The organism is Streptomyces ipomoeae 91-03 (genome assembly GCF_000317595.1).
In the GTDB taxonomy this organism is placed as follows: domain Bacteria; phylum Actinomycetota; class Actinomycetes; order Streptomycetales; family Streptomycetaceae; genus Streptomyces; species Streptomyces ipomoeae.
Genome location: NZ_AEJC01000627.1, coordinates 1 through 57,671 on the forward strand (window position 1 = coordinate 1; position 57,671 = coordinate 57,671).

At 69.9% G+C, this 57,671-nt stretch carries 50 protein-coding genes and 3 pseudogenes (1 of these 53 running past the window's edge); 30 read left to right on the plus strand and 23 right to left on the minus strand.

Features of this window, described 5'->3' with window-relative positions; genetic code table 11:
• Window positions 1-314 precede the first annotated feature (314 nt).
• Window positions 315-923 carry a Tat pathway signal protein gene (locus tag STRIP9103_RS40735; protein ID WP_100244113.1) on the minus strand — a complete coding sequence of 203 codons (609 nt, stop codon included), beginning with the start codon at window positions 921-923 and terminating at the stop codon, window positions 315-317.
• A 194-nt stretch (window positions 924-1,117) separates the two neighbouring features.
• Here STRIP9103_RS40735 and STRIP9103_RS40740 point away from each other — a divergent pair, with 194 nt between their 5' ends.
• The gene (locus STRIP9103_RS40740) at window positions 1,118-2,398 is read left to right on the plus strand and encodes a helix-turn-helix domain-containing protein (protein ID WP_009338611.1); all 1,281 of its coding nucleotides are present in this window, start codon (window positions 1,118-1,120) and stop codon (window positions 2,396-2,398) included.
• 129 nt (window positions 2,399-2,527) lie between these two features.
• On the opposite strand, the gene STRIP9103_RS40745 is transcribed toward STRIP9103_RS40740, so the two are convergent.
• The 3 genes from STRIP9103_RS40745 to STRIP9103_RS40755 all read right to left on the minus strand — a co-directional run bounded on the left by STRIP9103_RS40745 (window position 2,528) and on the right by STRIP9103_RS40755 (window position 5,402).
• Window positions 2,528-3,787: an AlbA family DNA-binding domain-containing protein gene (locus STRIP9103_RS40745; protein ID WP_009338586.1), complete on the minus strand. Its 1,260-nt coding sequence runs from the start codon at window positions 3,785-3,787 to the stop codon at window positions 2,528-2,530.
• Window positions 3,788-3,928: 141 nt separating this feature from the next.
• Entirely contained in the window at window positions 3,929-4,162 is a 234-nt protein-coding gene (locus STRIP9103_RS40750) for a hypothetical protein (RefSeq protein ID WP_009338537.1), read from the minus strand.
• A 73-nt stretch (window positions 4,163-4,235) separates the two neighbouring features.
• Window positions 4,236-5,402 carry an AlbA family DNA-binding domain-containing protein gene (locus STRIP9103_RS40755; protein ID WP_324605717.1) on the minus strand — a complete coding sequence of 389 codons (1,167 nt, stop codon included), beginning with the start codon at window positions 5,400-5,402 and terminating at the stop codon, window positions 4,236-4,238.
• A gap of 439 nt (window positions 5,403-5,841) precedes the next feature.
• Here STRIP9103_RS40755 and STRIP9103_RS40765 point away from each other — a divergent pair, with 439 nt between their 5' ends.
• A complete protein-coding gene (locus STRIP9103_RS40765; protein WP_009338555.1) occupies window positions 5,842-7,437 on the plus strand; it encodes a serine/threonine-protein kinase in 1,596 nt (531 codons plus the stop codon).
• Window positions 7,438-7,520: 83 nt separating this feature from the next.
• Here the strand turns inward: STRIP9103_RS40765 and STRIP9103_RS40770 are convergent, their stop codons facing one another.
• The 6 genes from STRIP9103_RS40770 to STRIP9103_RS40795 form a co-directional block, all read right to left on the minus strand.
• Window positions 7,521-7,928: a hypothetical protein gene (locus STRIP9103_RS40770; protein WP_009338529.1), complete on the minus strand. Its 408-nt coding sequence runs from the start codon at window positions 7,926-7,928 to the stop codon at window positions 7,521-7,523.
• 57 nt (window positions 7,929-7,985) lie between these two features.
• Window positions 7,986-8,540, minus strand: coding sequence for a telomere-protecting terminal protein Tpg (gene tpg / locus STRIP9103_RS40775; protein WP_009338607.1), 555 nt, complete (start codon window positions 8,538-8,540; stop codon window positions 7,986-7,988).
• 3 nt (window positions 8,541-8,543) lie between these two features.
• Complete coding sequence (locus STRIP9103_RS40780; RefSeq protein ID WP_009338519.1) at window positions 8,544-8,936, minus strand: hypothetical protein; 393 nt, start codon at window positions 8,934-8,936, stop codon at window positions 8,544-8,546.
• Window positions 8,937-9,020: 84 nt separating this feature from the next.
• Window positions 9,021-11,111, minus strand: coding sequence for a telomere-associated protein Tap (tap, locus tag STRIP9103_RS40785; RefSeq protein WP_009338618.1), 2,091 nt, complete (start codon window positions 11,109-11,111; stop codon window positions 9,021-9,023).
• A 189-nt stretch (window positions 11,112-11,300) separates the two neighbouring features.
• Window positions 11,301-14,501, minus strand: a complete 3,201-nt coding sequence (locus STRIP9103_RS40790; protein WP_009338619.1) for an AAA family ATPase — start codon at window positions 14,499-14,501, stop codon at window positions 11,301-11,303.
• The gene (locus STRIP9103_RS40795) at window positions 14,498-15,820 is read right to left on the minus strand and encodes a metallophosphoesterase family protein (protein ID WP_009338574.1); all 1,323 of its coding nucleotides are present in this window, start codon (window positions 15,818-15,820) and stop codon (window positions 14,498-14,500) included. The genes STRIP9103_RS40790 and STRIP9103_RS40795 overlap by 4 nt, the downstream gene beginning before the upstream one ends.
• Before the next feature lie 134 nt (window positions 15,821-15,954).
• Here STRIP9103_RS40795 and STRIP9103_RS40800 point away from each other — a divergent pair, with 134 nt between their 5' ends.
• From STRIP9103_RS40800 to STRIP9103_RS50390, 10 genes are all read left to right on the plus strand, one after another.
• A complete protein-coding gene (locus tag STRIP9103_RS40800) occupies window positions 15,955-16,800 on the plus strand; it encodes a hypothetical protein (RefSeq protein ID WP_009338559.1) in 846 nt (281 codons plus the stop codon).
• A gap of 48 nt (window positions 16,801-16,848) precedes the next feature.
• The gene (locus STRIP9103_RS40805; RefSeq protein WP_009338577.1) at window positions 16,849-17,979 is read left to right on the plus strand and encodes a hypothetical protein; all 1,131 of its coding nucleotides are present in this window, start codon (window positions 16,849-16,851) and stop codon (window positions 17,977-17,979) included.
• On the plus strand, window positions 17,976-19,487 hold the full coding sequence (locus STRIP9103_RS40810; protein WP_009338578.1) for a hypothetical protein: 1,512 nt from the start codon (window positions 17,976-17,978) through the stop codon (window positions 19,485-19,487). Before STRIP9103_RS40805 ends, STRIP9103_RS40810 begins: the two co-directional genes overlap by 4 nt.
• Window positions 19,477-20,838, plus strand: a complete 1,362-nt coding sequence (locus STRIP9103_RS40815; protein WP_009338609.1) for an AAA domain-containing protein — start codon at window positions 19,477-19,479, stop codon at window positions 20,836-20,838. The genes STRIP9103_RS40810 and STRIP9103_RS40815 overlap by 11 nt, the downstream gene beginning before the upstream one ends.
• Window positions 20,839-20,987: 149 nt before the next feature.
• On the plus strand, window positions 20,988-22,457 hold the full coding sequence (locus tag STRIP9103_RS40820; protein WP_009338592.1) for a DUF3375 domain-containing protein: 1,470 nt from the start codon (window positions 20,988-20,990) through the stop codon (window positions 22,455-22,457).
• A complete protein-coding gene (locus STRIP9103_RS40825; protein WP_009338588.1) occupies window positions 22,454-23,044 on the plus strand; it encodes a DUF4194 domain-containing protein in 591 nt (196 codons plus the stop codon). The genes STRIP9103_RS40820 and STRIP9103_RS40825 overlap by 4 nt, the downstream gene beginning before the upstream one ends.
• Window positions 23,041-26,478, plus strand: coding sequence for an ATP-binding protein (locus STRIP9103_RS40830; protein ID WP_009338553.1), 3,438 nt, complete (start codon window positions 23,041-23,043; stop codon window positions 26,476-26,478). Before STRIP9103_RS40825 ends, STRIP9103_RS40830 begins: the two co-directional genes overlap by 4 nt.
• Window positions 26,475-27,653 (plus strand): Wadjet anti-phage system protein JetD domain-containing protein, encoded by a 1,179-nt coding sequence (locus tag STRIP9103_RS40835; protein ID WP_009338584.1) that lies wholly within the window; start codon window positions 26,475-26,477, stop codon window positions 27,651-27,653. Before STRIP9103_RS40830 ends, STRIP9103_RS40835 begins: the two co-directional genes overlap by 4 nt.
• Entirely contained in the window at window positions 27,650-27,847 is a 198-nt protein-coding gene (locus tag STRIP9103_RS40840; protein ID WP_048821925.1) for a hypothetical protein, read from the plus strand. Before STRIP9103_RS40835 ends, STRIP9103_RS40840 begins: the two co-directional genes overlap by 4 nt.
• 67 nt (window positions 27,848-27,914) lie before the next feature.
• Window positions 27,915-28,073, plus strand: a complete 159-nt coding sequence (locus STRIP9103_RS50390; RefSeq protein WP_158696954.1) for a hypothetical protein — start codon at window positions 27,915-27,917, stop codon at window positions 28,071-28,073.
• Window positions 28,074-28,111: 38 nt separating this feature from the next.
• Here STRIP9103_RS50390 and STRIP9103_RS40845 read toward each other — a convergent pair whose 3' ends face one another.
• From STRIP9103_RS40845 to STRIP9103_RS47860, 12 genes and pseudogenes are all read right to left on the minus strand, one after another.
• A complete protein-coding gene (locus tag STRIP9103_RS40845) occupies window positions 28,112-28,789 on the minus strand; it encodes a helix-turn-helix domain-containing protein (RefSeq protein WP_009338547.1) in 678 nt (225 codons plus the stop codon).
• A 46-nt stretch (window positions 28,790-28,835) separates the two neighbouring features.
• Window positions 28,836-29,981, minus strand: coding sequence for a hypothetical protein (locus STRIP9103_RS40850; protein ID WP_009338532.1), 1,146 nt, complete (start codon window positions 29,979-29,981; stop codon window positions 28,836-28,838).
• Window positions 29,982-29,986: 5 nt separating this feature from the next.
• Complete coding sequence (locus STRIP9103_RS40855; protein ID WP_009338525.1) at window positions 29,987-30,772, minus strand: hypothetical protein; 786 nt, start codon at window positions 30,770-30,772, stop codon at window positions 29,987-29,989.
• A complete protein-coding gene (locus STRIP9103_RS40860) occupies window positions 30,769-32,226 on the minus strand; it encodes a carboxymuconolactone decarboxylase family protein (protein WP_009338605.1) in 1,458 nt (485 codons plus the stop codon). The genes STRIP9103_RS40855 and STRIP9103_RS40860 overlap by 4 nt, the downstream gene beginning before the upstream one ends.
• Complete coding sequence (locus tag STRIP9103_RS40865) at window positions 32,223-33,050, minus strand: AAA family ATPase (RefSeq protein ID WP_009338621.1); 828 nt, start codon at window positions 33,048-33,050, stop codon at window positions 32,223-32,225. The genes STRIP9103_RS40860 and STRIP9103_RS40865 overlap by 4 nt, the downstream gene beginning before the upstream one ends.
• Window positions 33,044-33,844 (minus strand): AAA family ATPase, encoded by an 801-nt coding sequence (locus STRIP9103_RS40870; protein ID WP_009338614.1) that lies wholly within the window; start codon window positions 33,842-33,844, stop codon window positions 33,044-33,046. The genes STRIP9103_RS40865 and STRIP9103_RS40870 overlap by 7 nt, the downstream gene beginning before the upstream one ends.
• The gene (locus tag STRIP9103_RS40875; protein ID WP_234022421.1) at window positions 33,841-35,433 is read right to left on the minus strand and encodes a Mu transposase C-terminal domain-containing protein; all 1,593 of its coding nucleotides are present in this window, start codon (window positions 35,431-35,433) and stop codon (window positions 33,841-33,843) included. Before STRIP9103_RS40875 ends, STRIP9103_RS40870 begins: the two co-directional genes overlap by 4 nt.
• Before the next feature lie 434 nt (window positions 35,434-35,867).
• Window positions 35,868-37,048, minus strand: a protein-coding gene (locus STRIP9103_RS40880) for an IS3 family transposase (protein WP_086019210.1) whose coding sequence is annotated in 2 segments (ribosomal slippage) — window positions 35,868-36,784 and window positions 36,784-37,048 — 1,182 coding nt in all. Because the reading frame shifts where the segments join, the coding sequence is not laid out codon by codon here.
• A gap of 67 nt (window positions 37,049-37,115) precedes the next feature.
• Window positions 37,116-37,365, minus strand: a pseudogene (locus STRIP9103_RS52525) (helix-turn-helix domain-containing protein); the annotation flags it as partial.
• Window positions 37,362-37,754, minus strand: a complete 393-nt coding sequence (locus STRIP9103_RS40895) for a recombinase family protein (RefSeq protein ID WP_234022422.1) — start codon at window positions 37,752-37,754, stop codon at window positions 37,362-37,364. The gene STRIP9103_RS40895 and the pseudogene STRIP9103_RS52525, both read right to left, overlap by 4 nt.
• 93 nt (window positions 37,755-37,847) lie before the next feature.
• On the minus strand, window positions 37,848-38,408 hold the full coding sequence (locus STRIP9103_RS40900; RefSeq protein WP_009338596.1) for a peptidoglycan-binding domain-containing protein: 561 nt from the start codon (window positions 38,406-38,408) through the stop codon (window positions 37,848-37,850).
• A gap of 529 nt (window positions 38,409-38,937) precedes the next feature.
• A protein-coding gene (locus STRIP9103_RS47860; protein WP_408995604.1) for an IS5 family transposase occupies window positions 38,938-39,728 on the minus strand; the annotation gives its coding sequence in 2 pieces (ribosomal slippage) (window positions 38,938-39,398 and window positions 39,398-39,728; 792 coding nt in all).
• 136 nt (window positions 39,729-39,864) lie between these two features.
• Between STRIP9103_RS47860 and STRIP9103_RS40915 the strand changes: the two genes are divergently transcribed.
• Window positions 39,865-40,878, plus strand: a complete 1,014-nt coding sequence (locus STRIP9103_RS40915; RefSeq protein ID WP_009338565.1) for a TolB-like translocation protein — start codon at window positions 39,865-39,867, stop codon at window positions 40,876-40,878.
• Here the strand turns inward: STRIP9103_RS40915 and STRIP9103_RS40920 are convergent.
• Window positions 40,865-42,060, minus strand: a pseudogene (locus STRIP9103_RS40920) (IS110 family RNA-guided transposase). The gene STRIP9103_RS40915 and the pseudogene STRIP9103_RS40920 sit on opposite strands and share 14 nt — an antisense overlap.
• Before the next feature lie 230 nt (window positions 42,061-42,290).
• Between STRIP9103_RS40920 and STRIP9103_RS47865 the strand changes: the two are divergent.
• From STRIP9103_RS47865 to STRIP9103_RS40995, 17 genes and pseudogenes are all read left to right on the plus strand, one after another.
• Window positions 42,291-42,449: pseudogene (locus STRIP9103_RS47865) on the plus strand (ABC transporter permease); the annotation flags it as partial.
• Between the two features lie 5 nt (window positions 42,450-42,454).
• A complete protein-coding gene (locus STRIP9103_RS40925; protein ID WP_048821935.1) occupies window positions 42,455-43,180 on the plus strand; it encodes an ABC transporter ATP-binding protein in 726 nt (241 codons plus the stop codon).
• A gap of 68 nt (window positions 43,181-43,248) precedes the next feature.
• Window positions 43,249-44,235, plus strand: a complete 987-nt coding sequence (locus STRIP9103_RS40930; protein ID WP_009338545.1) for an ABC transporter substrate-binding protein — start codon at window positions 43,249-43,251, stop codon at window positions 44,233-44,235.
• A 7-nt stretch (window positions 44,236-44,242) separates the two neighbouring features.
• Window positions 44,243-45,340: an LLM class flavin-dependent oxidoreductase gene (locus tag STRIP9103_RS40935; RefSeq protein WP_009338543.1), complete on the plus strand. Its 1,098-nt coding sequence runs from the start codon at window positions 44,243-44,245 to the stop codon at window positions 45,338-45,340.
• Window positions 45,337-46,335, plus strand: coding sequence for an ABC transporter substrate-binding protein (locus STRIP9103_RS40940; RefSeq protein ID WP_009338515.1), 999 nt, complete (start codon window positions 45,337-45,339; stop codon window positions 46,333-46,335). Before STRIP9103_RS40935 ends, STRIP9103_RS40940 begins: the two co-directional genes overlap by 4 nt.
• Entirely contained in the window at window positions 46,332-46,580 is a 249-nt protein-coding gene (locus STRIP9103_RS52530) for an acyl-CoA dehydrogenase family protein (RefSeq protein WP_009338616.1), read from the plus strand. Before STRIP9103_RS40940 ends, STRIP9103_RS52530 begins: the two co-directional genes overlap by 4 nt.
• A complete protein-coding gene (locus tag STRIP9103_RS40945; RefSeq protein ID WP_009338580.1) occupies window positions 46,571-47,494 on the plus strand; it encodes an acyl-CoA dehydrogenase family protein in 924 nt (307 codons plus the stop codon). Before STRIP9103_RS52530 ends, STRIP9103_RS40945 begins: the two co-directional genes overlap by 10 nt.
• Window positions 47,491-48,876, plus strand: coding sequence for an FAD-binding oxidoreductase (locus STRIP9103_RS40950; RefSeq protein ID WP_009338538.1), 1,386 nt, complete (start codon window positions 47,491-47,493; stop codon window positions 48,874-48,876). Before STRIP9103_RS40945 ends, STRIP9103_RS40950 begins: the two co-directional genes overlap by 4 nt.
• Window positions 48,877-48,887: 11 nt before the next feature.
• The gene (gene ssuE, locus STRIP9103_RS40955; RefSeq protein WP_009338590.1) at window positions 48,888-49,442 is read left to right on the plus strand and encodes an NADPH-dependent FMN reductase; all 555 of its coding nucleotides are present in this window, start codon (window positions 48,888-48,890) and stop codon (window positions 49,440-49,442) included.
• 161 nt (window positions 49,443-49,603) lie between these two features.
• A complete protein-coding gene (locus tag STRIP9103_RS40960) occupies window positions 49,604-50,644 on the plus strand; it encodes an MDR family NADP-dependent oxidoreductase (protein ID WP_009338599.1) in 1,041 nt (346 codons plus the stop codon).
• A 57-nt stretch (window positions 50,645-50,701) separates the two neighbouring features.
• Window positions 50,702-51,070, plus strand: a complete 369-nt coding sequence (locus tag STRIP9103_RS40965) for a MerR family transcriptional regulator (protein WP_009338575.1) — start codon at window positions 50,702-50,704, stop codon at window positions 51,068-51,070.
• Between the two features lie 180 nt (window positions 51,071-51,250).
• A complete protein-coding gene (locus STRIP9103_RS40970; RefSeq protein ID WP_048821938.1) occupies window positions 51,251-52,039 on the plus strand; it encodes a GntR family transcriptional regulator in 789 nt (262 codons plus the stop codon).
• 42 nt (window positions 52,040-52,081) lie between these two features.
• Window positions 52,082-52,309 (plus strand): 4Fe-4S dicluster domain-containing protein, encoded by a 228-nt coding sequence (locus STRIP9103_RS40975; protein ID WP_009338563.1) that lies wholly within the window; start codon window positions 52,082-52,084, stop codon window positions 52,307-52,309.
• Window positions 52,310-52,324: 15 nt separating this feature from the next.
• The gene (locus tag STRIP9103_RS40980) at window positions 52,325-53,668 is read left to right on the plus strand and encodes an ABC transporter substrate-binding protein (protein WP_009338572.1); all 1,344 of its coding nucleotides are present in this window, start codon (window positions 52,325-52,327) and stop codon (window positions 53,666-53,668) included.
• On the plus strand, window positions 53,665-54,540 hold the full coding sequence (locus STRIP9103_RS40985; protein ID WP_009338534.1) for an ABC transporter permease: 876 nt from the start codon (window positions 53,665-53,667) through the stop codon (window positions 54,538-54,540). Before STRIP9103_RS40980 ends, STRIP9103_RS40985 begins: the two co-directional genes overlap by 4 nt.
• Window positions 54,524-55,312 carry an ABC transporter ATP-binding protein gene (locus STRIP9103_RS40990; RefSeq protein ID WP_009338527.1) on the plus strand — a complete coding sequence of 263 codons (789 nt, stop codon included), beginning with the start codon at window positions 54,524-54,526 and terminating at the stop codon, window positions 55,310-55,312. Before STRIP9103_RS40985 ends, STRIP9103_RS40990 begins: the two co-directional genes overlap by 17 nt.
• A 10-nt stretch (window positions 55,313-55,322) precedes the next feature.
• Window positions 55,323-57,671, plus strand: the 5' portion of a protein-coding gene (locus STRIP9103_RS40995; RefSeq protein ID WP_009338582.1) for a fumarate reductase/succinate dehydrogenase flavoprotein subunit. Its footprint extends 405 nt past the window's final position; the window shows 2,349 of its 2,754 coding nt (coding positions 1-2,349); its start codon is at window positions 55,323-55,325; the stop codon falls past the right edge of the window.

Here is a 57,671-nt window from a genome sequence, read left to right on the forward strand (position 1 = left end):
ATGACTTGCATCGGGCCATGAGAGTTTCTCCTTATTGATCTTGAATGTGGCCTTATTCGGTGTGTCGGTTCGTCGGCGACGCCGAGACGTATCCGCGCCCTGGCAGTGCTGGCCTGCACCGTGTACCGCTGGTCTGCTTCCTTGAACTGCGATCAGCCGTAGCCGTCACAGGCTTTGCAGTCGCCGCTGCCTCGGCAGCTGGCGCAGCGCGGAGCGGGCCACAGGCCCCTTCCAGTCCCGCCGCAGGTTGTGCACTTGCCGTCGCCCTTGCAGCGTTCACACACGGATTCCGCCCCCGATCTGCGGATCGGAGATCAGTACGAGCGCGGCCTCTCCCACCCGCGGGCGTCGTTGAGCACGGCGTAGAAGTAGTAGTTCGGTGAGCTGACGTAGCTGGCCGGAAGGTGGGCGGTGCTGAGGGCCGGGCTGTACTTGCGGAAGATCCCGATGGCCTTGGTCAGGCAGTTGTTGGTGAAGATGGCATAGCCGTTGTCCCGCATCTGCTTGTAGGTGCGCTGGGCTCCCGCGAGGTCACCTCCGGCCGTGTTGATACAGCGGACAGCCTCATAACGGGCGAGGCTGAGGGGCCTCTTGCCAGACTCCTCGCCACGCAGCTGCCGCCACGTGCCGCCCTGAATCCAGGTCCCGTTGTCCTGCCCGGGCTTGGTGTAGCTGTCGCCCTCCTTGTTCTCGGTGGAGCCCCAGATCCAGTGGTTCCGGTTCTTCGGGTCGCGAATCGCCCAGGCGACGTGTCCGTACGCTGTGCCCTTGAACTGCGCGCCCTGCTTGTCGAGGAAGAGGCATGCCCTCCCCTGAGGCGCCGCTGCGGCTTCGCCCGTCAGCCCGGTGAGGGCGCTGGCGGTCATCACCGCGCCAACGAGTGCGGACAGGACCCGGCGCTTGCGCGTGATTGTTCGGTTCATCGTGTGCTCTCCCACCTGCTCGGTGAAGGGGATTCGGCGATGCGGGGGACGCACCGTCAGAATCAACAATGGCCACCGGCAGCGGCCCAGTCAGCACACGGCGAGCACTGCATCTTGCAGTGGTCTTGCAGTGCCAGTGGCATCGCCGTGACCTGCGGTTTCATCACGTGATGCAAGAAAAGAGGGGGTACGCATTGAGCACCAGGGACGAGGAGCAGATCGACCAGCTCGCCGAGGCACTGGACCACTGGTCCCGCATGCTCAACGCTCTGCGCGTGCGAGCGGGCCTACAGCAGAAACAGCTCGCCAGAATGCTCGACGCCAGTCCCACCAACGCCTCGCGATGGCTCAGCGGCCATAAGATCCTCGTGCAGGGGGGTGCGTCGCTCCCGAGCATCAAGCTCACCGAGGCCGTAATCCGGCATCTCGCCCCAACTGCTGAGGAGGCATCGCACCTCGCTCACCTCGCCGACCGGATCCACCAGCTTCAGACCGAACTAGCCAGCCGCTACACCAACTGGCGGCAAGTAGCAAAGGAACATCTCCTCAAGACATCGCACGATGCGTCGCCCTCCAGCGTGACGAGCCGCAGCCCGCAACACCCCTTTCTGGATGAACCAGGCCATCAGCACGTCCCAGTCGGCCTCAGCGCGGCCACGGACGACCTCCTCGGCAAGGACACGGACGGCGTTGCCGACGCACCGATCAGCGACGGGAACGGCGGCCTCGGCCTCTCAGTCCAGGCCCCGCCGGAGCGAACAGATGACCGCCAGGCTCTCCAAGGCGCTGAGCGAGAGGGCCAGCAGCCCACCCAGTTCACACGGCCGGCTGAGGACCAGCAGCCGCCCGCGCCCTCCGAAAAGGCCGGGAAGAAAAGGACATCTGGTCAGACCAATAGACGGCGAGGCTTGGTCACGGCTCTTGGAGCGTTCATCGCGGTCGCGATCGCAGCAACTGCGATCACCACCATGTTCCTGCGCTCCAACGCACAGCCCGATAAGACCAACGAGAACGGCGCTTTCGGCCCTGCACAGACCCCCACCACCGAATCGAACGCGTCAAGCCTGGAGAAGGACACCCTGGGCAAAGACAGCAGGTGCAGCGTGCTACAGCCCGGGCCCGATCAGATCACCTGGCGTGTGTGCACGAGAGTTGAGGACGAAAGAATCTCCTTCGCCCTGAAGGTCACCAATAGCAGCAAAAACACCTCTACGGTCAAGGTGAACTTGCAATACGTCCAAGCCAGGAAGTTCAACGCGTGCCCAGGAGAGATTCCACGTCTCCTGGAGATCCCAGCGGGACAGACAATCGTCACCAACACCCGACAGTGCGCCGTCCCGCGCCAGAACTCCCCTTACGCCTACCAGGCGTCCGGCTGTGTGATCGCTTCTACCGAGAACGCCTGCTCATACAAGCTGTCCCCGACCGCCCATGTATACCCCGACACCACCAAGTGGCAACCAGACATCATTTGAGGTGAGCGACTGGACAGCTACCTGCCGCTGCGCATCGCGGAGTTGACGCGAAGGCCGCCCGGGTGCTGGAGAGGCCGCAGCCGGCACCCGCGTGACGTCGGCGGCGCGCCATCGCCGGTGCGGCGGCTCTCAGAACGTTGTGACGGTCGGAGCCTGCCGGAATCCGGCTGCGATCTCATGGTGGCGTGCGGGCACCGTATTCGGGCCGACGCGGACGTAGAACTCCGGGCGCTGTCCGTTGCGGTAGGCGTACATCTGGCCCCTGCCGGAGACTTCGATGGCGAGGACCTTCTTGCCGTCGTGGTCGATCACGCGTGGCTCGTAGGCCGGCACCGGCTCGAGGTTGTCCCGGATCATGCCCACGACCTGGAGAACCTGCTTATCGACGTTCGCCCCCTCGGGCAGGCCCACAATCTGCAGGTCGTCCTGGACGCCGATCAGGACGGTGCCGCCGTCCTGCGATGCGAAGGCGGCGATGGTCTTGAGCATCTTCTTCCGCGAGTCGCCCTCCGGGACTTCCCGTTTGCACTCCAGGTGCTGTCCCTCTCCGTTCGCCAGGAGGAGGTCCAGCTCAGGGCCGGGCTGCTCCCAGACGACCGAGGCGTCGCGGGCACGCCCGTACGAGGGAGCCGGGAAGCTGCGCCAGTCCAGCCACCGGTCCTCGCGGCGGAGCACCAACAGGCTGTCGTGCGCGAGTCCGTGGGGCATCGCGAAGCGGTAGGTGCCGGCACCGTCGACGGACTGGAGCTGGTTGCCCGCCGCCCAGCTCAGCTCCAGTACCGCGCCGTCCAGGGCCTCGCCGTCGACGACGGCCGTCAGCAGGTCGGGCCCGATGGTGATCTGCGGAAACCAGCCCGCACGCTGCGGCAGGACGATACGCCACAGATCCGCACTGTTCGCGGTGCTGTCGTGGGGGCGCTGGTGGAGGAAGGCGCTGAGGGCCTGGTCGAAGTTCAAGAAGGAGGGGCCGTCCCCGACCAGCAGGCCGTAGCCGGGCTGGGGAGTGCTGGTGTCCCGGCTGATGGCCCACTCGGTGCGCGGCCACGGCGTGGTCACCCGGCCCCACTCTTCCTGGCCGCGCAGCCGCTGAGTGGAGGCACTGGAGGACGGCGGGCCGGGGGAGACGACGTGGAGGCCGTGGACGTCCTGGTCGTCGCCCCGCAGCAGCGCGGCGACCGTCGGGCCGGGCAGGCGCAGCTCCAGGAAGGTCGCCGTGCTGTAGCACCAGGCTCGCTCCGTCAGTGGGGCGTCGTCGTCCAAGGTGACCTGACCATGGTGCAGTCGCCACTGTTGTGCGTCCGCGACCAGTGCCAGCCTGACCTTCACCGCGGCGCGCTCGCTGAGCATCGCCACCAGTGCAGCCGTCTCCATCTGCCCGCTGTTCGCCATGCCCGGCTCCCCTCTCCCAGTACCGCGTGGAGCCGATCCTCGCGCATCGTCACGGCCCATGCTCCCGAGCAGGCTACGCCGGGGGGTGGGTGAGCGGGAACACGGGCAGTAGCAGTGGTACCGACTGCGGCACGGGGCCGCTCACGACCACACCCCGACCTGCTTCATGGCGGACTCGGCCAGCTCGCACGGCCAGCGCTTGCCGCATCCCTGACAAGAGGGTTCAGGACCATCGGCAGGCGCGTGCTCTTTGAGGATCTCTTCGGTGACGTCCCAGAAGACCGCGTGCCCGGCGGTAGCAGGTTCCCGGCTCGCCGCGGGGAGCGCGCACATCGCGCGCCAATAGCGGTTCTGTTCGGCGGTCTCTTCCTTCACCGTTCCTCCTTCACCGGGCCCCGGGACGTCATGGCTGACCCCCCGGGGCCCGTGTCGTCTCGTGGAGCGAGACTCACTCTTCGTCGGTCAGGGCCTTGACGAACGGCTCTTCGGAGTCCAGCGAGCGGAGCAGGGGGCCGAGGAGCCTTCGCGTCACCGTGCCCGGTGCGCCGCGCAACTCGGCCAGGGTCACGCCAGTGCTCTCCTCATACGTGTCGACGCTGTACCTGTGGTTACTGGCGAAGACGGACGGCTGACTCCATCGACGTCGGCCGCGGAGCCGGTTGGCTCCGACGGCCACCGCCCAGTTCCCGTGGTAGCCCACGTCCTCGGAGATCAGGCGGATCAGCTCCAGCATGTGTCGGGTGAAGACGACGGCGGCAGCGTCGAAGATGACCTGCTCCGCATCACCTGGCGACTCGTACGGCCTGGAGGTGCCCTCGGAAAGACGGGTCATGAGCAGCCGCAGCCCTCCATCCTCGAAGAGCTGAAGCTCGATGACGGACTCGTCAGAGGAACGGCCTTCCGGGGTGTAGACGCGGCCGGCTCCGAGCCCCGAGGAGCTGAGAGCCACTCCCCTCGCGCGCCGGTGCCCCTGGTGAGCGGAAGACAGATCAGGGCTGAATCCCATCCCGGAAAGCGCTGCCCGGGTGCAAGGGGCTTCCAGGGCACGCTGGATCAGCGTGCGCAGGCGCTGGTTCCAGTCCCGGGCGCCGGTGATGGGCAGGCACATGTCCCGTCGTCCGGCGGTCGGCTGGGCGACCAGGAAGAGGTGGGACTGGGCTCCGACGTCGCGCAACGGGTCCTCGTCCATCTCCTTGCACAGCAGGGTGAGGGTGTCGGCCTCGGTGTTGCGTCGCCGTGTGTGGAGGGCGACGACTTCGGCGTCGCCCATCTGGTACTTCGTCTTGTCGCCGCGGCCGAAGTAGCGGTTGTCGACCATGTGCGGTGCGACGGGGCTGGCCGGGATGTGCACAATGAGGTAGCCGGTCCCGTCGTCGGCCGCCGCGCTGATCTCCTCGGTGAGGATGGTCAGGGGCGGGTCGGGGATGGTCCGGGCCACCTGCTCGATCTTCTCCGGCAGTCCGTTCAGGGGCTGGGGGGCGAGTTCGAAGGTGCGGCTCTCCTTGTTCTCCTGCACGCCGATGATCAGGGTGCCGCCGTTGACTGCGAACGAGGCCAGGTCGCGTGCCAGTTCCTTGTTGTCGCCCTTGCTGTTCGGGGCCTTCTTCAGGTCCAGGTGGTGGCTTTCTCGAACAGGCCGCCGTCGACGGCGGCCTGGAGGTCGGCCTCGGTCTTCGGCATCCACCGGGGGTTGTCGGAGGAGAGGTAGATCGATGTCACTGTGGCTCCCGCTTCCCGTGATCCAAGGCCCGGCACGGGCCGTAGCCCAAGGGGTTGAGCGCCAAGGGTACGGAGGGGATCCGACAATCGGCCGTCCTTCGGTGCGCCAGGGGTCAGCGCGTCCTCGGTCTCCTCGTCGCCGGCCTACGCGGCGACTTCGGCGTCCGTCAGGTGCAGCACCCGCGTGGGATGGACGGTGCCGTCCTGCACGACGTGGACGTGGCCCGGGTGCCTGCTGGGCTTCGGGCATGCGAGACGGAGGGGGCGGAATCGCTCGATAGCATGCAGCACCCGCCGGCCGATACGCGCCGCTGATCATGTTTTGAGGAGCCTTTGTGTCCAGCCGTATCCAGCCGGTGCACCCGGGCGATCCTCGCCGCATCGGCCCCTACCGCGTCATCGGGCGGCTCGGGACGGGCGGCATGGGCTCCGTGTATGCCGCGCTCGATTCCTCAGGGCTGCAGGTAGCGGTCAAGGTCGTCCACCCCGCGCAGGCGGCAGACGAGGAGTTCCGGGCCCGCTTCCGTCGGGAGGTGCGACTTTCCCAGCGGGTGACGGGCCCCTGTCTTGTGCCCGTGCATGATGCCGACACCGACGGCCCCGTTCCGTGGCTGGCCACTCCGTTTGTGCCCGGCCCCACCCTCGACCAATATCTCGCCTCGAGCGGCGCCCTGGACGGGGCCCGTCTGTACGCGCTGGCCGCCGGAACCGCGGCCGCACTCGCCGCAGTGCACGAGGCGGGCATCATCCACCGCGATGTGAAACCCCAGAACGTCATCCTCGCCCCGGCCGGCCCCCGGTTGCTGGACTTCGGCATCGCCCACCTCCTGGACGGCACCTCGGTGACCCGCACCGGGGTCATGACCGGCACCCCCGGCTGGATCAGTCCGGAGCACTACCGCACAGGTGAAGTAAGCCCCGCAGGGGACATATTCGCCTGGGGCGCGTTGATCGCCTACGCCGCCACCGGCCGCCTCCCCTTCGGCACCGGCGCCCCCGATGCCGTGGCCTTCCGCGTTCTCTCCGCCGAGCCGGACCTGCAGGGCACGCCCGAGGCCCTGCTGCCGCTGGTCGTGCAGGCACTCGCCAAGGAACCCGACGCCCGGCCGACCGCCGCCGAACTCCGCGACGCCTGTACCGTGCTGCTCACCGCCCAGGCCACAGCCGCCGCCCCGCGCGCTCAGGAGCAGCCGACACTGGTTGCCGATCTGGTGAGCGCCCACTGGGACCTGCCGCCCGAGGACGACACCGCCTGGCCCACCGCTGCCCGCGGCCGCCGCATCAAGCTACTGGCCACGGTCGCTGCCGTCGCGGCTGTTGTGGGCGGCATCGGCGGAGCAATCGCCGCATCATCAGCCTCCACAGCCGAGCAGAGCCAGGAAACGGCGCTGCCCAGCAGCCAGAAGAGGGCCCTCAGCGCCCCGCCCGCGGCGGAGCCGACCCGCAGCGGGCAGTCCCGCGACACCGCGTCACCGTCACCCTCCCCCGCTACGCCCTCGGCCGTTTCCGCAGAAACCCGCACGCCGTCGCCGACGTCCCCCTCACCGTTGCAGCCCCCGCCGTTCACTTACCTGCCGGACCAGTTGGACTGCGCGCCCCGGAAAGGAGCAGAAGTCGACGGGGCGTGGCAGTACTTCGCCCCCGGCGACGTCCGGGCCGGAGACGCAGTGGAACTCACCCTGCGCAACAAGTACGGCAACATCGAACCCGTGCAGACCGAGATGCCCGCCCTGGCCCGCATCTACATGCCCGACGGCACCTCACGCCTGGCACGAACAATCGTGCACTCCGACACTCCTGCCACCGTGGTCTGGCCCGGAGACTTCCCAGGAGCCGTCGCCGACTACCCACCGGGCACCTACACCGTGGTCTGGTCCGTCGGCGACGGCTCACAGCGCTTCATCACCTGCACCGGGTTCGCTGCGCAATAGCCACCTGCTGCCCAGCAGCGGCCGCGTCCTGTTGATCGCCGCCATCATCACCCACCCGCCACAACCGCGCTGATCACAGTCGCTCAGGCTCGCCCGCCGTCGTGACGGGTGGGCCCGAGGACGAGGGGAGCCTCGCCCAGCGGGCCGTCAGCGATCCAGAACCGGTGAGTGGACAGGATCATGCGCAATGCTTGGTTCATGGCGGCCTGCTGAGCATCGCACAGCCCCACGGGCAGGTAGTGGGCAGCCGTCGGGTCCTGCTGCCACACCACCCTCAGCGTGCGGTGGCCCTCCGGTACCAGGGCCACGCCGGTTTCCTCCCCGTCCGCGGCCGCCTCAATGTTGTACGGCGGCAGGCCGGCCAGCAGCACGACCTCGAGCACCGCCCTTGCCAGTTCTTCCTGCTGTCCGGTGAGCGTCTCGCCGCCCGGCACCGCGAGGGTGGCGAAGTAGCGCGCCTGCGTCCGGCAGTCCCCGCCGCGTGGATCCATGACCGCCTTCCTGGGGACAGCTACCGTGCTTCGACACACAGGCAGCGCATGTCCTTCTCAGAATGAAACGTCGAAATAGTCGATGTCGGTGAAGGCGACCTCGAGGCCCGCGGCGCGGCGTCCGCCGTCCCTGAAGTACACCTCCTGCAGCCCTTCGGCGACAATGTCCCGCATCTGCTGGTCGGTGGCGTCCTGTTGCCGGGCGTCGAACAGGCGGCGGGCGTAGGCCGGGGGGAGGTGGACGGTCAGCCGGCGCATCCGGCCGTCGTCGGTGGTGCCGATCGGCGCGGTGTAGCCGAAGCGGGCCCTCGTTTCGACGGTGATCCCGGTGCTGGTGGCGGCCTGCTTCCTGCGGCGCCCCCGGACCCGGGGCTGCCAACGGGCGCGTACGGCCGCGTCGATCCGGTCGGCGATGTCCTTGGGCGGGTGCTTGCGCTCGCCGGTGCGGTAGCGCTCCACGGACCGCTGGCTGACCCCGAGCTCCGCCGCGACAGCCTTGGTGGTCTTCAACTTCCCCACCAGGAAGTTGATACGGGCTCTGAGGCCCTTGGGCGGCTGACGGGTGAACGCCTCCTGGTCGGCCCGCTCGATAGCGTCCTCGATCTCCCCCACCGGTCAGCTCCCGTCCGTGAACGAGCTGGGGCCGTAACGCTGGGCGATCATGCGGGCGCCTGCAGCCGGGGCGAGGTCCACGACCAGGCGCTCGCCCACACCGGAGGCCGTGGTGGCGTCGGGCGAGAGGTAGCCGAGGCTGCGCAGCTCGCCGATCGCTTTACGGAAGGCGTCGCGGCCCTCAGCGGCCAGGCGCTCGTCGCGGGTGAGGGAGACCAGTTCGCTGACCGTGGGCTCCTGGCCGGGGGTGTAGCCGGTGGCGAGTTCGGCCAGGACGCCGCGGGCGCGCCAGGTCAGGCGCATGTCCCGCATCGCCCGCGCGAACAGCGCCGGGTCATGGGTGGGCGGGGCTGTGGGAACGGGCCACTGCGGGGGCAGGGCGTCGGGGGTGTTCATCAGGTACGACTCCTTCGGCGCGGTTCAGTGTCCGCGCCTACCTCAAGCTGGGGCGGCGTCATGCCGGTGTCGGTGGTCACGGCCTTACTCGCCTTCGTCGAAGACGGCGTCGCCGCCCTTGATGTGCCGGGCCGGGTTGAGGCCCTGCTCCATCAGATCGACCGCCCACAGCATCGACTGGACGCCCTCCAGCTTCGCCAGGCCGGGGGTGGGACCGAGCCGGAAGCCGCCGGGCTGCGGCTTGCCGGAGGCCGCGTACGGCAGGAAGTCGAGCGGGCTGTCGCCGGGGCTCGGGTAGACGACGCAGTCGGACAGCACGGCGAGCGGGTACAGGCCCGTCATCTTCGCCATGTTGCCCAGCTTGCGGTGCATGTTGACCCGGGCCTTGCTGATGACGGCGGCGCGGATGTCGGGGCGCCAGGTCGGCCGTTCCAGGGCCGGCCATCGGTCCCCGTCCTTATAGTTCTTGCCCTGCGGGCGCTCCCTGAGCTTGCCGACGCCGCCCTTCACGGTCGCCTTGATGGCGGCCAGCACGGCGGTCAGGGCCGGGTCGACCTGCTTGTGCTGCTCCATCGCGGCAAGGAAGGCCCGGTCGTCCAGGTCCTTGGTGACGCCGAGGTCGGCGAGGGTGTCGACGTAGGCGGTCCTCAGGCGGTCGTGCCACGGGTCCAGGTAGGCGCCGGTCTCGCGGCGCAGGTACGCCTCGATCGGGTGCACGTCGTGCCCGAGTTCCTGGGCGTAGGCGACGGTGTGCGTCTGGTACCAGGCCGGGCCCGTTGGGCGGGTGCCGTCCGGGGTGAACGGCGACGGCAGGCGCGGGTCCAGCTCGATGTGGGACAGGTCGACCAGCCAGGAGCCGGGGATCTTCGGGCTGAACTTCGGGGCGTGGAAGTGGTCGGGGGCGGACAGGCCGACGACCAGGCGGGCCGCGGCCGCGAGGAACGCGGTGTTGAGGTCCAGGCCGACCGCGAAGGGCAGCGTGCACTCCTCATCCGTCAGCAGGTCGACGTCGCGCACCCACTGATACGCCTCCTCGTTCAGGAACCCGCCCGTCCAGCCGGAGTTCACGGCGACGGGGTGCTCCGGGGTGGCTTCCGGCGGTGCCGGGTCCATCGGCATGGTGCCCAGCGAGCCGGGGTTGTAGCCGGGCACCCAGTTGCCGGTCTCCGGGTCCTGCACGGCCTTCGTCGGCGGGCGCAGCGCCGTCATCAGCTCCAACCCGGACACGGCCGTGGAGCCGCGCGGGGTGATGACGCGCTGGGCGTAGACACCGAGGACGCGGGCGATGTCGGCCGGCTCCATCTCGGCCACGCCGGGCCAGGACCGCTCATCGAGGGCGTCCCACGACAGGACCGCCAGCTGCACGCACTGCCGCTCGCGGCCCTGCGCCTTTCGGTAGATCCGCGCCCACGGGCCGAACCCGCGCTGCGTGAGCTGCCACTTCGCCTTCGTCACTTGCTTGACCACCGGGTGGTCTTCCAGGAGGCGCAGGGAGCGGCGCTGCTCAGGGCCCTGAAGGCGCTCCGGCAGCCCGAGCTTCACGGCGGCCGCGGCGGTGAGCACGATCAGCGGGTCGCTGTCCTTCCCGTAGCGGTTGAGCTTCGGCGCACCAAGGCCGGACTCCTTGAGGGTCCACTCCACCAGCTCCGGAACGGTGGTCGCCGGGCAGTCGAGCACGATCCCGCCGACGCCGTACGCGGAACCGTCACTGTCCAGCACGGCGAGCGGACCATGCGGGAACCGCGGGTCGGTCGCAGGCTTCGCCGCCTTCTTCCCCGCCGGACGCCGCGATGTCGCCGGGCCTGCGGAACGCTCCAGGGCGGCGGGAGCCTCCACCACCGCGGACGTCTCGGGCGCGGCCGGGCCGGTGAATGTCTGCGGAACCGGCTCGGGCTGGGCTGTGGGCGCCGGGGCGGGAGCTCCGTGGGCCGGGTACTTCGCCGCCCAGCCCTGCAGCAGCCGCTGGTACGCCGACAGGCGCGGCTCCCGCGGCTCGGACCGCCCGTTCTCCCAGTTCTTCACCGTCTGCGGCGTCGTCTTCATCGCCGTCGCCAGACGGGCCTGGGTGATACCAGCGGCCTCACGCAGCCGGGCCCGCTCTGCCGGGGGCGGGAGCTGAGGCTCCTCCTGAAGCAGCGCGTCAACAGACGCGAACAACTCTTCCTCGGTCGCCATACGGCTCCACCTCCGCCCCAAACCCTAGCAGACTTACCCCAATATTTAACTCATCTTTTAACCCGCCCGGATTGCTGTGTGTGGGATGAAATCGAGAGGGAGAAGAATGCTCACGACGCTCACCGTGTCCAGCGGGAGTGGGTGAAGCCCGGTCCCGGGGACGGCGATGGATAGTGTGCCCTGTAGTAGTTATCGCGCCTGGGAGTGCAGTCCGCTGGCGAGGTCGTCCTGGACCATGTCGTCTCGCTCAGCCGGCGTGAGCCACCGGGCGGATGAGCCGACGGCGGTCCGCTCCACCCACAGCACATCATCGACAGCCTCAGCGACGGCGTGCAGGTGGCTGATCACCATCACCAAGCGGTCACCCCCGGCCTGGGCGCGCAGTACCTCCAGTGCCAGGTCCAAGGCTGTGGTGTCGAGAGCGGCGAAGCCCTCGTCGAGGAAGAGGGAGCCGAGAGCCGGCCCACTGCGGGAATGCAGTTCGGCAAGCGCCAGGGCCAAGGCGAGGGACGCCATGAACTTCTCCCCTCCTGACAAGCGATTCGGGTGGTGGGCGACCCCGGAGCTGCGGCTGATGATGTCGAAGTCGTCTGCGAAACCGAATCGACCGTCGGACATCTGCCCGAGCAGGTCGCTGGCGACGCCGAGCAGTGCGCGGGTTCGCAGGGTGGTGAGGTGGCCCAGGAACTTGGCGTCGACCAGTTCGCGGCGTAGTACCTCGAGGGCTTCATAGCGGGCTTCGCCTGCGGTGATGGCGAAGTCCAGGTCAGCGGCCGGCTTGATCAGGTCCTGTGCTTCTCGCTGTTTGCAGCGCTGGTCTTCGGCTTCTTTGGTTGCCTGCGCGGCTGCGGCAACGAGGGGGTGAAGTGATGTGGGTATGGTCAGGTCGGCTGAGGCGTCGAAGCCGTCGATGTCGGCTAGTGCGGCTGCATGCTCGCCGAGGCGGCTTTCGGCGGCGGATGCGCGTTCTGTCGCCGTGGTGGCCCGCTCAGTGAGCTTGTCGCCGAGTACTGAGGTCGTCGCCGACAGGGCGGCGGCGTAGTGGCGGACCTCGGCGATCGTCGGCTGGGTGGGAGCTTCTGGTAGCGCTGGCCGGTCGGCCTCCTCGAGTCGGGTGCGAGCTTGGTCTGCGGCCTGGGCCCACGCGTCGAGGTTGTCACGCAATCTGTCGAGGGGGCGTTCCATGCGGGCGTGGGTGTCGTGGTCGAGGGTGCGCTGGTCGGCGAGTACCGCGGTCTTCTCCGCTCGGGCTGCTTCCCTCTGGTCGAGCAGCTCTTGGAGTTCGGTCTGTCGGGCGTTGACGGCTGTGGTGGCAGCGTCCGTCTGTCCGACGACGATGTCGATTGGGTCGTGCGACAGCATCGCCTGGATCCGCGGGGGAAGCATGCCGATGTCGGCGGCGGTCCTTGTTACGGCCCGGGCATGCCGCTCTTGAGCTGCGGATGCATCTTTTTTGTCGCGGTGGTGTGCTTTCTTGCGTTCTGCCAGTGTTTTGCGGTCTGCTTCGATTCCAGCGGTGCGGCGGTGCTCCTCGGCCTGCAGCTTTTCGGCGTGTGCGGCGGCCGCGTGTTCGCATGCGGCGATGGCGTGGGTGATCACTGCGGTGTCCTGCTCGGGGTGCTGCTGGTGCGGTGATGCGGTGGTGCTGGCGGCGGGGGCGGCCAGGACAGTGGTAGCGGCGGTCAGCTTTGCTGAGGCTGACCGGGCGTCGAAGTCCGTGCCTGCCTCGGTGGCCAGGGCCTCCAGGCTTCGGAAGGCTCGTTCCGCTGCCTGGGTCGTCTCCTGTGCCGTCTGCTGTGCGCTTTGGTGCTCGTGGTCACGTTCGAGCACCGCTTTATCGGCGGCGGTCACGGTGGCGCGGGCTTCGGCGCGCAGGTCGACGGCCCTGTCGTGTGCGCTCTTGGCCTGCTCTCGTTGCGTGTGCGCCTCGGCCAGCTCATCCGCGTCGGCCGGTGCGGGGTGGAAGTCGGCCGGGAGCTGCCGGCGGCATACAGGGCAGTCGTCGCCGGGGTGAAGTTCGGCGGCGATCGCGGCTGCCTTTTTCCGCAACCGCAGCGCCTCCAGGTGTGTCTCGGCCGCGATGAGATCTTTGTGGGCCGCAGATGCCTCGGCCTCCACTGGGCCGAGATCTTTGTGGGCGGATTCCTGCCGACCCACTGCGGTGGCGTGGGCGCGCGTGGTGTCAGCGACGCGCCGGGCCGCCGAGAGGGCCGCGTCCAACGCGGTGCGGACAGCTGTGCTGTGCGTACGGATCTGCTTGCTGGTCTCGGCGGCGGCACGGGCTTCCTCTGCCGTCGCTTCGACTTGTGCGGCCCGTTCGGCAAGTTCCGCTTCCGCCGTGGCGATGGCATCGCGTTCGTCGTCGAGTTGTGTGGTGAGGGAGACCAGCCGGTCGCGTTCGCCTCGGTGTTCCTCGGCGGTTTCTGCGAGGGTCTTCAGGAGCAGTGCGGCCTGGGCAAGGGCGTCCCGGCCTTCTCCTTGCCTCTCCGCCGCGATGATCGCTCCGGTCAGTTCCTCTTCCCTGGCCGCAGCCTGCTCGGCACGCCGGTCGAGGAGATCGCGCCGTGTGGTGAGGTCGGTGGCGGCGCACTCGAGCGTGTCGAGGAGGGTGCCGGCGTCGGTCACCTGGCGCGCTGCCAGGCTCTGACAAGCGCTGGTGGCTGCCGCCGCGGTGTCCCGGGCTTGCGAGATCTCTTCCTGCAGCGCCGTGATGCGGACGACGGCGGTGTTCAGGCGTTCGGCCTGGGCTGTGGCCGCGTCGGCGGCCGCACCGGCTGCGGCGGCCGTCTCCCGCGGGTTGTCCGGCATGGGGGCCCGTTTGGCTTTCGCATCGCCCAGGAGTTGCTGGAGCGTGCGGCCGTGGCGGGCGGCCAGGTTCCGCACTGCTTCCAGTGATTCGGCACCGAACAGCTCACGGAGCCGTTCGCTGCGCTCCTTGGGAGCGGCGGTGAGGAGCTGGTCGAACTTGCCCTGTGGGAGCAGCCCGACCCGCAGGAAGGTGTCGTAGCTCATCTGCAGCACCGTCTTGATGCGGTTGTCGACGGCCGTGGCGCCGTCGGTCTCCTCACCGGTGTCCAGGTTTTTCAGGTGGTGCCGGCCCGCGTTCGGGTTGGTGGCGTGCATGGTGCGGTGGACACGCCAGTTCTGCCCGTCGTGTACGAAGGTGAGTTCGACGCTCATGGCCTGTGCGCCGTCGGCGATGAGCTGCCGGGGTTCCTTGGCGTCCCAGGAGCTTTTGCGGAACAGGGCGAAGGCGATGGCGTCGAGCAGGCTGCTCTTGCCGGCGCCTGTGTCGCCGAGGGCCGCGACCAGGGTCTTGCCGGTGAAGTCGACGGTGGCCTGGGCGGGGTAGCTGCGGAATCCGGTGAGGGTGAGTGTCATCGGTTTCATCGCGTGGTCTCCGCGTCGGTGGTGTCGATGGCGGTCAGCAGGTTGGAGCGGTCAAGGGTGTCGAGGGGTTGGCCGGCGATGGCCGCGGTCAGCAGCGTCTCCTCGCAGCACGGTGCGGGGTCCTCGGGGTCGGGTTCGGCTCGCAGGTGGGCGAAGGCGGCCATGGCGCGGTCCAGGGCCGGGCCGCCGGTGCCGCGGTCGGCGAGGTAGTCGTGCAGCAGGTCGTCGATGTCGGGCAGTTCGGTGGTGGAGGTCTGCCGGTCCAGCACGCGGTGGGCTGTGCCGGTACGGCGCTCGTCGATGTCGACGAGTGTCGCCTGGGGCAGCATCTTGGCGAGGGTGGCGGGCAGGGAGGGGTCGAAGGCGTCGACGTTCACCACTGCTTTCACCCAGGCGTCCCCCACGCGGGCGGCGCGGTGGGCGATCTGTTCCAGGGTTCCTTCGAGGCGCACCAGACGGCGGCCTGCGGTAAGCGGTTCGAGTTCGATGCGGGGATTGGTGTCCGGGCCGATCTCGGCGAGTACGACGCTCTTGGTGTCGCCGGTCTCGCCGAAGTCCATCTGCAGGGGGCTGCCGGCGTAGTAGGCGGGGAATCCGGCACGGCCGACGGGCTGGGGTTTGTGGATGTGGCCGAGGGCGCCGTAGGCGACGTCGGGCAGGTCCGCGGCTGCGGCCGCGTACTCGGTGCTCAGGGAGATCCGCCGCTCCGAGTAGGACGGGAGGGCTCCTTCGATGAACAGGTGGGCGGCGTAGACCAGGACGTCCCGGGGGCCGCGGTCGGCGGTCAGGCGGCGGTAGACCTCGGCTTGGACGGTGCGCATCCGCTCGGCATAGGTCGCGGTGGTCAGGGCGGGGTCGGCGAAGTCGTAGGTGAAGCGGTTGGGGTGCAGGTAGGGCAGTGCGCCGATGCGCAGGGTGAGCTCCCCGTTCCTGGTCGGGTATTCGGCGAGGAGCAGTCTGTCGGGGCGGGCGTCGGTGGCGAAGCGGACCCGGGTCTGGTCTCCTTCGCGGGCGCCCATGTCGTTGAGGACGTACTCCAGGAACGTCAGGACGTGCGTGGTGTCGTGGTTGCCGGCGACGACGACCACGGGCGCGATCGTGCCGAGGCGGCGCAGTGACTGGGCCGCGCGGCGCATGTCGTCCAGGCTCGGCCGGGGACTGTCGAAGAGGTCGCCGCTGTGCACGATCAGGTCGGGGGCATAGTCCTCGGCGATGGCGATGATTTCATCCAGGACGGCGTCGACCTCGCTGTCACGTCGATGACGGCCGATCTGGCGGCCCAGGTGCCAGTCGGAGGTGTGAAATACGCGTCCCGTCACGGGTGCCTCCAGAGCAACGGCCTGCGGGGCAGCGCGGGTTGCGCCGCCGCAGCCGGAGGTTCGGTGACGCCGACTGTACCTCGAATCACAGGAAGACGTCTGGAAAACTCTGGAACTCTGGTAGCGTCTGGTGCATGAGTGATCCGCTGGACGCCCTGGAGAAGAGCATTGCCGCCCTGCGCCGCGCGATCCGCGACGCCACCGCCGCCGGTGACACCGAGCGGGCCGGCGAGCTGCGCATGCAGCTGCGCCGTGCCGAGCGGGCCTGGGACGCCCTTCTCGACGCCGATGAACCTGCGGCCGCCGTGCCCCGCCCCGCGCCGGAAGCGGCTCCCGCAGCCCGGGGATCGCAGCTCCCGGCGCGCGAGCACGTCCACCGCGCCCTGATGCTCCTCAGGGCCCCGGCCGCACCCAAGCTGATCGTCGGCGTGCACGAGGCGTTCTTCCCGGGAGAGCTCTCCGCGTCCAAGCTGTCCAGCCTGCGCCGCGACGAGGAGCGCTCCTACCGCTCCAGTCCGGGAGCCCGGCCCTACTACCTGTGCCCGGCACTGGCGCACGACCTGCTGACACCGGTGCGGGCACTGATCACCATCAGCACCTGGACGCTTGAGCAGCGCATCATCGGCCCGCTGTCACCCCGGGTGGACTTCCTCACCCACGCCATCGGCATCGCCGAGGCGGTGCGCACCTCCGCCGAGTCCACAGCGGACGGGCCCAGCCCGCAGGCCCTGCGGCTGCTGTGGCGCTTCGCCGTCAGCATCCCCGACGCCATGCCGAAAAACGCTTCCGGTCACGAGGGCGCACTGGATGCCCAGCAGGTGATCAGCGCCGCCCTGGCCGAGCTGGAAGTACACACGGCCGCCGACCGCGCCACCCGGGTGGCGGCCGCACGGCGGGCCCGTAAGTCGCTCGGGGACGACGAACAGCTGTTCGGTGCGCCTCAGCGGGGCGTGACGCAGCTGCGGTCGGCCCGTGCCTGATCCCCCTCTCCCCACATCCTTTTCTCCCCCGCAAGGATCTACGAGACCGTGAAAGAACCAGTCGACGACCGCCTTGACGCACTGCGCGGATCCGCGAAACGCCTGGACTACAACGCCCGGTCACTGGCGGCTCTGGAGAACAACCCGCGCTGCACACTGCGGGCCCTGCTGGACGCCTCCGGCTCCGACAAGGCCGCGATCGCCACGCACGTCGGCCACCCCCCGTCGTTCGGCCAGTCCTCCTTCGCCATCACCCGCGGCAACACCTTCGAGGCGATGGTGAAGGACAACGGCTGCGCGGAGCTTCTGCGCGTTCTGCGCGAGACCCTGAAGCTGACGCTGCCGGAGGTGGCATACGAGGACCTGAACGACGTCGGCGGCGACGGCCGTTCGGATAAGCGCCACGAGCGCACCGAGGAGGTCCTGCTGCGGGCCGCCCGGGGCGAGAGCGAGGGCACCTTGTTCGACCACCCGATGCTGCACCTGCAGATCGGCGGGCACGACGCGTACCTGGAGCCGGACCTGGTGGCCTTCCGCATCGACGGACGCTTCCACGTCGTGGAGATCAAGAGCTTTCCGATCATCGACGGGCAGGCGGACTCCGCTCAGGTGCGGGCGGCGACCACGCAGGCGTGCGCGTACATCATCGCGCTGCGCGACCTGCTCGGGCGGGCCGGCATCAGTGAGGAGGCAGTCTCCGACACGATCGTGCTGGTCGCGCCGAAGAACTTCACCAACCGGCCGACCGGGGCGTTCGTCGACGCCCGAAAGCAAGTGGCCGCCCTGACCCGTCAGCTGTCCCGCATTGAACGCATCGGGGACCTGGTGGACCTGCTGCCCGAAGACCTTACCTTCGACCTCGCCCCGGACAAGAAGAAGCGGCCCCAGCGCCCGGCCGAGGAACTGACCGAAGCGCTGGACCAGGTCCTTGTGACGTACCGCCCGGACTGCCTGAACCACTGCGAGATGGCGTTCTACTGCCGCTCCCGCGCCCGGGCGGAAGCCTCACTGGACGTCCTCGGGCCGGTGGTGCGCGAGCAGTTCGGCGGCATCGACACCACGACCATGGTCATGGGACTGGCTCGCGGAGAGCTGACGCCGAGCGAGGACCAGGTGGAGATGGCCGCGGCGCTGCGGCACGCCGCACGACTGCGCGCAGAGCTGGAGGGTGCGGCATGAACAGCACGTTGTCGGCGCTGGCGCACGTACAGGCGATGGAGTCGATGCAGGCGGTGCCCCTGACCGAGTTCCGGCACCGGCACCTGTCCGCCCGGCCGCTGGTGATCATCCCGCTGGCCATGGCCGGCGAGGCCGGGGCTCCCCTGGCCGCGATGGTCGGCTCCGCTAAAAGGAACGGGACCCTGCTGATCGTGGCCCAGCCCCGCAACCGCGACCAGCGGTTCGCGTTCGCCGCCGACCTCGGCCGGATCGTGATGGACTACATCGACTCCTTCCGCCAGGACCGCCGCGGGGACGGCGAGCGTTCCCGGTACACCGACGCGCCACAGATCCTGGTGCCGAACCCCGGCGGCGTCAAAGCCCTGGCCGACCTGGGCCGCATGTGCCGCTTCCGCGCGACGTCCGGCCCCTACGCGGTGCCGGACGTCGTACCGGAGTTCGGCATGTGGCTGACGTTCCTGGTCGAGAGAGCCGAACAGGCCGGCACCTCCATGCTGCTGCCCGTCACCGCAATGCTCACCGAGCACTGGGCGACCGGCCAGAGCACGCTCGAGGACCAGAACCTCGCCTCCCTGATGGCCTGGATCGCTCCTCCGCCGGGCTTGACCGTCGAGCAGGCCATGGCCGATGCGGAGAACCCGGACGTGTGCCCGCCGGCAGGCCCGTCGACCTCCCCCGAGTTCGACAACCGCGACCTGGCCCCGGCGATCAGACGTTTCGATACGGCCAGCACACTCGGCGACTCCCAGGCCCTGGCCACCGCCGAGACCGAACTGCGGGAACTGATCGCTGGACAGATCCAGCCCACCTGGCGCATGGTGTGGGACGCCATATCGCGGCTGCGCTCCGTGCCCGAGGCACCGCGGACCGCCAAGCGCCTCGAGCGTGACTGTACGGCCTTCACCGACTACTCCGACTACCGGGACTCCGGCGGCCTTCCGCAGCGCACACGGGACACCGCCATCGGTGCGGCCAGGCGGCTGGAACGGCTGGAGCGTGCACTGGCCGAGTTCGAGTCCGACATGGCGTTCGATGACCGTTTCGTGCTGGCCGACCGGCGCAGTGCCGGAGAAGCGTTCGCCGGGACGGTTGTGCAGGCCGAACCCGGCCGGGTGGTGACCACGGACAAGAACAGGCGGGTGCCGCGGCCGCGTGTCACCGTCCGTACCGAGGATCCCGTACGGCTGGCCGCCGACACCAAGCTGATCAGCCCGTCCATGCCGGCCGGCCACAAAGCCGTGATCGTCTCCGTCCTGTCCGACGGCGACGCCACATGCATCACGGTGGAAGTCAACGGCGGCATGGGACGCGGCCGCGTCCCGAAGCAGGGCACCGTCCCCGAACCGGGCCAGTACATCGCTTACCTGCCCGACCCCGGGTGGCGCCCGGCACCGCAGTTCCCGGCCTCCGATGCCACCCCGTGGACGCACAGTGCCGACGACGAGAACGACACCGGCTCCGCCGTACCCGAGGACGCCGCCGCAGAGGAGTGGGGCAATGAGGACTGACACCAGCACGACGCCCGAACCGGCCGCGCCCGACCCGGCAATGGCCGCGGCCGCCGCGACCCGGGCGATCCTCGCGGACATGGCCGACGGGCGTCACCGGGCCGTCGTCGTCGACTCCCCGCCGGGCGCCGGCAAGAGCACCCTGGTGGTCCGCGCCGCCCAGGAGCTCACCGAGGGCGGCGAACGCCCGATCATCGTCGCCCAGACCAACAACCAGGTCGACGACCTGGTCGTGCGCCTGGCCCAGGAGCATCCCGGCATCGCCGTCGGACGGCTGAGCGCCAGCGACTACAACCCGCCGCCGGCCGTGGGCGCTCTCGCGAACATCACCATCGGCCGCACACTGGCCGACCTGGCCGGCTGCCGGATCATCGTCGCCACCGCCGCGAAGTGGGCCACGATCGGCGATGCCACGTTCGGCTGGGCGATCCTGGACGAGGCCTATCAGATGCGTTCGGACATGCTGCTGCAGATCGTCGAGCGCTTCGAGCGGGGACTGTTCGTCGGCGACCCCGGCCAGCTGGACCCGTTCACGATCGTCGGCACCGAGCGCTGGATCGGGCTGCCGCACGACCCCACCCAGAACGGCGTCAGTGTGATGCTGGCGCACAACCAGAACATCCCGGTGCACCGGCTGCCGGTGTCCTGGCGCCTGCCGTCCTCGGCCGCACCCACCATCGCCCGGGCGTTCTACCCGTTCTCCCACTTCACCGCCGGGACCGGTGATGGCACGCGTGGCCTGGAGTTCCGCACCGCCGCGCTCGCCCGTGCCGACCTGGACGAGACGCTCGCGCAGGCCTTCACCACCGGCTGGGCCCTGCACGAGCTGCCCCGCCGCCACGTCCCGCGCACCGACACCCAGACCCTCCAGACCGCCGCCGACCTCGCCGGCCGGCTCCTTGTCCGCGGAGCGGTCGCCACTTGCGAGCGCCACCCGGGGGGCCGCCTCCTGGGCGCCGGCGACATCGCCATCGGCGTCGCCCACCGCGACCAGGCCGACCTGGTCCGGGCCGCGCTCGCCCGGACCGGCAGCCCCGGCGCGCGGGGCGTGGCGGTGGACACCGCGAACCGGCTGCAGGGCCGCGAGTTCGAAGTCGTCATCGTCGTGCACCCGTTGTCCGGCCGCCGGGACGCCACGGCCTTCCACCTCGAGGCCGGGCGGCTGTGCGTGCTCGCCTCCCGCCACCGGCAGGCGTGCATCGTCGTCGCCCGCGAGGGCATCGCCGACCTCCTGGACAGCCACCCCTCGACCGACCCGGTCCATCTGTCCGTGCGCGCCAAGTTCCCGGACGGCTGGGAAGCCAACCAGATCATGCTGGACAAGCTCGCCAAGCACCGCATCGCCGCATGACGCCTGCGCGGGTGCCTGTGCCCGGGGTGAAATTCCAGCAGGATTCGCAATTTTATTCGTTTTTCGGGTTTTGTCAGTGCCGGTTTCTACAGTGAATTCATCTGCTGGGCCCAGAGCGGGACAGATGTTGCATGCGATCGGGGGGTTGCGTGGATTTCGACGAGGTCACGGCGCTTGTCCGCCATCCGGCATGGGTGCTGCTGCGCGCGGACAACGCCGCCTTGGTGTTGTCCTTCTGCGGCACGGTGTTCGTCGACGAGAACGCGCGCGGTGTGCCGGAGACCGTGCTGGAGTCCCGGCTTGACGACCGGCTCTACCTCCTCAACGAGGAAAAGCCCGGCTCGTTTCCCCGGTCCGCCGACGCCTATCTGGCGGAATGGACGAAGAACGGCTGGCTGCGCAAGTACTACCCGCCTGGAGAGGACGAGGCGCATTTCGACGCGACTGCGGCCCTCGAGAAGGCCGTGGCCTGGGTGCGGGACCTGCCCGCACGTTCGTTCATCGGAACCGAGTCCCGCCTGAACACCATCGTCGCGCTCCTGCGGCAGATGGCGTTCGGAACGGAAACCGATCCGCAGACACGCATCGACGAACTGCGCCGGGAGCGTGACGCGATCGACGCCCAGATCGCCCGGCTGCGCGCCGGTGAGGTCGACATGCTGTCCCCGCTCGCACTGCTGGACCGCTACCAGCAGGTGGAGAGCACCGCGGTCGAACTCCTGCGGGACTTCCGCGAAGTGGAGGCCAATCTTCGGGAACTGGACGTACGTCTGCGCCACCAGGTCGCCACCGCCGAGGGCGGCAAGGGAGAGCAACTGGCCGCGTTCCTGCTGGACCGCGACGAGATCGCCCGGTCCGATCAGGGACAGAGCTTCCAGGCGTTCTTCGACTACCTCCTCTCCCCCCGCCGCCAGCAGGAACTACGGGAGCTGCTGCAACAGGTCAACCAGCTGCCACAGTTGGAAGGCAGGGCCAACCAGAGCCTGCTCAAGATCCCCTTCGCCTGGCTGGAGGCAGCCGAGAACACCCAGGACACGGTCCGGCAGCTGACCGAGCAGCTGCGCCGCTTCCTGGTCGACCGCAGCCGAGCAGAGGACCGCCGCGTCCTGGCACTGGTGCGCTCCATCCAGCGTCACGTCACCGCCCTGGAAGGCCGGGCCGACCTGCCCGGCATGGCGCTGGACATCCCTCAGGCACATCTGACGCTGCCGATGGAGCGACGGCTGTACATGCCGGCCGAACGCATCGAGCTGGACACCGCCGCGGTGGAGGAATCCGACGACGCGGAGGTGGACATCTCCGAGCTTTTCTCCGGCGTCCACGTCGACACCGAGGCGCTGACCGGTCATGTCCTGGAGGCGGTCGCCGCAAGCCCGAGCGGCCAGGCGAACCTGGCCGCCATCGTCGACGACCACCCGCTGACCCTGGGGCTCGCGGAACTGCTCGCCTACTTCCAGGTGGAGCACCCCGGCCTGGACATGATCGTGGACCCGGACCGCACCGACCTCCTGGTCTACCCGCGCGTCCACGTGCCCGGGCACACGCAGGCGAGAGTGCCGCACGTGACGTTCGTACGCGACGAAGGCGGCACCGCCGCCGGAAAGGCGGAGCAGGAGTGAGCGACGCCCTGACCGTCCCCGTGGTCCACCTGCTGAAAGCGGGCGTGCTCTATCAGAGCGATGCCCCTGCCGTCTGGGAGCAGATCGTCAGCCAGCAGGCGGCGATCGGCGACTACCTCAGCGTGATCGGCCTCGACGTCGTCATCGACCGCGCCGAGGGCTACGCCTACGTCCGACAGCAGGATCTCGATTCCCGTGACGACGGCGTCCCGGTGCCCCGGCTGGTCACCCGCCACCGGCTCTCGTTCCCCGTCAGCCTGATGCTCGTCCTGCTGCGCGGACGACTCGCGGACAGCGACGCCGACTCCGCCGACCCGCGCCTGGTACTCACCCGCGACAACCTGGTCGAGATGATCCGCGGCTTCCTCCCACCACGCAGCAATGAAGCCCAGCTCGTCGACCAGATCGACGCCCACATCAAGAAGCTCGTCGACCTCAAGGCACTGCGCCAGACGAAACAGACCGGCGCCTACGAGGTCCGCCGCCACATCAAGGCCCTGGTCGACGCCCAGGCCCTCAACGACTTCAACGACCTCCTCGCCACCTACCGCGACGCTGCCTCCACCACGGCCAAGGACGACACATGACCCTCACCACCGACCCGGCAGCGCTCATCCCACGGCAGGCAACGACCGCAGAGCCTGCCGGCACGTTCGACGTCGGCCCCGGTTACCGGCTCGCCCGCCTGGAGGTGCTCAACTGGGGCACCTTCCACCGCACCACCTGCACCTTCACCATCGACGGGCACTGCGCCCTGCTCACCGGAGGCGTGGGATCGGGCAAGTCCACCCTCGTGGACGCGCTCACCACGCTGCTTCTGCCCGCCCACAAGATCGCCTACAACAAAGCGGCGGGCGCCGACGCCAAGGAGCGCGACCTGCGGTCCTACGTCCTCGGCCATCACAAGAACGAGCGCGTCGAGGCCTCCGACACCACACGCCCCGTGGGACTGCGCGACCACACGTCCTACAGCGTGATCCTGGGCGTCTTCACCAACTACGCCCTCGGCACCCACCTCACGCTCGCCCAGGTCTTCTACTGGACATCCCCGACCAGCACCGGACAGCCCGAGCGGTTCTACCTCACCGCCGAGGCACCGCTGTCCATCGACACCGACTTCACCGGCTTCGGCACCGACATCACCGACCTGCGCCGACAGCTGAAGCAGCGCGGGGCCACCATCCACGGCAGCACATACACCCAGTACGGCAAGGCACTGCTGAGAGGCCTGGGCATCCCCAGCCTGCAGGCCCTGGACCTGTTCCACCAGACGGTGTCGATGAAGGCCGTGGGCAGCCTGGACGAGTTCGTCCGCGAGCGGATGCTGGAGCCGTTCGATGCGAAGACGGCCGTCGACAAGATCGTCGCCCACTTCGACGCGCTCACCGCCAGCCACAACGAAGTCGTCCGGGCCCGTCGGATGATCGAGGACCTGACGCCGATCGTGGTGGCATGCAACCGGTACGACACCGTCCAGGGGGAGATCACCGCCCTGGACAAGCGCCGCAGTGCCGTCCCCGCGTTCTTCGCCCAGCACCGCCACCGGCTCCTCACGACACGTCACACCGCGCTTATGTCCGGTGCGGCGGAACTGGAGGAACTGCAGTCCACTCGCGAGCGGCAGCTAGAGCAGCTGCGTGGGACGGCCGACGGCCTGCGGCGCCGTATCGACGGCGTCGGCGGGGAGAAGCTCATCTCCCTGACCGGCCGGATCGAAGAGCTCGGCCGCGAACGCGAACGGCGCCGCAAGCGCGCCACCGAGTACGGCACCTGGCTCGCGCAGGCCGGCATGGATCCCGTCACCGACGCCGCCTCCTTCCGCGAGCGCACCGACCAGATCTCCACCGCCCGCTCCCGGGCCGAGGAACAAGAGCAGCAGGCCCGCGGGAAACTCGACGATCTCGCCATCGCGCGCCACAACAACACCATCTCGACCGACGCGCTGCGGCGCGAGATCACCAGCCTGCAGCAGCAGCGCTCCAGCATCCCCGCCCAGTTGCTGACCCTGCGTCGCGAACTCGCCACCGCCACGGGCGTCTCCGACGAGGTCCTGCCGTTCGCCGGCGAGCTGATCCAGGTCCGCGACGACGAAGCCGAGTGGGCCGGTGCCGCCGAGCGCGTACTGCACGGGTTCGCCTTGTCCCTGCTGGTCCCACATGCCCACTACGACACCGTCTCGGCCTGGGTCAACGACCGTCACCTGGGCCTCAGGCTGGTCTACTACCAGGTCCCCGCCCACACACCCATCACCACGCTGCCGGACGACCCCATCCTGCTGACCGGCAAACTCCGGCTCAAGTCCGACAGCTGGGCCCGCGACTGGCTCGCCGCGCGGCTGCGCTCGCGTGCCGACTACCTGTGCGCCGAAGACCTGGACGCGTTCGCCCGCGCCACCCGGCCCGCCGTCACCCGGCAGGGCCTTGTCAAGGGCGGCGGAGGCCGCCACGAGAAGAACGACACCCACCGCATCGACGACCGGCGCAACTGGGTGCTGGGTTGGAGCAACCAGGCCAAGCTCGACGCTCTCCTCGCCGAGGCCACCCGCCTCACCCGCGAAAGCGCCGACATCACTACGGCCGCCCGGGAACTCGAGAAGCAGCAGCGGGCCCGCGCCGGAACCAGTGCCGCCCTCACCCTGCTGGGCAGCGTCGGCACCTACGCGGAACTCGACTGGCGGAGCACCGTCGCGCACATCGAGCAGTTCGAGCAGCAGAAGAGCGCCCTGGAAGCAGAAGCCGGTCTGGACAAGCTCACCGCGCAGCTCCGGCGGACCGAGGACGAGATCGTACAGAGCAGCAAGACGTTCACCACGGGGCAGGAGGAGCTGGGCGGCCTGCGCCGCGACGTCCAGCACATCGCCGACCTGCTGGGCAGGACCACCACGTTCCTCGCGAAGTGCGACCTCGACGGCATGGCGGAGCACGAGGAAGCCCTGCGGAAGTTCCTGCCCGCAGCCGACGGCGACGGCCTCCTGGAGATGCTGGACGACGCCGAGCGCCATGCCGAAGCACGTCTGCTGCGCAGCAGCGGCAGTCGCCACGACGCCCTGCGCCACGCTGGCAGCCAGGCAGCGGGGCTGATGACCGCCTTCCGCGGCAGGTACCCGGTCCACACCGCCGAGCTGGACAACACCATCGAATCCGCCAGCAGCTACCGCGCGTTGCACAGCCGGCTCACCGACGAGGACCTGCCCCGGTTCGAGGAGCAGTTCCTCCTGTACCTGCGCACCAACGTCATCCGCGACATCGCTTCCTTCCAGGCCCATCTCGGCGCTCAGGAGCAGCAGATCCGCGAGCGCATCGATGTGATCAACACCTCGCTGGCCGGCATCGACTACAACCCGGGCCGCTACATCCGGCTCAACGCCGCCCCCACGCCGAACAAGGAGGTCCGCGAGTTCCAGCACGACCTGCGGGCCTGCACCAGCGAAGCGCTCTCGAACGACGCCGATGACGCGTACACCGAAGAGAAGTTCCTCCAGGTCAAGGCGCTCCTCGACCGCTTCAAGGGCCGTCCGGAGCACACCCGTCTCGACAAGGAGTGGACCGCCCGGGTCACCGACGTGCGGCGCTGGTTCGTCTTCTCCGCCAGCGAGCTCAACCGCGAGGACGACGCCGAGTACGAGGTCCACTCCGACTCCGGCGGCAAGTCCGGCGGCCAGAAGGAGAAACTCGCCTACACCATCCTCGCGGCTTCCCTCGCCTACCAGTTCCGCATCGACCCCACCGCCGCCAAACCCAAGACCTTCCACTTCGTCACCATCGACGAAGCCTTCGGACGCGGTGACGACCCCTCCGCCCACTTCGCCCTCGACCTGTTCCAGCGCCTGGGCCTGCAACTCCTCGTCGTCACCCCGCTCCAGAAACTCCATGTCATCGAGCCCCACGTCACCCGCGTCGGCTACGTCGACCGCCCCGACAAGACCCGCTCCCGCCTGAACAACCTCACCATCGAGGAGTTCCGCGCCCACAAGCAGGCAGCAGCCCAGCAGGCGAACCAGCCCCCGAAGGAGCAGTCGTGACCCCGGCAGAATGGACCCGCCCCGAGCATGTGGTGGAAACCCTGCGCCGCAAGTGGACCAGCGGCCGCTACCTCACCGCCGCCGCGGGCGGTCACCCCTTCGAACCCATCGGAGTGCCGCTGAAGGGCCCGACCGCGGCCGATGCCCTGCAGCACTACGAGCAGGCACTCGCCTGGGCCCAGTGCTGGGCCCCCGACCGGAACCCCCATCTGCGCATCCAGACCAAATCCATCGGAGGCCGCAACGGCACCCCGTCGAATACCGTTCCGGCCCGAGCCTGGGTCGACACCCGCGACCGCCTCTGGACGCTGCTCCGCGTCACTACCCAGGTCGACCGCTTCCACACGCTGCACGAGCAGACCGCACGCCAGGACCCCGGCATCGCACGGTGGATGGCCGACCATCCCATGAAGGTCCTCGCCCACGCTGCAGACTGGCACCGGCTCGTGCGCACCACGTGCTGGATCCGCGACCACGACACCGAGGCGGTCTACCTGCGCGAGATCGACACCCCGGGCGTGGACACCAAGTTCATCGAGACCAACAAAGGAATCCTCGCCGAACTCCTCGACTGTGTGCTCCCTGAAAGCCGCGTCAACACCAGCGCACCGAAGAGCGATCTCGTCGCCCGCTACGGCTTCCGCACCAAGCCCATCTACATCCGCCTGCGCTACCTCGGCACCTCTCCCCTGCCCTTCAGCGAACTCACCGTCCGCGCCGAGGAACTGGCCGACTGGTCCCTGGGGGTGCGCACCGTCTTCGTCCTCGAGAACGAGATCACCTACCTCTCCCTGCCGCCGGTCCCCGACGCCATCGCCATCCTCGGCTCCGGATACGCCGCCGCCCTGCTGCGTCATCTGCCCTGGCTCGACGATGTCGACCTCTGTTACTGGGGCGACATCGACACCCATGGCTTCGCCATCCTCGACCAGGTCCGAGGACGCTTCCCGCACACCACGTCACTGCTCATGGACCGCGCCACCCTCCTCGCCCACGAGTCCCACTGGGGCCAGGAGAAGACACAGGCACGCGGCGGCCTGACACACCTCACCCCCGAGGAGGCCCACCTCGACCGGGACCTGCGGACCGGCGTCTACCGGCCGCACCTGCGCCTGGAGCAGGAGCGCATCGCCATCACCGCCGTGCGAGAGGCTCTGACGCGGCACCAGGGATGACACCCGAGGCTGCGAACACCGGACGGCCGCCGACCAGGACCGTGGTCGTCGAGGACGAGGCCACTCCCGCGTCCGTCCAGCGGGCGGTCCGCAGCTCCCTGCGCTCCGGCCTTCGCCCCTACCAGGCCCGCAGCGTACGGGGCGCGGCCGAGCACGACAAACGCGCCCGGAACTTCGTCACCCGCCAGCGCTGACCGGCAGCCCGTCGGGCAACCTCTGCAGCCTGACGACAACAACCTGCCTCGACGAACGGACCCGGCAGTGACCGATACCTGGAATGGCGAACCGCTGGCAGACGCCAAGAACGTGAACGAGGACATCCACTACCGGATCCACGACGCCGACAGCGGAGCGCTGTTGGGGTTCGGCACGGGCCGTGGTGGTGCGCTGGGAGCAGGGGTGACCCACTGCCTGGCGTAGCCGCCCCCTCGCGGCCAGCGACGGGGCGGGGCTGCTGTTCAGGTGGTCATGAGGCGGTTGTAGTCCTCGGCCTGCTGGGCGAGGTCGTCTTCGGGGATGCCGGTGAAGGCGCTCATCTGGGCGTAGGTCAGGCCGCTTCGGCGTCCGACCAGCGCGAGCTCCCACAGGGCTTGGTTGATCCGGGCCCTGGCGGTGCCGAGGGAGACCATACCGAGCTCGACACCGGTCACGGCCGACATAGTGCCCTCGATCTTCAGCTCGGCCATGTGACGGACCGCGCAGGTGATCAGGTCGGTGACAAACTCCGGCATATCGGAGGGGACGTTGCCTGCCCAGGTCCGCTCATATGGTTCCGGTGAGCCGGCGTCGGCGTGCTGGGAGCGGCGATCGGTGATGTACTCCCACACCCACCGGTAGGACACCGGGAGCCCGTCGGTGCGACGGTTCAGTTCCTCATACAGCTCGAAGGCCGAGCGGCGCTCCTCGGACGCCTTGGCCTGGTCGTCTTCCAGCAGCGCATCCAGGAACTGACGGGCCTGGTCCAGGCCCTCTTCGTCAGCCGGGAGGGAATGCGGCAGGGGCAGCACAGTCGAGATCGCCTCCTTGACCGTCTGTCTGGCCACGCCGTGGCGGGCGGCCAGGGACCTCGGCAGCCTGTCGCCCGCGCGGTGGTCGCGGCGGATCGCTTCGAACAGTTCCGTCCCCGGGTCGGCCATCGTCTGCTCCCCTTGTATATGCAGGCTGGTCGGGCGCTTGCATGCTTCATGCTGCCCGGCTCGGTGCCGGCGTGCCGCCCGTGCTCCGATGTGCGGCCGCGGGCCGTCTGGAACTCGGGGTGGTCGCGGCCTGGCGCTCGATCACACCGCAGGCGTGGGCTGCTTCGGTCACGGCCGCCTGGTCCCAGGGGCTCAGCCGCAGCAGGCGGTCGCTGTGCGCCGGCCGTTCCAGTTGCCCGAAGCGGCGGGCTGCGTCGGTCAAGTCCAGCGCCCAGGACGGTATCTGTACCTCCCGGCCACGGTCTGTCCGGATCGTGGCCGCGCTCGCGGCGGGTATCTGCTGCAGCTGTGGGGCCGGGCAGCCGGTGACGATGCGCACCGCCAGTGCCGCGGCGTGAACGGGATGGGCGATGCGCGCGTGGAGCCGGTGCGCGAGGAGCGTGGTGGGCTCATCGGGCTCGGGTGGGAAGCGGCCGGCGGCGGGCAGCGAGAGCACCCCACGGCCCAGGCGGCGGGCCGCTGCCTCGATTGTGCCGCGGCCGGGCGCACGCCGGGTGGGCAGCAGGAAACACGGCTCGTCCGGGTGGGGCGGGAACTGCCCGTCCGCCTCCCACCAGGCGAACCGGTCGGCGGATGGTAGTGAAGCGGGAGTGCCCACGGCGCGGCGGGCCGCGGCCAGGGTGTGTGCCTCTTCGTGCGGGAGCCCGCTCAGGGCGGCGGCCAGGACGGACGGGAGCGGGCCGTGGCACAGCAGGGTCAGCCGGATTCCGGTCAGCTCCCGCAGGGCGAGGAGGTGCTCGAAGTGCCGGGAGCTGATGCGGTGGGTCCGGGTGACGACGACATGACCGATACGCAACGCCAAGATCCAGGCGGCGACCGCGCGCCAGGTGGTCTCGGTGTTGCCGGTCCAGAAGGTGCTGTTCTCGCTCCCGGCCAGGGGTAAGTGTTTGCCCATGCTGCGCAGCAGGTCGTGGGCCAGGGCGGCGGGAGCGCTCGCCACGGGAGTGGGGTGGACGGTGATGCGGCCCAGCGCGGGGGTGTGGGCGGCCAGCGCGGCGGCCATGAAGGCATGGTCGTCGTGGGGGTCGTGCACCACGGTGAGCGGGGGCAGACCGGGGCGGGCGTGGCCGGGTGACCATGTGGGCCTCCACGCGCCGGTGGTGGTCTCGGTCACGGCGGCCGTGCGCGGCATCGGCATCACCGCGGCCTGGGTGGTGGTGTCCGGTCAGCGGCAGGCACCGACGCGGGGCCGTCTGCGGTGGCCTCTGTCTGGGTGTGGGGATGGACGGCCAGGCCGAGGGCGAACAACACGTCCGGATGGGGAGCCGGCTGCTCGCCGGAGGGGGCAAGCAGGCGCCGGTTGGCCAGGCGGGGGATCTGCTCGGGTGACACGTCGGCAGGAAGGCCGGTGACGGTGTAGTGCAGCAGGCGGGTGACGGCGGCAGCCTCGCCGGGGGCGAGACAGGCGGCGGTGTGGCCTGAGTTGTGCAGGTTCTGCCGCTGCTTGGGGCCCAGCAGGCCGGGGACGGTGGTCAGGTGGATGACGGTGTCGGTGTGGAGGAGCCGGTGGGGGCTGCTGGGCTGCTCGAGGTGGGCGGCCAGGGTGGTGGCGGCGCGCTTCAGGCGGTGCGGGGTCCATTCCAGAGCGGAGGCCAGGTCGTCGGGGTGGATGCGGTCGGCCTCGAGCAGGGCGGCGTGCAGCACGGTGGCGTGGTCGGCCGCCTCCGGGGCGGGACGGCGGGTCGGTTCGGACTGGCGCAGGAGGGATTCCGCGGAGGTGTTCAGGGCGCGGGCGAGGGTGAACAGGGTCGCGGCGGGGAGGGTGTGCGGGGTGAGGTGGGTGTCCCAGTCGGCGGTGGGGATGCCGGTCAGCGCGGTCAGGTCCTCGTCGGTGAGCCGGCACTCCATGGCGCGTGTCCGCAGGAACATCAGGTCGAACACGACCGCGGACGTGCCGCCGGACGGCGCGAGTTGGTCGGTCACGGGCGTAACTCCCCAAGGCGCGGCAGGGCATCAGGGACGGGTGGCGCGGGGGTGTGCAGGTGCCAGCAGCGGGCGGCGGTGTGCCAGTTGTCTCCCACGTGGGGGTGGGCAAGGGCGGGGATCGCAAGCCCGGCGTCGGCGATGAGGGCCTCGAGGCGTGGCGTGGTGCCGAAGCAGTTCGCGAACAGGCCGTGATTATCGGCGGTGCGCGGGGTGCGGCGGCGGAATTCCACGGCCGCGCGCAGCAGGGGGCGGGCGCGGGGCGGGATCGCGTACATGTGCCGGGGCCCAGCAGGTTCACCGATGTTGATCCGCGAGTCACGGTCGATGGCCATGGTGGTGCCGCCCTCGTCGACGCTCGCTATCTGGGTCATCGACAGCAGCGACTTGTCGGTGCCGGTGAACATCAGGGCCGCCACCGCGGCGGCGCGCAGCGGGTTGGGCAGGCGCACGGTGATCGTGTGCACGACGCGCGCCGTGAGGGGCACGGTGGTGATGCCCGGCCCCGCGCAACTGGTGAGGTCGTCCGGCACATTGAGCAGCACCGAGCGGGCCAGGAAGCCGGCCTGGGCGCCGCGCACGCGCGCCACGGTGTGCTGCGGGCTGGGACTTGAGACGGTCAACCGTGCCAGGAACAGCCGCAACGCCTCTATCTCTTGCAGATTCCAGGGGGTGGGTGCGGCCGGGCCGTCGGCGGGAGCGGTGACCTCGGGTTGGGGCGGCTGGGTGCGGGCCAGCCAGGTGCGGGCAGCGGCGTAACCGGCGCGGTACTGGCCGTCGGTGTGGGCGAAGTCCGTGGCGTTCTGGCGGCGCCAGCAGTCCGCGCGGAACGCGGCCACCCCGCTACGGGGCACCGTCGGCAGCGGGTAGGCGTGATCGCGCGGGGGCGGGCCGATGCGGCGGCCGACGGCGGCCGGGCCGATCGCGCCGAGGACGGCGGCCATGTCGCGTACGGTCACCACGTCCACCAGATGGGCGGCTGTGAGGTGTTCGCGCAGTCGCTGCTCGTCAGTCGGCTCCGGGATGTGGGCGAGGAGCGTGAGGCGGATGCCGGTGTCCGCGCGCCACGCGGCCAGGCGGCGCAGCCGCTCGACGGTCAGGCGGTGGGCGCGCAGCACGATCGCCTCGTGCATGTCGGTGGCCAGGGTCCAGCAGGTCACCGCACGCCAGGCCGGGTCGGTGGACATCCGCTCGGCTTCCGGGCGGGAGAACCCGTCGCGGCCCATGGCGCGCAGCACATCCAGCGCGAGGTAGGCCGGACTGGTGGTGTGCGGGGTGGGATCGACGGTGATCCGGCCGCGGGCGGGATCGGCCCACTGGTAGGCGGCCCGGTGCACCGCGTGGTCGTCGTCGCCGTCCAGCAGCAGCCTCACCGGCCGCGCCGCCGGGGCCGTCGGCGGCGGAGCGGCCTGCGGGCCGGGGGCGGGGGCGGGAGGAAGCGTGGGGGTGGTCATGGGCGCCGCCCGCCGTCGATCCGGTCGGCCACGGCCTGCAGCATGCCCCCATCGGGCGTGCTCGCTCCGGTGGCGGCCAGAGCCCGCTGAGTGTGAAGGGTCAGCACGACCCAGCGGCGCAGACAGCCGTCGGCGAGGCGGGCGTCCAGCGCCTTCAGGTCGCCGGGCGCGACGCTCTGCCACAGCGGATGCAACGCGGGAACCGCCTTCGGGACCTGGTCGCGGGTGAGCGGCCAGATGTAGGGCCAGCCTGCGGTGCGGGTGGCGAGCATCCGCTGGGCGCGCAAGGAGCGTTCGCCGCGCGCCTGGGCGATCAGCACCACACACAGCCCCTGGGGGAGATCGTCGTGCAGGAAACGCAAGTACTCAAAGCACGACGCCGACAGCCGGTGGGCGTCCTCGACCACGACGATCCGCGGCTTGAGAGCCAAGGCGCGGCGGATTAAGGCATCGGCGGCCCCGGGGTCGGCAGGCGCCTCGCCACGGAGCCCAAGTGCACGGTGGAGGGCGGCGCGCAGGTCCGCCGGCGCCGGCTGAGCCCGGAAGTCCAGCGGCAACAGCTCACCGAGGCGGCGGGCGGCGGTGTGGACGGCGAAGGTCTTGCCTACCCCGGCATCGCCCAGCACGCACACAAACCGGCCCTGGGCGTATGAGTCGGCGAGCGCATCGCCCACGGCGAGCATGCCCGGGGTGAGCAAGGTGCGTACACCTGGGGCGTCGAGGAAGTGCAGGCCGGGTGGGGCGGCGTCTTCCATGACGGCGAAGGGCTCGGCTGCGGCGGCCGCGCCCCAGACGGCCGACGGCAAAGGCGAGGTGGTCAGCACCGCTTCAGGGCCCAGTCCACGACCCGGTCGTCGACCTTGGCGGCCCCCAAGTGCTCCATGCCCTTGATCACATGCTTGGTGACCTTCACCCACTCACGGAAGGAGCCGAGCGCGTACTGGGTGTCGACCCGCTTCAGCAGCGCCTCCTCCGCGCCCCTCCACACCGGGTGCGAGTCGGGCACGGTCCGGAGGACCTCGTCCTCGGTCATCGCCAGGATCTCCAGGCGAATGTAGATCCGCGAGGCCAGCGCCGGGTCGCTCTGCAGCGTCTCGTACGCCTCCCGGCCGCCAACGAAGAGAATGGCGGGCTTGGGGTCGCAGGTGTCCCACAGCTTGCGCAGGAACTCGAAGTTCTCCCGCCGGTACTGCTGGGCCTCGTCGCACACGATCACGTACGGACGCCGGGGCAGGGTCTCACGCAGCAGCTTGTCGAACGCGGTCGGCGTACCCGGCATCTTGCAGGACAGGTTCATCTGGTGGAACAGCTCCTCGCGCAGGTCCTTCGGCCCCGGGCGGGAGCGGGCGAAATCCAGGGGCAAGATCAGATCCGGATTCATCTCCTGGATCGTGGCCCGGGTGCCGAAACTCTTGCCGAGCCCCGCATCGCCGTAGACCACCGACATGGCCCGCGACTCGACGGTGTCGACGACGGTGTCCTTGATCTGCAGCAGCGTGTCAGTGGCGACCAGCGACGAGTCCTCAAGGCCGAGGAAGAACTGCGGGCGCAGGTCCGGACGGCGCGGCGCCGCCGACTCGGGCGGCTGAGGCTGCGGCACGGTGGCGGTGGATGTCATGTGTCCTCCGAAGACGCATTCGAGGGGGCAGGGGCCTGGCCGGGGCGTGCCCAGCCGGCCGGGATGGGGGTCAGGGGCTGGTACGGCTCTTCGCGCCGGCGGGGAGCAGCAGGCGCTCTACCGCTGGTGCCCGCGAGTTCAGCGAGCGCCTCTTCCCTGGTCATGCGGGTTGCCTGGACGGGCAGTTGGGGTTCGGTAGCCGGCAGATAACGGTCGCGTCTGCGCTCACCGGAGCGCTGCAGTGCCCGGCGCAGGGCAGCACTGTGCTCCTGGCGGTCGTCAAGGACCTTGGTGCGCAGTTCCTCGGTGGCCTCGTCGCTGAGGAACGCCCGGCCCAGGTAGCGGTCGCCGCGGAAGGTGTACAGGTCGATCTCGTGGCTGTGGTGCGGCATCCACCGCACCCGCACCTCGACCCCGATCCGGCCGACACCGTTCTCCGGCATGTAACAGCGGCCCGCGAACTCCACCCCGTGACTGGTGATCTTCCGGGGCCTGTGGTCGCTCTCCAGCATGAACGCACGCAGCTCCTCGGGGCCGGGCTCGGGACGGATCTCGGTGGGGTCGGCCAGCCACGCCTCAAGCGGCGTCACCCCGGTGCGCTTCACCACGTGTTTGGTGTTGTGCTCGGTGACCCACTCGCGCAGCAGGCCGACGAACGCCTCGAAGGTCAGCGGCGGGTCCCCGTCGCCTACCCGACGGCGGTGATCGAGCCGGGGCGCCTTGGTGTAGCGGGGCAGGTCGGCGAAGAAGCGGGTCATGCTGGTGCGGTTCAGCCGCTCGATACCACCCTTGTGGCGGGCACTGCGCACCCGGTGGACCGGCACCCCCAGCAGCCCGAAAGCCCGCCGGACGGTCCTGGACAAAAAGTCGGCACCGCCATCGACCCGTACGAGCTCCGGCAGCCCCCCGGCCGGCCCATAAGGATCCTCCCGCAGCACCGACGCCCGCACGGCCGCCAGAACCGATCCCCGGTGCGCGGAGCCGACCGTGACCGCCCAGCCCATCACATAGCCGGTACCGCGGTCCTCGAACCACGTCACCCACACCTTCGACAGCTTCTCGTCGGGCATCATCACGACGAGCGGGACCTGCTTGTGATCGCCCTCCCACACCTGATTACGGGCCACCGCAGGCCGCTGGAAGGCGGGATCGAAGCCGCGAGCGGCCGGAATCCCCTCCCGCAGACCCGCCATGAAACCGGGATCGAGATCACGGGCGATGGCATCGTGCAGCGTCGTCAGCCCCACCGGCTTCTCCCCCGCCTCCTCGGCCATGCGCACCAAGTGCTCGTGGGCGCGCTTGACGTTGCCCTGATAGTCGGCGAGGACATCGATGATCTCGTCGGTGATCCGAAACCGTCTGCGCTCGGGCTTCTCCGTGGAACCGGTCTCCTCCGCCTGCGCCAGCCAGCGCCACACCTGCCGCACGCTCACACCCACCGACTCGGCGACCAGCCGCACATGCGCGGTCGTCAACTCCCCCGCCCCACGCAGCCCGAGCAACTGCCGCACCGCGGCAGGCCGCAACTCATCCCGATGCCGGCCCAAGCCCACCTCCGGAGCCTCCGAGGCGTCATCCAGTGCCGTCACCGGTGACGGCACCCATGAGGTAGGCGGGCCGATAACGGCACGGTGATCACGGACAGCCTCCAACAACGAACACCGCTTGCGTACGGGGCAGTTCAGTCAGACGCACGTGTGTGACGGATGCGTCTGATGCGAGGCTATGAGCCACGCATGGGCTTCCCGCCCAGCCGCTCACTCGGGCGGGTGACAGCAGAACGTTCCCGCCAGTTCGATGGACGCACGCGCTAATGACCCTCGGGACCGCTGCGGAAATCTGGACCAGCCAGGCTCTGCGGCACCGGCACCGGCGTCGCACTCCCCCACGGCACCTGCCAAGAACCGCCGGACACACTCCACGCACCCAGACGGCTCCGTGAAGACCAGGAAGACAAAGGAGAAACAGCGAACACGACACTGAGGGGCCTCGCGTTTTCCGGACAGTCTTCTGACCGTTTATTTCACGCGGCGATTCGCAACTTCTCATACTCGGCGTGGACTTCGCGCGGAGGGCGGTAACCCACCGCCGAGTGGAGGCGTTTGCGATTGTACCAGAATTCGATGTAGCGAGTGATGTCCTGCCGGGCGGCCTCGCGGGTCAGGTAAGTCACCCTTGATACGCGCTCGTTCTTCAGGGCACCGAAGAATGATTCGGCCATGGCGTTGTCGAAACAGATCCCGGTGCGGCCGGCAGATCTGCGGAGCCCGAACCGGTCCAGCGTCCTCCCGAACTCGGCTGACATGTAGTTACTTCCGCGATCCGAGTGAAATATCGCGTCGGCCGAGAGGTTCCTGTTCCGTGCCGCGTTACGGATCGCCCTGGATATCAGTGAGGTTTGGTAGTGGTCGTCCATGGCGTAACCGATGACTTCCTTCGTGCAGCAGTCGATGACCGTTGCGAGGTACAGCCAGCCTTCCCCGGTCGCGATATAGGTAATGTCACCGACGAGCTTCTCGCCGGGCGCATCCGCGGTGAAGTCGCGGCCGACGAGGTCCAGCACCTGGCCGGCCGCAGCCTGAGTGAGGTTGAACCTCTTCGGTCGTGGCAGGCAGGGCATCAGGCCCAGTTCGCGCATGAGGCGGCGGACCAGCTCCACGCCCGCGGCGACGTCCCAGCGGTGCAGCTGGGCCTGGATGCGCCTGTGCCCGTAGGTGCTGTCGGACATGTCGAAGGCTTTCTCGATGAGCAATTTCAGTTCTTCGCGCCGCTGGGCGGTCGCGGATTTTGGGCGGGATCGCCAGTCGTAGTAGCCGGATCTGGAGACGCCGAGTCGGCCGCACATGAACTCGACGCTGTATGCGTACTTCTCGGTGTCGAGCCGCATCTCGTCGATGAACTCGTACTTGCTTGCTACCGGGGATCCTTCGCGAAGTACGCTGCGGCTTTTTTCAGGAAGGTAACTTCCATCTCCAGCTCGCGGTTGCGTCGTTCGAGTTCCTTCAGGCGCGCTCGCTCGTTCACCGTCAGTTCCGCCTCGGGGGCCGGTTCCTGCTGCTTCTGGTACTTCTTCACCCAGCCGCGTAGCGTCTCCGAGTTCAGCTCAAGCTCCCGGGCGACTTCGGAGATCGTCTTGCTTGACCTCAACGCGATCTGGACGGCTTCCTCGCGGAACTCCGGCGAGTACTTACTGGGTGGCGCCACTTCTTCCTCGTTTCCTTGTTCAGGACAACCCTATTGGGTGCCTGTCCGGAAACTTCGTGGCCCCTCAGATCGACCAGCGGGTGAAGGGCTGGCCGAGCCTGGTGGGGCGGGTGGTGGCCGTCTGGATGACGAAGTCCTCGTCGTCAGTGCCGAGTTGGCGGGGGTCGGCCTCCCGGCCACTGAGGGTCCAGGCAGGCCAGGCCGATCTCGTTGAAACGGTGGATCACATCCCGCACAGTGTCCTCGTCGGCCTGGACCAGCTGGGGGCCCAGTAGTTCTCGCCGAAATAACAACGCTAGGAATGACCCGCGGGTCAGGGCGGTTCCATGGCGGCCATCTGCTCGTCGTGCTCGCGCAGCATCCGCATGACGGTGGCGGGTGAGGGGTGCTGGCCGCGTTTCTTGCCGGTGCGGATCACCAGCCGGGAGGCGATCTCCCGCAGGGACAGGTGCTCTTCGTCTCGCAGGCGTGCGGTGGTGGCGAGCATGTCGCCGTCGGAGACCGGCACCCCGCCGATGACCTTGCCCTTGGCGCGGGCTGTCTCCTGGCCCTCCAGGGTTTTGTCGCGGATGTAGTCACGCTCAGATTCGGCCATGGCGGCGAAGAAGGCGAACAGGGCGGCGCCGTGCCCGGCCGGGTCGTGCTTGCCTGCAAGGGGTCGGTCGCGAAGACCTCCGGTGCGGTGCAGCTTAGACACCTCAACCACACCGAAGGTCCGCGCCATGATCAAGACCAGGCAGCGTCAATGACGCTCGTGATCACTACGCCTAGATCCTTGGTTGAACTGCGAGGCAGTCCGTCAGCTGCAGGTGAGGTACTCGTACCCTGCCTGGCGCCAGTTGCCCGCGCCGTCGGGGAAGAGATACTTCCCTTCAGTGTTGCGCTGCACACTGAAGCTGTGTTCCTTCCCGTCGTACCTGAGGTACAGCATCTCACCATCCGCCGTACTGCCGCTGATCTTGACCAGGTTGTCATCGGCTCGACCCCAGGTGTCGTTACCGGCAATTCCGTCATTGCCAAGGCCCCACCTGGACTGCAAGCTCCTGGTCGTGTAGTGGGTTCGGTACCCGTAGGCCCCGTCGATGTGCCCCTTCTCGAAGAGCTTGTTGTCGTACCCTACGGCGGAGGCACCCTCTGCCCAGAGGATGCGCTGCCACAGGCAAGTCGCATTGGAGTTCGCAAAGGGAGACGTTCGGGAGAGGTCGCCCTCGTCACCCCAGTCCCCCTTGAACGTGTCGTACCCGCGCACCCATCCGTCCGATATCTTGGCCGAAGCAGGCGACGCCGACAAACCCATCATGGCCAGGACGGCGGCGCTGATGACCGCAGCCGCTCCCCGCAAGCGCTTTCTACGTGACATCCAGTGGTCTCCCTTGTGTCGGGTTAATGCGTGAAGGTTCACGGACTCGACGCTGTGACACCTTCCGCACAGATGGTTTCGATCGACTTCACGGTTCCAGCGCTGACGCAGTCGGCGCATTCTCCACCGCGCCACCAGCCAGAGCGGCTGGCGAGCCCCGCCGTAACCACCGCGGAACTGCCCGTCAGAGCGGCAATGCGGCCTGCGCTCGCCCCTGCAAGCGCAGCCCCAGTTTCTCGGACGTCCGCCGCCCGGCATACCTATAACCTTTCAGGGTGATGAGCCGCTGCGGCAGATCTCGAAGAGTCTCGTGATGTTGCCTTGCCCTCGGAGACGTCGAATCGATGGGCCAGGGCCACGACGCTCGGTTTCTCGTCGTGGTGCAGCTGCTCAAAGTCGTCGGCTGCGAGCAGATCGGTGAGCTCCAGACGAGGCGGCCGTTGGCTCGTTGCTACTGAGCCGCCCACGGCCACCACACCGATTCCCCGAGATCACTCCAGATCAGGGGCTACCGCGCGGCTTAGAGGTCCTAACAAAGGCGTTGGACGTGGCGGTGGGTGATCAGGCAGGTGGCGAGGCCGAGAAAGGCTTCGTGGATGTCGTCGCGCCGCTCCCATCGGATGCGCAGGCGACGAAAGCCGTGCAGCCACGCGATGGTGCGCTCGACCACCCAGCGGAAGACACCCAGGCCGGAGCCGTGTGGCTGGCCTCGTTCGGCGATCACCGGCGTGATACCGCGAGCCCGCACCAGGCGCCGGTACTTGTCGTGGTCGTAACCACGGTCCGCGAGGAGCGCGTCGGGTCGGCGCCTGGGCCGGCCGACCACGCCGGCCACGGCGGGGACCTTGTCGAGAAGCGGCACGAGCTGGGTGACGTCGTTGCGGTTTCCGCCGGTCAGCGACACCGCGAGCGGGATGCCCTGTCCGTCGGTGAGGACGTGGTGCTTGCTGCCCGGCCGTGCTCGGTCGACCGGGCTGGGCCCGCTTTTGGGCCGCGCCGGGCCGCCCGGACGCGGGAGGAGTCGATCACCGCCCGCGACCAGTCCAGCTTCTTCGCGGCCCGCAGCTTCTTCAGCAGCACCAGGTGCAGTTCGTCCCACACACCGGCCTCGTTCCAGGCCGCCAGGCGCCGCCAGCAGGTCATGCCGGAGCCGAAGCCCAGCCCTTGGGGCAGATACTCCCACTGGATACCGGTGTGCAGCACGAACAGGATCCCGCACAACGCCTGCCGGTCCGGCACCCGAGGCCGACCCTCCACCAGCTTCGGCCCCGGCTCGGGCAGCAACGGCTCGATGAGCGACCACAGTTCATCCGACACGATCCAAGGCCGCGACTGACGTTTCCCCACGACCAGACCAACGACCGTCCACGCCGAAAGTCACATGATCAACAACTTCTGTTAGGACCCCTTAGGAGGTCAGGCGGTCCCCACGCAGGCCGCGTCCAAGGGGATCACGGTGATCGTCACCGAGGCGACCAACGCGTCCGCCGCGCTCGCCCCGGAAAGCGGGACGGTCGTGCTGGACCTGCTGAACGTGCTGTGGGAGATACCCGCCGCAGGCGGCGACGCCGTGGCGCTCACCGGTCCGGAAGACGACGCGTCCCTGCCGGACTTCTCGCCGGACGGGCGCCGGATCGTCTGCCAGGCCTACACCGACGGCAACTTCCACCTCTGGCTGATGAACGCCGACGGGACCGGGCGCAGGCAGCTCACCTCCGGTCTCGTCGATCACCGCGAGCCGCGTTTCTCGCCGGACGGGACCCGTATCGCCTGCGCGGCCGAGACGGACGGTCGGTACGCGATCCATGTGATCGACGTCGAGAGCGGCGAGAAGACCGTCTGGACCACCGGCACCGCCCAGGAGGCCCAGCCCTTCTGGCGGCCCGACGGCACCGCGATCGTCTTCACAAGCGGGACGAACGACGCGCCCCGGGTCATCGAGCAGGTCACCTCGGAAGGCGCACGCACGACTCTGGCCGAGGTGACCACGGGCCGGGTCGCCGGACCCTCCTGCTCGCCCGACGGCGCCCGTCTCGCGTACGTCCACCTCACCAACACCGGCACCGCGCTCGTGGTCGATGGCAGGACCGTCTCCGACGAGAAGGACGTGTTCCCCTTCGCCGCCCGCTGGATCGGGCCGGACGAGCTCCTGTACACCGCCGACGGCGGGCTCCGCCGCCGTACCCTGCGCGAGGGCACCGCCAGGAACGTGCCGTTCCGCGTCCGCGTCACCGTGCCCGAGGTCCACGAACGGCCCGCCGCCACCCGGGACTTCGACGCTACCGGCAGCCGGCCCGTCAAGGGCGTCCTCGGCCCCGCCCTCTCGCCGGACGGCGGCAGCGTGGCCTTCGGCGCGCTCGGCGATCTGTGGGTCGTACGGCGCGGCAAGGCCCCGAAGGCGATCGTCTCCGACGGGTACCGCAACACCGACCCGGCCTGGCTTCCTAATGCTGTTGTCAAGCGGTCGTAGCCGCTGGGGGCGTCACTTCGTAGCACCGTCTGTCACGGATCAGGGCCCACAGGACGTTGACCCGTCGGCGGGCGAGGGCGAGCACAGCCTGACGTGTTTCTTTCCCTCGGCGCGTTTGCGGTCGTAGAACTTCCGCGAGTTCGGGTCGTAGCGGACGCTGACCAACGCGGAGGTGTAGAAGACGCGCTGGAGCCGTCGGTGATAAACGAGTGGCCGGTGGAGGTTGCCGCTGACCTTGCCCGAGTCGCGTGGCCGGGGAGCGACGCCGGCGAAGGCCGCCAAGGCGTCCGGGGAGTCGAACTCGTCGAGGCTGCCGCCGACGGCGGCGAGGAACTCGGCACCGAGGACGGTGCCGATGCCCGGGACGCTCAGGACGATTTCGGCGAGCTCGTGCTCGCGAAACCGGCCCTCGATGAGCTTGTCCAGCTCGGCAATCTGCTCGTTGAGGGCCATCACCTCCCCGGCCAGGGTGTGGACCAGCTTCGCGATGGTCTTCTCCCCGGGGACGGCGGTGTGCTGGCGTTCGGCGGCTTCGACAGCCGCCTCGGCCAGGGCTCTGGCATTGCGGATCTTGCGGTTGGCCAGCCACTTCGTCAGCCTGGTGGTTCCAGCCCGGCGGATCGCAGCCGGGGTCTGGTAACCCGTCAGCAGCTTGAGCGGTCCGGTGCTGGTGACGTCCAGGGCCCGTTCCAGGGCCGGGAACATGCTCAGCAGAGTGCCGCGCAGGCGGTTGACCACGCGGGTGCGGTCCTCGACCAGGTCGGCCCGGCGTCCGGTCAGCAGCTTGAGTTCGATGGCGGCTTCGTCGCCGGGGCGAATGGGCCGCAGGTCGCGGCGCATTCTGGCCTGGTCGGCGATGACATAGGCGTCGCGGGCGTCGGTCTTGCCCTCGCCGCGGTAGCCGTCGGCTGCCCGGTTCACCAGACGGCCGGGCATGTAGAGGACCTCCTGGCCGTGGTTGACCAGCAGGGCCAGCAGCAGCGCGGGTTCCCCGCCTGTCATGTCGACGGCCCAGGTGACCTAACGGCCGTCGGCCAGGTCCAGAACGTCACCGATCAGCTTCAGCAGCTCGGGCTCGTCATTGGCCACCCGCCGCAACAGCAGCGTCTTGCCCTCGGTATCCACCGCGAGGCCGTGGTGATGGCCCTTGCCGCTGTCGATCCCCGCCCATATCCGGCTCATCATGCTCCCGAGGTCCTCGTCCGTACTCTTCGCGCCACGGACGACCTCGCCGGCATTGCTCTACACAGCGACTTGTTCGCACTTCCTAATCGGCGGCCGAGCCGTCGTGGGGAACCGGACGGCCAAGCCGACAAAGCCACGAGACAGCAGCCGCCTGATAGCCACACCCAGCACCCCTGGGCGACCCAACCCTACGAATGGCTCGATCAACCCGATCAAGAAGGTAGAGCCACCTGATGAGCAACGCCCAGCAGTACTTCCAGACCGACGTCATCGTGCTGTGCCTCGCCGTGTACGCGGGGCTCGGGTTGCTGTGCGACTTCGCGGTACGGCTGTTGTCGCGGCGGCTGCTGGCCTGGCGGGCCTCGTTCGAGGGGGAGGGGGCGTGACGGAGATGACCGCGCAAGTGAAGGTCCGCGGACTGACCCGCGCCTTCGACGACAAGACCGTCATCGACGGGCTGGATCTCACCCTTCACCAGGGCGAATTCGTTGCCCTTCTCGGGCACAGCGGCTGCGGCAAGTCGACGCTGCTGAAGATCCTGGCCGGGCTGGACAGTGAGACCGAGGGCGAGGTGACCGTGCCGGAGCGCCGCTCGGTGGCCTTCCAGTCGCCACGGCTGATGCCCTGGCTGCGCGTGTGGCGCAACGTCGTGCTCGGGCTGCCGGGCTCCCCCGACCGAGCGCTCGCCGAGCGGTATCTGGCCGAGGTGGGCATCGAGGAGTACGCGGGCCGGTGGCCCAAGACGCTCTCCGGCGGCCAGGCCCAGCGCGTCTCGCTGGCCCGCGCCCTGGTGCGCGAGCCCGAACTACTGCTGCTCGACGAGCCGTTCGGCGCCCTCGACGCCCTCACCCGTGGCAAGGCGCAGCGCCTGGTCGCAGACCTGTGGCGGCGGCACGGCTGCTCGGTCCTGCTGGTCACGCACGACGTGGAGGAAGCGCTGCTGCTGGCCGACCGGGTCCTGGTGATGGACGGCGGGCGGATCGCCTACGGGGCCGACGTCGGCCTGGAGCGTCCGCGCGACCTCGGCTCCCCCGACTTCGTGCGGCTGCGCGGCGAACTGCTGCACCGGCTCGGTGTCGAGGACGCCTCGGCACATCTCCAAGAGGCCACGTCATGAACGACAGCCCTCACAGAAACCCCAGGCACGACATCCACCACAGAAACCGCTCGCACGACAGGAACCTCATGACACGCACGACCGGCCGCGCGGTGCGCGCCCTCGGCGCCGTGCTCTCCCTCACCGCCCTGCTCGCCACCACCGCCTGCGGCGGCGACAGCGAGGCCGCCTCCGACGGGAGCCCGTCGCGTGTGACGCTCACCATCGGTGACCAGGCCAAGAACCTGCAGACCCTGCTCAACGCCTCCGGCGCCCTCAAGGGGACGTCGTACAACGTGAAGTGGGCCGAGTTCGAGGGTGCGGCACCACTGTTCCAGGCCGTGCAGGCGGGCGCCGCGGACACCTCGTACGCCGCCGATCTGCCCACGCTCCAGGCCCTCTCCGGCGGTGTGCCGATCAAGGCGGTGGGCGCGCTGCACAACGACGGTACGCACACCGGGATCGTGGTCCGCGAGGACTCCTCGGTGAAGAGCGTCAAGGACCTCAAGGGCAAGAAGGTCGTGGTCTCCTCGGCCAAGGGCTCCATCGCCGAGTACCTGCTCGCCCACGTGCTCCAGCAGGCGGGGCTGAGCTACGACGACGTCAAGGTGCAGTATCTGCTGCCGACCGACGCGCAGGCCGCGTTCACCTCCGGGAAGATCGAGGCCTGGGCCACCTTCGGGGTCTACAAGGCGGTCGCCGAGCAGCAGGGCGGCCGGCTCCTCGTGAGCGGCGCCGACGGGCGCGTGAGCGGCTACGGCTTCATCGGCGCCTCCGAGAAAGCGCTGGCGGACAAGGGCAAGAAGGCGGCCATCGCCGACTACCTGCGCCGCCTGGACAAGGCCCTGGCCTGGTCGCAGGAACACCCGGACGACTACGCCAAGGCCATCCAGCAGAACAACGGCGCCTCCGCCGAGGTCGCGAAGACGCTGGTGAGCCAGGCCAACAGCGAGCTGCTGCCGGTGAGTTCGCAGGTTGTCCGGGCCGTGCAGATGTCGGCGACACCATGCACGCATCGGCGTCCTCACCCGAACCCGACCGTCGCCGACACGTCGACACAGCCTCGTCAAGAGTGAGCCCGCCATGCCGGTCGAGTTCATCAGCGCCGTCCACCCAACCCGCCACGAGGGCGACCCACGCGGGCAACGGCATCGACGTCGACTACGCCGCCGTTACGCCCGCGCCCTGGACGACGGCGGCTTCGACTACACCCTCGTCACCTACCATTCCGCCTCGCCCGACGCGCTCCAGCTGGCGCAGTTCGTCACGAACCACACCGAGCGCATCAAGCCCGTCCTCGCCCACCGCCCCGGCGTGATCTTCCCGACCCACGCGGCCCGCGCCCTGGCCACCCTGGACCGGATCAGCAAGGGGCGCCTGGTGGTGCACATCATCTCCGGTGGCAGCGACGAGGAGCAGCGCCGAGAGGGCGACTACCTGAGCAAGAGCGAGCGGTACGCGCGATCCGACGAATACATACGGATCCTGCGTGACGTATGGGCGGCCGACGGGCCGGTCTCGCACGAGGGCCCGTACTACCGCTTCGAGGGCTTCCGCTCCGACGTCACCCCCTACAACGGCACGATCCCGATCTCGGTGGGCGGCTCCTCGGAGGACGCCTACCGGGTGGGCGGTCGGCAGGGTGACATCTTCGGGCTGTGGGGCGAGCCGTTGAAGGAGACCGCCGAGCAGATCGCCGCGGTCAACGCGTACGCGGATGCCGCCGGCCGGCCCCGCCCCCGCATCTGGGTCTCCTTCCGCCCGATCATCGCCCCTACGGACGAGCTGGCCTGGGAGAAGGCCCACCGCGTCCTCGGCTCCATCAAGACCCACCACGAGCAGCGCGCCCAGCAGCGCCACTACCCGGCGCTCGGCCAGGGCACGCCGGCCAACGTCGGCTCCCAGCGACTGCTGGCCGTCGCCGAGCGCGGCGAGGTGCACGACCGCTGCCTGTGGACCGCGCCCGCCGCGGCCACCAACGCCGCCGGTGCCTCCACCGCGCTGGTCGGCTCCCCGGAGACGGTCGCCAAGGCGCTGCTCGACTACGTCGACATCGGCTGCGAGCTGCTGTCCATCCGGGGGTACGACCCGCTCAACGACGCCATCGACTACGCCCGTCACGTCCTGCCGCTGGTCCGCCAGGAATTGGCGCACCGCGCCGCCTCGGGAGCGGCCGCGTGAGGCGGGCCGGGGGTGCGCTCGCCCTGGCCGGGCTGCTCATCGGCGTCCTCAGCGCCTGCGGCGGCCCCGCGGGCGCGAAGGACGGCGGCGACACCGTCACACTGCGCGTGGGCGCGACGGGCTGGAAGCGTGAGGAGGCCCTGCTGAAGTTCGCCCACCTCGACGACACGCCCTACCAGGTGCGATGGAGCCTCTTCCAAGGCGGCGACAAGCAGCTGGAGGCGGTACGGGCCGGGGCGCTGGACGTGGCGAGCTCCAGTGAGATCCCGCCGGTGTTCGCCGCCGCCGACGGCAGGCCCAACTTCAAGGTCGTCGCCGTGCAGCGCGGCAACACGCTCAATCAGGAGGTCGTCGCCCCCAAGGACTCGGAGATCACCTCCATCGCGCAGCTCAAGGGCAAAAAGGTCGGCTACGTCAAGAACACCACGGCCCATTACTTCCTCTACGAGCTGCTCAAGCAGGCTGGACTCGGGTGGAACGACATCACCGCCGCCCCGCTGGAGCCGGACAAGGCGCTGGCCGCGCTGAACGGCGGTTCGATCGACGCCTTCGCCGGATACGGCAACGCGATCATCGCCGCCCATCAGCAGGGCGCCCACACCATCGGCGACGGCGCGGACATCCTGTCCGGCAACTTCCTGTGGTCCGCCTCCGACGACACGCTCGGCAGCGCGGCCGAACGCGAGGCGCTGGCCGATCTGCTCGCCCGGATCGACCAGGCGTACGCGTACGTCCGCGACGGGCACCAGGAGGAGTACGCGAAGGTGATCGCCGCCGCCACGCACCAGCCGGTGGAAGAGGCGCTGGAGGAGTATGCGGAGGGCGAGGCCCAGCGGAGGACCGAGGTGTGGGTCGTGACCGCCAAGGCCACCGCGTCCGAGCAGGAGGTCGCCGATGCCTTCGAGGAACTCGGAGCGCTCAAGCAGCCGTTGAAGGTCTCCACGTTCTGGACCGACCGCCTCACCTCTCCCTTGCGGAAGGCCCTGTCCTCATGACCACCGCACTCCGCTTCCGGGCTCCGGACCTGGCCGCCCTCACCTCGGTCACCGACCGGCTCGCCGCCACCGCCGCCGAGTACGACCGTACGAGCGCCTTCCCCGCGGAGGGGATCTCCGCCGCACACGAGGCCGGCCTGCTGACCGCCACCGTCGCCGAGCGCTACGGCGGCCCGGGCTCGGAGTCGCCGCTACGGCCCGCATCCTGCACGCACTGGGCGAGGGCGATCCCTCGGTGGCGCTGATCGCGGCGATGAGCCTGACCGTCCACCACCGCCAGGCCGTACGGCCGCACTGGCCCGAGGAGTTGTACGGGCAAGTCCTGGCCTCGGCGGCCGAGCGGCCGGTGCTGCTCAACCACGTGCGGGTGGAGCCCGAGCTGGGTTCCCCCGCGCGCGGCGGGCTGCCCAGGACGGTGGCCCGGCGCACGGCAACCGGCTGGTCCCTCACCGGCCGCAAGCGGTTCGCCACCGGCGTCGAAGGGCTCGACTGGCTGCTGGTATGGGCCACCACGGACGAACCTACGCCGAGGGTCGGCACGTTCGCCATACCTGGCACTGCCACGGGCATCGAGATCACCCACCGCTGGGACCATCTGGGGCTGCGGGCCAGCGGCAGCCACGACATCGCCCTGCACGAGGTCGAGATCCCCACCGACAGCGTGGTCGACATCGCCGCACACGGTCCGGGCGCCGAGCAGGACAACCGCGCGGGCGCCGCCCTCCATCTCCCTCTCGCGGCCCTGTACTTGGGGGTGGCCCGCGCGGCCCAGCGGTACTTCCACCGGTTCGCGCACGAACGGATCCCCGCCAACCTCGGCCACCCGGTCGCCCGTACGGAACGCTTCCGCCGGGCCGCCGGTGAGATCGCCCTGCGGCTGGACTCCGCCGAGCAGCTGGTGTTCGGCGGCGCCGAGCGGGTGGACGCGGCCGACGACACGTACACCCCCGAACTGGCCCTGGGCGCCCGGATCCTGGCCGACCGGCACGCCGTGGAGGCAGTAGGGCTTGCGATACGGCTGCTGGGCAATCCGGGGCTGAGCCGTGACAACCCGCTGGAGCGCCACTTCCGCGACGTCCAGTGCGCCCCAGTGCACGCCCCTCAGGAGGACGTGGCCCTGCTCGCCGTCGGCAGCCGTGCACTGGAGGGCACCCGATGACCGTCACTCAACTCGGCACCGCCGAGGCCCTGTTGACCGCCCTGAGGCGCGATCTGCCGGGGGACGCGCTCATCACCGGCGCCGAGGCCACCGCCCCGTACGCCGCCGACCGCTCCGGCAGCCGACCGGACGGCGAGCCCCTGGCCGTCGTGCGCGCGGCGAACGCCGAGCACGTGCGGACGACGCTGCGGCACGCGCACGCGCTGCGGGTGCCGGTGGTGCCGCGCGGGGCCGGGACCGGACTGTCCGGCGGCGCGAGCGCCGGCACGGGCACGGTCGTGCTGGACCTGTCCCGGATGAACCGGATCCTCGACCTGGACCCGAACGACCAGATCGCCGTCGTCGAACCGGGCGTCATCACCGCGGAACTGGACCGCGCGGCAGGTGAGTTCGGGCTGCGCTACGCGCCCGACCCGGCCAGCGCGGCGATCTCCACGATCGGCGGCAACATCGCCACCAACGCGGGCGGGCTGCGCTGCGCCAAGTACGGGGTGACCCGGGACGCCGTGCTGGGGCTCGACGTGGTCCTCGCGGACGGCACGCCGATCCGGACCGGCCGACGTACGGTCAAGGGAGTCACCGGCTACGACCTGACCGCCCTGTTCACCGGTTCGGAGGGCACCCTGGGCGTGATCACCGCCGCGACCGTGCGGCTGCGCCCTGTGCCGGAGTCGACGGCCACCGTGGCCGCGTACTTCGACTCCTTCGCCGAGGGCGCCGAGGCCGTGTCGGCGCTGACCGCCGCCCGGCTGGAGCCTTCCATGGCGGAGCTGGTGGACGGGCCGGTGCTCGGTGCCGTGGACGACGCGCAGGGCACGGACCTGCGGGCCCGTGGTGGAGCGTTGCTGCTTCTGCAGTGCGACGGACGCTCGGCGGCGACCGAGGCCGAACTCGCGGTACGGCTGCTGCGCGGGCGCGCGACATCGGTGGAGACCACCGCGGACCCGGCGGAGGCGGACCGGCTGCTCACGGCCCGCAGGCTCGCCCTGCCCGCCCTGGAGCGGCTGGGCCGGGTGCTGATCGAGGACATCGCCGTGCCCAGGACCCGCCTGGCCGACGCCGTCCACGAGATCAACGCGGCTGCCGAGCGCCACGGCGTACGGATCTTCACCTTCGCGCACGCCGCGGACGGCAACCTCCATCCCATCCTCGTCCTCGACCCGGACACCCCCGGCATCCCGGGCGCGGCCTGGCGGGCGGCGGGCGACATCTTCACCGCCGCACTGCGCCTGGGCGGCACCCTCACCGGGGAGCACGGCGTGGGCACCCTCAAGCGGCGGTGGCTCGCGGACGAACTCGGCCCGGAACAGCACGCGTTGCAGCAGCGCATCAAGGCGGCCTTCGATCCGCACCACATCCTCAATCCGGGCAAAGCCCTGTGAAGGAGCCCCTCATGGCGACCGTTCTCTCCGTCTCCGGAAGCCCCTCCCCCACCTCCCGCACCGCCCGTCTCCTGCGCGACCTCGACGCCCGGCTCACCGCGCAGGGACACGAGGTGATCCCGCTCGACGTCCGCACGCTCCCGCCCGAGGCGCTGCTGCACGCCGACTTCAGCCACCCGGCGATCGTGGAGGCCACCGCTCTGTTCGAGCGGGCGGACGGGGTCGTGATCGGCACCCCCGTCTACAAGGCCGCCTACTCCGGGCTGCTGAAGTCGCTGCTCGATCTGCTGCCGCAGTACGCGCTGAACGGCAAGACGGTGCTCCCGCTGGCCACCGGCGGCACCACCGCCCACGTCCTGGCCATCGACTACGCCCTGCGCCCCGTCCTCGCCTCCATGGGCCCCGCGCACATCACCCCCGGCTGGTTCGTCCTGGACAAGCACATCGAGGTACGGCAGGACGGCGGCATCCTCGTCGAACCGGGCACGCGGGAGGCACTGGACCAGGTCACCAACCAGTTCTCCGCCGCCCTCAGCCAACGTCGGCCGCTGAGGGCGGCGGCGTGAGCGTTGGCCGTGCAGGCCGTACGAGTCCATCTCCCCGCACAGGAATCAGCAAGCGGCAGTCGCCTTGCCTTTGACCCGCACGTCAGGGATTAGCGTCGGTGCGCCGACCACGGCTGGCCGTCGCACGCCACGGCCCCCACCTCCCGGTCAGGAGTCCCCGCATGCCTGCTGTCCTGCCCTCTGCCACGCGCGAGATCCGGCTCGCCGCCACCCCGAAAGGGCTGCCCGGCCCTGAACACTTCGCCGTCGTCGCACAGCCACTCACCGCTCCCGGCCCCGGACAGGTCGTCGTGCGCAATCACTGCTTCCTTGTCTCCCCAGGGTTGCGGACCCTCATCGGAGGCGAGGTCGAGGGCGTGCCGCTGCCGCCGATCCACGCCGGTGACGTCCTGTTCGGTCCCGCCGTCGGCGAGGTTGTCACCGCGGGCCCGGGAAGCCGGCTCCGGCCGGGAGACGCCGTCACGCACCTGCTCGGCTGGCGCGAGTACGCGCTGCTCCCGGCAGACCAGTGCAGCCCGATCGGTGATGTGCTGCCCACCCCGGTGGCCCATCTGGCCTCGGGAGCAGCCGCCTACGGCGCGCTCACCCGGCTCGCCGGACTCCGCCCCGGCGACACGGTCTTCGTCACCGGGGCGGCCGGCGCGGTGGGCACTCTGGCGGGTCCGGTCGCCCGGCTGCTGGGCGCCGGGAGGGTCATCGGCAGCACACGTTCCCCGGGCAAGGCCGACCGGCTGCTCAGCGACCTGGGCTACGACGCGGTGGCCGTGCCCGGGTCCCCGTCCGGCACGCTCATCGAGCAGCTGCGCCGAGCGGCTCCCGGGGGCATCGACGTCGTCGTGGACACCGTGGGCGGTGAGCAGCTGACCGCTGCCCTCGCGGCAGCGCGCCGCGGTGCTTGCTTCGCGCTGGTCGGCGCGCTGTCCGGCCAGCTGTCCCCCGCCAGGGGCGGTGGCAGCGCGCCGGTCGACATCGACACGTACCGCGTCATCACCCAGGGGATCACGCTGCGCGGCTACAGCGGCACCGACCACCCCGAAGTGGCGGACGAGTGGGCCACACGGTTCGGCGACTGGCTGCGCTCCGGTGAGATCTCCTTTCCGCATGTGCGGATCCCGGGCATCGAACGGGCCCCTCAAGCGTTGCAGGAACTGTTCGAGGGGCGACACTTCGGCACCGTCGTCGTGGAGCTGCCGCACCAGTGACAGATCGCCGCCGCGCCGCACGGGCCGGCACGGGACACGAAACGAGGGGAGGTCCGCATGCGGATCGGAGACGCGGCGGCGGCAGCCGGAACCACCCCACGGGCTCTGCGGTTCTACGAGGAGCGCGGCCTGCTGCCCCCGCCGCCGCGCACGGCCACCGGCCAACGCCGGTACGGGCCGGACGAGGTGGCACACGTCCGCGCCATCCGTGAACTCCTGGCCCTCGGCCTCACCGTCCAGGACCTGTGCGGCATCGCCGACCGGATCCAGCTCCTGGTCGACGATCCGCAACGGCGCTGTGCCCGCACCGACGCGACCTCCCCGGCCTCCGGCGTGGTCGAACGCCGGCTGGCGGCGATCGACGCCGAGATCGATCGCCTGAGACGACTGCGCGACCGCCTGGCGCAGCGGACAAGACAGACGTAGGGCCCCTGCCGCTCCGGGCGGGGCGTCTGCCCGGCGTCCCGCTCCCCGTGCCGACGGGCCCTGGCAGATCTCCCCTCCCCCATGCCGAAATCCCAGGTCAGCGATACATCCGGCGATGCGTCAGGTGGCGCAACACTTCCGCAACACCACTATCCCTACCGGATAGGTATGGTTCCGGCCATGCCGCCCACCGACCGCATACGAGACCACGCCGGCCAGGGCGCGCCCACCGTCGCCGCCCAGCGCACGCGGCGTCGGCTGCGCGCGGACCGGGCACGCCAGCTCGCCGACCTGCTGCGCCACCAGCTCCTCACCGGGGGCTTCCCGGCCGGCGTCCTCCCGCACGAGTCCACCCTCGCCACCGACTACCGGGCGTCCCGCAACACCGTCCGGCAGGCCCTCGACCTCCTGCGCTCCGAGGGCCTGGTGGACCGTCTCCCCGGCGTCGGCACGGTGGTCGTCGCCCAGAAGTATCCCCACGGGCTCGACCAGCTCATGGGCCTCGCGGAAACCCTGCGCGAACACGGCCGCGTCACCAACGAGGTCCGCACCATGGGCCCCGCACCCGCACCCGCCCCCGTCGCCGAACGCCTCCATGTCCCACCCGGCGCCGACGTCCTCTACATCGAACGCCTGCGCCGCCTGAACGGCCTCCCCCTCTCCCTCGACCTCACCTACATCCCCCTCGACATCGGCACCGCACTGCTCGGCGCCGATCTGGAGAACACCGACGTCTTCCGCCTCCTGGAAGCCACAACCGGCCAGCGGCTCGGTCACGCCGAGATCACCTTGGAGGCGGTGAACGCGGACGCCCACTCCGCCACCGTCCTCGAAGCCCCGCGCGGCGCGGCCGTCCTGATGCTGGAACGGCTCACCCATCTCGAGGACGGCCGCCCGGTCGACCTGGAGTTCATCCGCTTCCGCGGCGACCGCATCACGATGAGCGGCCTGCTGCACCGCTCCCTGTAGACACCACCTGCTCCCTTCAGCACGACCTTCCTGGAGACAGCCATGCCCTTGGTGCCCCAGCGGGCCGACGTGCCCGTGACCATCGACGAGTCGAAGTGCATCGACGGCTGCACGCTCTGCGTGGACATGTGCCCGCTGGACTCCCTCGCCATCGACGAGAGCAGCGGCAAGGCGTACATGCACGTCGACGAGTGCTGGTACTGCGGCCCGTGCGCGGCCCGCTGTCCCACCGGAGCCGTCACGGTCAACATGCCCTATCTGCTCCGCTGAGAGGCCCGAACTCCCATGAAACGCACGGCAGTCGCACTCGCCGCATCCGCTCTGCTGCTCCCCCTGTCCGCCTGCGGCGGCAGCGCTGAGGCGGGCAGCGGCTCCACGGTCACCGTCACCGTCGGATACCAGTCCAAGACCATCAACACGGTCCCGGCCGGCACCCTCCTGCGCTCCCTCGGCTACTTCGAGAAACAGCTGAACGCCCTCCACGACGGGAAGACGTACAGGGTCGACTGGCAGGACTACGCCACCGGCGCCCCCATCACCGCGCAGATGACCGCCGGGAAGATCGACATCGGCTCGATGGGCGACTTCCCGCTGCTCATCAATGCTGCCCGCGGAAAGCAGCTGGGCAAGCCCACCCACCTGGTCTCGGTCACCGGCTACAACCTCAAGGGCGGCCTGAACACGGTCGTCGTCCCACCGGAATCCAAGCTCAGCTCTCTGAAGGACCTGAAGGGCAAGAAGGTCTCCACGAGCGTCGGATCCGCCGCCGACGGCACCCTCGTACGGGCCCTGCAGCGAGCCGGCATCGACCCGGACAAGGGCATCGAGAAACTGAACCAGCAGCCCGCGGTGGGTGCCTCGGCCCTCTCGGCGGGCAGCGCGGACGCGCTGTCGCAGTTCGTCGCCTGGCCGGGCTTGCTCGCCTACCAGGGCAAGGCGAAGGCCCTGTACGACGGCGCCCAGCTGAACCTGCCCACGTTCCACGGCGTCACCGCCCGCGAGGACTTCGCCCAGCAGCGTCCGGCTGTGCTGGAGGCGTTCCTGAAGGCCCAGGCACAGGCGACCGATTACCTCAACGCCCATCCGGTTCAGGCCGCAGAGAAGGTCGCGAAGGCCACCGGCCTGCCGGCCGAGGTCGTCTACCTCTACAACGGCGCCCACGGCATCTCCACCTTCGACCCGGCCGTCAAGCCTCAGCTCGTCTCCGCGCTCAAGCAGGACGTGGCGGTCCTCAAGGCGGCCAAGCTGACCGGCGACATCGACGTGGACTCCTTCGTCGACGACCAGTACGTCAAGAAAACCCTCGGCGCCGGCTACGCCAAGCGGCTCGCCGCCACGCCGCCCGCCGCCGCGAGCGAGGTCTGGCCCAAGGGCGCTATGAAGACCAGGAGCTTCACCTCCCCCGCCCAGCTCCTCGCCTACGTCGACCGGCACAAGGACGGCATCCGCGCGGCCTACGTCCCCGACGCCACCACCGGCACCCTCTGGTTCGCCGACAAGGCCGTCTGGGTTGCGGACGGCAAGCAGCTGCTGCCCTTCGTCACCACGGAAACCGCGCAGGCCTACGTGGCTGGTCACAGCGGCGCCCGGGTGATCACGTACGCGGACGCCCTGGGACGGGCCTCGTGATCCGGTACCCCCGGCGGACGGGCCGGCTCGCGCTGCGGGTCGGCTCGCTGGCCGCCGCCCTCGGCCTCTGGCAGCTGCTGACCACGTTCGACGTGAACGTGTGGGTGCGCTTCTCGCAGTTCCCGACGGTGACCGACGTGGGCCGGGCCTTCGCCGACCGGCTCGCCGGCCCCGACTACTGGACCGACCTCGCCGACAGCCTCACCCGGATCGTGACCGGCTTCCTGCTCGCCGCCGTCCTGGGCGTGGCCACCGGCGTGCTCGTGGCACGCTCGCGGCTCGCCGAGGACCTGCTCGGCCCGGTCCTCGAAGTCGTGCGGCCCGTCCCGGCGATCGCCATGGTCCCCGTCGCGATCCTCCTGTTCCCCTCCAACGAACAGGGCATCATCTTCATCACCTTCACGGCCGCCTTCTTCCCGGTGCTGGTCTCCACCCGGCACGCGGTCAGCGCCCTGACTCCCGTGTGGGAGGAGGCAGTTCTCACCATGGGCGGCGGCCGGTGGCGGATCCTCGGCTCGGTCGTCCTGCCGGGCGCGCTGCCCGGCATCTTCGGCGGCCTGTCCGTCGGTATCGGCGTGTCCTGGATCTGTGTGATCTCCGCCGAGATGATCTCCGGCCAGTACGGCGTCGGCTACCGCACCTGGCAGGACTACACGATCGTCAACTACCCGGGCGTCTTCGTCGGCATGGTCACCATCGGCCTGCTCGGCTGGCTCACCTCCACCGCCGTAGAGCTGGTCGGCCGCCGCCTGACCCACTGGCTGCCGCGCACGTCGTACGTCCCCGGCGCCCGGCCCCGGCCGGCACGGACCCCGGCGTCCACCGTCGCACCCACCAAGGCCGAGGAGGCACGCGATGAGCACCTCGTCTGACACCAGGCCGCCCAAGGCGAGGACCGCGCCGGCGGCCCCGCGCGGCACCCGCCTCACCCTGCGCGGCGCCACGCTCGGCCGGCCGGACGCCCCGGCCGTGGCCGACGTCGACCTGGACGTCGGCCACGGCGAGATCCTCACCGTCGTCGGCCCCTCCGGCTGCGGCAAGTCGACCCTGCTGCGCACCTTCGCCGGGCTGCTGCCCACGCTGGACGGGGCGGTGGAACAGGACGGACGACCGGTGACCGGCCCAGGAGCGGACCGGGCGCTGGTCTTCCAGGAGGACGCCCTGCTGCCCTGGCGCACCCTGCGCGCCAACGTCGAACTGCCCCTCGCCGTCCAAGGCGTACCGCGCGCGCAGCGCCGGGAACAGGCCGAGGCCTGGCTCGCCCGGGTCGGACTCGCCGACCAGGCACGGCAGTTGCCGCACCGCGTCTCCGGCGGGCAGCGCCAGCGCGCTCAGCTGGCCCGCGCCCTGGCAGGCCGGCCGCGCGCCGTCCTCATGGACGAACCGTTCGGCGCGCTCGACGCCCAGACCCGTGCCGGCATGCAGGACCTGCTGGTGGAGGTCCTGCACGGCACGGGCGCGACCGTCGTCTTCGTCACCCACGACGTGGACGAGGCCCTGTTCCTCGGCGACCGCGTGGCCCTCCTCGGCTCCGGCCGGCTGCTCGCCGTACGCGACGTGCCGCGCCCGCGCGAGCGCGCCGCCCATGACGACCCGGTGCGCGTGGCCCTGCGTCGCGACATTCTCACCTCGCTCGGTACCTGAAAGGCCCCTGGTGACCACCCCCGTGAACACCCCTCTGGAGATCCCCGCCCTCAGCGACGCCGAGGAACTCACCTGCGACGTCCTCGTCATCGGCGGCGGCACCGCCGGCACCATGGCCGCCCTGACCGCCGCCGAGCACGGCGCGGACGTCCTGCTGCTGGAAAAGGCCCACGTCCGCCACTCCGGCGCACTCGCCATGGGCATGGACGGCGTCAACAACGCCGTCATCCCCGGCCGCGCCGAGCCCGACGACTACGTCGCCGAGATCACCCGCGCCAATGACGGCATCGTCGACCAGTCCACCGTCCGCCAGACCGCCACCCGCGGCTTCGCCATGGTGCAGCGCCTGGAGTCCTACGGCGTGAAGTTCGAGAAGGACGAGCACGGCGAGTACGCCGTCCGCCAGGTCCACCGCTCCGGCTCCTACGTGCTGCCGATGCCGGAGGGCAAGGACGTCAAGAAGGTCCTGTACCGGCAGTTGCGGCGGCGCGAGATGCGGGAACGGATACGGATCGAGAACCGGGTGATGCCGGTGCGCGTGCTGACCGCCGAGGGGCGTGCCGTGGGCGCGGTCGGCTTCCACACCCGTACAGGCGCCTTCGTGACCGTCCGCGCGGGCGCGGTGATCCTCGCGACCGGCGCCTGCGGGCGCCTCGGCCTGCCCGCCTCCGGCTATCTGTACGGCACGTACGAGAACCCGACCAACGCGGGCGACGGCTACGCGATGGCATACCACGCGGGCGCCGAGCTCACCGGCATCGAGTGCTTTCAGATCAACCCGCTGATCAAGGACTACAATGGCCCGGCCTGCGCGTACGTCGCCAACCCCTTCGGCGGCTACCAGGTCAACCGGCACGGCGAACGCTTCGTCGACTCCGACTACTGGTCGGGGCAGATGATGGCCGAGTTCGCGGCGGAGGTGGCGAGCGACCGGGGTCCGGTGTACCTGAAGCTGAGCCATCTCCCGGAGGAGTCGGTCTCGGCGCTGGAGTCGATCCTGCACTCGACGGAGCGCCCGACCCGCGGCACCTTCCACGCGGGCCGTGGCCACGACTACCGCACCCATGACGTGGAGATGCACATCTCGGAGATCGGGCTGTGCGGTGGCCATTCGGCGTCGGGGGTACGGGTCGACGACCACGCCCGTACGACCGTTCCCCGGCTGTACGCCGCCGGGGACCTGGCCTGCGTCCCGCACAACTACATGATCGGCGCGTTCGTCTTCGGGGACCTCGCGGGCGCGGACGCGGCCCAGTACAAGCGCTACGAAGGAGAGTTGCCCCTGGACCAGCTCCGCGAGGCGCACGAACTGATCTACCGCCCCCTGCGCAACCCCGACGGCCCCCCGCAGCCCCAGATCGAGTACAAGCTGCGCCGCTTCGTGAACGACTACGTGGCCCCGCCGAAGTCCGGCGCCCGTCTCTCCCTGGCCCTGGAGGCCTTCGAACGGATGCGGGACGACATCGCCGAGATGGGCGCCCGCACCGCGCACGAGCTGATGCGCTGCGCCGAGGTCTCCTTCATCCGCGACTGCGCGGAGATGGCCGCGCGCGCCTCGCTGGCCCGCACGGAGTCCCGCTGGGGCCTCTACCACGACCGCATCGACCACCCCCAGCGTGACGACGCGTCCTGGTTCCACCACCTCGATCTGCGCAAGTCCCCCTCGGGCGCGATGGAGTTCACGGCCCGCCCCGTGGCCCCCTTCCTGGTCCCGGTCGACGGTTTCACCCCCGCCGGCGGCCCCTCCCGTCACCTCGGCGAGGTCCACCCGGAACAAGTGGCGACCGCGGGGGCCCGGGAAGCGGCGCCGGTGGCGTTGCGGCAGGAACCCACCGCGACCGACACATCCGCCTACGCCGGCGCCGACGCGGACACGCCGGCCACGCCTCGCCTGCTCGACCTCCTCGCCCTCACGGAGGACGAGCCCGAACTGTCCGCTCTCACCCCCTACTTGACCGACCCAGAGCCCACCGTGCGTCGTACGGCCGTCACGGTCCTGACGGAGACCGTCCCGACCGGAACCGGACCGGCACTGGCCGCCGCGCTCACCGACACCGACGCCGGCGTCCGTGCCGCCGCAGCCGCCTCCCTGCGTGAACTTGTCGAGACGCTGGCCCCGGAACCGGCTCTGCGCGACGGCCTCGCCGCCGCCCTGTCCGAGGCAGACCCCGTTGTCCGTGCCACCGCCCTGGATGTCCTGCGCGCCCTGCGCCTGGGTGATGCAGAGCTGTTCGCGGACTCGTTGTCGGACTCCGACAGCGCCGTCCGCATCGCGGCCGTGCGAGCGCTCGTGTCGGTCGACGCCGCCGGAGAGCTGGCGCGCGCGGCGGCCGTCGAGCCGTCACGCGAGGTCCGCGTC

What these genes read in the sequence shown, in the direction of transcription:
- STRIP9103_RS40735 (WP_100244113.1), bottom strand. Translation starts at nt 923, where the DNA reads ATGAACCGAACAATCACGCGCAAGCGCCGGGTCCTGTCCGCACTCGTT.
- STRIP9103_RS40745 (WP_009338586.1), bottom strand. Translation starts at nt 3,787, where the DNA reads ATGGCGAACAGCGGGCAGATGGAGACGGCTGCACTGGTGGCGATGCTC.
- STRIP9103_RS40770 (WP_009338529.1), bottom strand. Translation starts at nt 7,928, where the DNA reads ATGGATCCACGCGGCGGGGACTGCCGGACGCAGGCGCGCTACTTCGCC.
- STRIP9103_RS40780 (WP_009338519.1), bottom strand. Translation starts at nt 8,936, where the DNA reads ATGAACACCCCCGACGCCCTGCCCCCGCAGTGGCCCGTTCCCACAGCC.
- tap (WP_009338618.1), bottom strand. Translation starts at nt 11,111, where the DNA reads ATGGCGACCGAGGAAGAGTTGTTCGCGTCTGTTGACGCGCTGCTTCAG.
- STRIP9103_RS40790 (WP_009338619.1), bottom strand. Translation starts at nt 14,501, where the DNA reads ATGAAACCGATGACACTCACCCTCACCGGATTCCGCAGCTACCCCGCC.
- STRIP9103_RS40800 (WP_009338559.1), top strand. Translation starts at nt 15,955, where the DNA reads ATGAGTGATCCGCTGGACGCCCTGGAGAAGAGCATTGCCGCCCTGCGC.
- STRIP9103_RS40810 (WP_009338578.1), top strand. Translation starts at nt 17,976, where the DNA reads ATGAACAGCACGTTGTCGGCGCTGGCGCACGTACAGGCGATGGAGTCG.
- STRIP9103_RS40815 (WP_009338609.1), top strand. Translation starts at nt 19,477, where the DNA reads ATGAGGACTGACACCAGCACGACGCCCGAACCGGCCGCGCCCGACCCG.
- STRIP9103_RS40830 (WP_009338553.1), top strand. Translation starts at nt 23,041, where the DNA reads ATGACCCTCACCACCGACCCGGCAGCGCTCATCCCACGGCAGGCAACG.
- STRIP9103_RS40840 (WP_048821925.1), top strand. Translation starts at nt 27,650, where the DNA reads ATGACACCCGAGGCTGCGAACACCGGACGGCCGCCGACCAGGACCGTG.
- STRIP9103_RS40845 (WP_009338547.1), bottom strand. Translation starts at nt 28,789, where the DNA reads ATGGCCGACCCGGGGACGGAACTGTTCGAAGCGATCCGCCGCGACCAC.
- STRIP9103_RS40850 (WP_009338532.1), bottom strand. Translation starts at nt 29,981, where the DNA reads ATGCCGCGCACGGCCGCCGTGACCGAGACCACCACCGGCGCGTGGAGG.
- STRIP9103_RS40860 (WP_009338605.1), bottom strand. Translation starts at nt 32,226, where the DNA reads ATGACCACCCCCACGCTTCCTCCCGCCCCCGCCCCCGGCCCGCAGGCC.
- STRIP9103_RS40870 (WP_009338614.1), bottom strand. Translation starts at nt 33,844, where the DNA reads ATGACATCCACCGCCACCGTGCCGCAGCCTCAGCCGCCCGAGTCGGCG.
- STRIP9103_RS40900 (WP_009338596.1), bottom strand. Translation starts at nt 38,408, where the DNA reads ATGTCACGTAGAAAGCGCTTGCGGGGAGCGGCTGCGGTCATCAGCGCC.
- STRIP9103_RS40925 (WP_048821935.1), top strand. Translation starts at nt 42,455, where the DNA reads ATGACCGCGCAAGTGAAGGTCCGCGGACTGACCCGCGCCTTCGACGAC.
- STRIP9103_RS40930 (WP_009338545.1), top strand. Translation starts at nt 43,249, where the DNA reads ATGACACGCACGACCGGCCGCGCGGTGCGCGCCCTCGGCGCCGTGCTC.
- STRIP9103_RS40935 (WP_009338543.1), top strand. Translation starts at nt 44,243, where the DNA reads ATGCCGGTCGAGTTCATCAGCGCCGTCCACCCAACCCGCCACGAGGGC.
- STRIP9103_RS52530 (WP_009338616.1), top strand. Translation starts at nt 46,332, where the DNA reads ATGACCACCGCACTCCGCTTCCGGGCTCCGGACCTGGCCGCCCTCACC.
- STRIP9103_RS40950 (WP_009338538.1), top strand. Translation starts at nt 47,491, where the DNA reads ATGACCGTCACTCAACTCGGCACCGCCGAGGCCCTGTTGACCGCCCTG.
- ssuE (WP_009338590.1), top strand. Translation starts at nt 48,888, where the DNA reads ATGGCGACCGTTCTCTCCGTCTCCGGAAGCCCCTCCCCCACCTCCCGC.
- STRIP9103_RS40960 (WP_009338599.1), top strand. Translation starts at nt 49,604, where the DNA reads ATGCCTGCTGTCCTGCCCTCTGCCACGCGCGAGATCCGGCTCGCCGCC.
- STRIP9103_RS40965 (WP_009338575.1), top strand. Translation starts at nt 50,702, where the DNA reads ATGCGGATCGGAGACGCGGCGGCGGCAGCCGGAACCACCCCACGGGCT.
- STRIP9103_RS40970 (WP_048821938.1), top strand. Translation starts at nt 51,251, where the DNA reads ATGCCGCCCACCGACCGCATACGAGACCACGCCGGCCAGGGCGCGCCC.
- STRIP9103_RS40975 (WP_009338563.1), top strand. Translation starts at nt 52,082, where the DNA reads ATGCCCTTGGTGCCCCAGCGGGCCGACGTGCCCGTGACCATCGACGAG.
- STRIP9103_RS40980 (WP_009338572.1), top strand. Translation starts at nt 52,325, where the DNA reads ATGAAACGCACGGCAGTCGCACTCGCCGCATCCGCTCTGCTGCTCCCC.
- STRIP9103_RS40990 (WP_009338527.1), top strand. Translation starts at nt 54,524, where the DNA reads ATGAGCACCTCGTCTGACACCAGGCCGCCCAAGGCGAGGACCGCGCCG.